The sequence below is a fragment of the Salegentibacter sp. BDJ18 genome (assembly GCF_017579965.1).
In the GTDB taxonomy this organism is placed as follows: Bacteria; Bacteroidota; Bacteroidia; order Flavobacteriales; family Flavobacteriaceae; genus Salegentibacter.
In genome coordinates, this window is record NZ_JAFLQX010000002.1 from 115,344 (window position 1) to 173,014 (window position 57,671).

52 protein-coding genes (1 of these 52 only partly in view) are annotated in these 57,671 nt (G+C 37.6%); 16 read left to right on the forward strand and 36 right to left on the reverse strand.

Features of this window, described 5'->3' with window-relative positions:
* Window positions 1-213 precede the first annotated feature (213 nt).
* From J0871_RS01195 to asnB, 7 genes are all read right to left on the reverse strand, one after another.
* Window positions 214-582 carry a transcriptional regulator gene (locus tag J0871_RS01195; protein WP_208222853.1) on the reverse strand — a complete coding sequence of 123 codons (369 nt, stop codon included), beginning with the start codon at window positions 580-582 and terminating at the stop codon, window positions 214-216.
* Between the two features lie 11 nt (window positions 583-593).
* Entirely contained in the window at window positions 594-890 is a 297-nt protein-coding gene (locus J0871_RS01200) for a type II toxin-antitoxin system HigB family toxin (RefSeq protein WP_208222854.1), read from the reverse strand.
* A 195-nt stretch (window positions 891-1,085) separates the two neighbouring features.
* Window positions 1,086-4,088: a protein translocase subunit SecDF gene (gene secDF, locus J0871_RS01205; protein ID WP_075324882.1), complete on the reverse strand. Its 3,003-nt coding sequence runs from the start codon at window positions 4,086-4,088 to the stop codon at window positions 1,086-1,088.
* A 164-nt stretch (window positions 4,089-4,252) separates the two neighbouring features.
* Complete coding sequence (gene mdh / locus J0871_RS01210) at window positions 4,253-5,179, reverse strand: malate dehydrogenase (RefSeq protein WP_208222855.1); 927 nt, start codon at window positions 5,177-5,179, stop codon at window positions 4,253-4,255.
* Window positions 5,180-5,270: 91 nt separating this feature from the next.
* Entirely contained in the window at window positions 5,271-6,266 is a 996-nt protein-coding gene (locus tag J0871_RS01215) for a DUF6588 family protein (RefSeq protein ID WP_346014320.1), read from the reverse strand.
* 123 nt (window positions 6,267-6,389) lie between these two features.
* Window positions 6,390-8,330 carry a DNA topoisomerase (ATP-hydrolyzing) subunit B gene (gene gyrB / locus J0871_RS01220; protein WP_208222857.1) on the reverse strand — a complete coding sequence of 647 codons (1,941 nt, stop codon included), beginning with the start codon at window positions 8,328-8,330 and terminating at the stop codon, window positions 6,390-6,392.
* 183 nt (window positions 8,331-8,513) lie between these two features.
* Window positions 8,514-10,133 (reverse strand): asparagine synthase B, encoded by a 1,620-nt coding sequence (gene asnB, locus J0871_RS01225; RefSeq protein ID WP_208222858.1) that lies wholly within the window; start codon window positions 10,131-10,133, stop codon window positions 8,514-8,516.
* 246 nt (window positions 10,134-10,379) lie between these two features.
* Here asnB and J0871_RS01230 point away from each other — a divergent pair, with 246 nt between their 5' ends.
* Window positions 10,380-10,952 (forward strand): DUF2911 domain-containing protein, encoded by a 573-nt coding sequence (locus J0871_RS01230; protein ID WP_208222859.1) that lies wholly within the window; start codon window positions 10,380-10,382, stop codon window positions 10,950-10,952.
* Window positions 10,953-11,007: 55 nt separating this feature from the next.
* Here J0871_RS01230 and J0871_RS01235 read toward each other — a convergent pair whose 3' ends face one another.
* The 5 genes from J0871_RS01235 to J0871_RS01255 all read right to left on the reverse strand — a co-directional run bounded on the left by J0871_RS01235 (window position 11,008) and on the right by J0871_RS01255 (window position 18,414).
* Entirely contained in the window at window positions 11,008-11,640 is a 633-nt protein-coding gene (locus tag J0871_RS01235) for a 7-carboxy-7-deazaguanine synthase QueE (RefSeq protein WP_208222860.1), read from the reverse strand.
* A gap of 58 nt (window positions 11,641-11,698) precedes the next feature.
* Entirely contained in the window at window positions 11,699-13,156 is a 1,458-nt protein-coding gene (locus J0871_RS01240) for a M14 metallopeptidase family protein (RefSeq protein WP_208222861.1), read from the reverse strand.
* Between the two features lies 1 nt (window position 13,157).
* Complete coding sequence (locus J0871_RS01245; RefSeq protein WP_208222862.1) at window positions 13,158-13,823, reverse strand: peptidoglycan recognition family protein; 666 nt, start codon at window positions 13,821-13,823, stop codon at window positions 13,158-13,160.
* A 70-nt stretch (window positions 13,824-13,893) separates the two neighbouring features.
* Window positions 13,894-15,309, reverse strand: coding sequence for a SusD/RagB family nutrient-binding outer membrane lipoprotein (locus J0871_RS01250; RefSeq protein WP_208222863.1), 1,416 nt, complete (start codon window positions 15,307-15,309; stop codon window positions 13,894-13,896).
* Window positions 15,310-15,321: 12 nt separating this feature from the next.
* Window positions 15,322-18,414 (reverse strand): SusC/RagA family TonB-linked outer membrane protein, encoded by a 3,093-nt coding sequence (locus J0871_RS01255; RefSeq protein ID WP_208222864.1) that lies wholly within the window; start codon window positions 18,412-18,414, stop codon window positions 15,322-15,324.
* Between the two features lie 168 nt (window positions 18,415-18,582).
* Between J0871_RS01255 and dacB the strand changes: the two genes are divergently transcribed.
* The 6 genes from dacB (at window position 18,583) to J0871_RS01285 (ending at window position 24,095) form a co-directional block, all read left to right on the forward strand.
* The gene (gene dacB / locus J0871_RS01260) at window positions 18,583-19,917 is read left to right on the forward strand and encodes a D-alanyl-D-alanine carboxypeptidase/D-alanyl-D-alanine-endopeptidase (RefSeq protein WP_346014321.1); all 1,335 of its coding nucleotides are present in this window, start codon (window positions 18,583-18,585) and stop codon (window positions 19,915-19,917) included.
* Between the two features lie 25 nt (window positions 19,918-19,942).
* On the forward strand, window positions 19,943-20,995 hold the full coding sequence (locus tag J0871_RS01265; RefSeq protein ID WP_208222865.1) for an LD-carboxypeptidase: 1,053 nt from the start codon (window positions 19,943-19,945) through the stop codon (window positions 20,993-20,995).
* Between the two features lie 76 nt (window positions 20,996-21,071).
* Window positions 21,072-22,601 carry a helicase HerA-like domain-containing protein gene (locus J0871_RS01270; RefSeq protein WP_208222866.1) on the forward strand — a complete coding sequence of 510 codons (1,530 nt, stop codon included), beginning with the start codon at window positions 21,072-21,074 and terminating at the stop codon, window positions 22,599-22,601.
* Window positions 22,602-22,626: 25 nt separating this feature from the next.
* Complete coding sequence (locus tag J0871_RS01275) at window positions 22,627-23,184, forward strand: hypothetical protein (protein WP_075324896.1); 558 nt, start codon at window positions 22,627-22,629, stop codon at window positions 23,182-23,184.
* Between the two features lie 10 nt (window positions 23,185-23,194).
* Complete coding sequence (locus J0871_RS01280; protein WP_075324897.1) at window positions 23,195-23,800, forward strand: inorganic diphosphatase; 606 nt, start codon at window positions 23,195-23,197, stop codon at window positions 23,798-23,800.
* A gap of 91 nt (window positions 23,801-23,891) precedes the next feature.
* The gene (locus J0871_RS01285; protein WP_075324898.1) at window positions 23,892-24,095 is read left to right on the forward strand and encodes a hypothetical protein; all 204 of its coding nucleotides are present in this window, start codon (window positions 23,892-23,894) and stop codon (window positions 24,093-24,095) included.
* Between the two features lie 81 nt (window positions 24,096-24,176).
* On the opposite strand, the gene ftsZ is transcribed toward J0871_RS01285, so the two are convergent.
* From ftsZ to mraZ, 13 genes are all read right to left on the reverse strand, one after another.
* Window positions 24,177-26,216: a cell division protein FtsZ gene (ftsZ, locus tag J0871_RS01290; protein ID WP_208222867.1), complete on the reverse strand. Its 2,040-nt coding sequence runs from the start codon at window positions 26,214-26,216 to the stop codon at window positions 24,177-24,179.
* Window positions 26,217-26,335: 119 nt separating this feature from the next.
* Entirely contained in the window at window positions 26,336-27,703 is a 1,368-nt protein-coding gene (gene ftsA / locus J0871_RS01295) for a cell division protein FtsA (RefSeq protein ID WP_075324900.1), read from the reverse strand.
* A 3-nt stretch (window positions 27,704-27,706) separates the two neighbouring features.
* Window positions 27,707-28,423 (reverse strand): hypothetical protein, encoded by a 717-nt coding sequence (locus J0871_RS01300; protein ID WP_208222868.1) that lies wholly within the window; start codon window positions 28,421-28,423, stop codon window positions 27,707-27,709.
* Window positions 28,413-29,768, reverse strand: coding sequence for a UDP-N-acetylmuramate--L-alanine ligase (gene murC, locus J0871_RS01305; protein WP_208223163.1), 1,356 nt, complete (start codon window positions 29,766-29,768; stop codon window positions 28,413-28,415). The genes J0871_RS01300 and murC overlap by 11 nt, the downstream gene beginning before the upstream one ends.
* A 53-nt stretch (window positions 29,769-29,821) precedes the next feature.
* On the reverse strand, window positions 29,822-30,913 hold the full coding sequence (gene murG, locus J0871_RS01310) for an undecaprenyldiphospho-muramoylpentapeptide beta-N-acetylglucosaminyltransferase (RefSeq protein WP_208222869.1): 1,092 nt from the start codon (window positions 30,911-30,913) through the stop codon (window positions 29,822-29,824).
* 10 nt (window positions 30,914-30,923) lie between these two features.
* A complete protein-coding gene (locus tag J0871_RS01315) occupies window positions 30,924-32,132 on the reverse strand; it encodes an FtsW/RodA/SpoVE family cell cycle protein (RefSeq protein WP_208222870.1) in 1,209 nt (402 codons plus the stop codon).
* Between the two features lie 63 nt (window positions 32,133-32,195).
* The gene (gene murD, locus J0871_RS01320) at window positions 32,196-33,563 is read right to left on the reverse strand and encodes a UDP-N-acetylmuramoyl-L-alanine--D-glutamate ligase (protein WP_075324905.1); all 1,368 of its coding nucleotides are present in this window, start codon (window positions 33,561-33,563) and stop codon (window positions 32,196-32,198) included.
* 6 nt (window positions 33,564-33,569) lie between these two features.
* Complete coding sequence (gene mraY / locus J0871_RS01325) at window positions 33,570-34,808, reverse strand: phospho-N-acetylmuramoyl-pentapeptide-transferase (protein ID WP_075324906.1); 1,239 nt, start codon at window positions 34,806-34,808, stop codon at window positions 33,570-33,572.
* A gap of 35 nt (window positions 34,809-34,843) precedes the next feature.
* On the reverse strand, window positions 34,844-36,310 hold the full coding sequence (locus J0871_RS01330; protein ID WP_208222871.1) for a UDP-N-acetylmuramoyl-L-alanyl-D-glutamate--2,6-diaminopimelate ligase: 1,467 nt from the start codon (window positions 36,308-36,310) through the stop codon (window positions 34,844-34,846).
* Window positions 36,307-38,298, reverse strand: coding sequence for a penicillin-binding protein (locus tag J0871_RS01335; RefSeq protein WP_208222872.1), 1,992 nt, complete (start codon window positions 38,296-38,298; stop codon window positions 36,307-36,309). The genes J0871_RS01330 and J0871_RS01335 overlap by 4 nt, the downstream gene beginning before the upstream one ends.
* Entirely contained in the window at window positions 38,299-38,616 is a 318-nt protein-coding gene (locus tag J0871_RS01340) for an FtsL-like putative cell division protein (protein ID WP_075324909.1), read from the reverse strand.
* 13 nt (window positions 38,617-38,629) lie between these two features.
* On the reverse strand, window positions 38,630-39,526 hold the full coding sequence (gene rsmH / locus J0871_RS01345; RefSeq protein WP_208222873.1) for a 16S rRNA (cytosine(1402)-N(4))-methyltransferase RsmH: 897 nt from the start codon (window positions 39,524-39,526) through the stop codon (window positions 38,630-38,632).
* Entirely contained in the window at window positions 39,513-39,980 is a 468-nt protein-coding gene (gene mraZ / locus J0871_RS01350; protein ID WP_208222874.1) for a division/cell wall cluster transcriptional repressor MraZ, read from the reverse strand. Before mraZ ends, rsmH begins: the two co-directional genes overlap by 14 nt.
* A 280-nt stretch (window positions 39,981-40,260) precedes the next feature.
* Between mraZ and J0871_RS01355 the strand changes: the two genes are divergently transcribed.
* Together J0871_RS01355 and yihA are read left to right on the forward strand one after the other, a co-directional pair.
* On the forward strand, window positions 40,261-41,028 hold the full coding sequence (locus J0871_RS01355; RefSeq protein ID WP_075324912.1) for an alpha/beta hydrolase: 768 nt from the start codon (window positions 40,261-40,263) through the stop codon (window positions 41,026-41,028).
* Between the two features lie 65 nt (window positions 41,029-41,093).
* Window positions 41,094-41,711, forward strand: a complete 618-nt coding sequence (gene yihA, locus J0871_RS01360) for a ribosome biogenesis GTP-binding protein YihA/YsxC (protein ID WP_208222875.1) — start codon at window positions 41,094-41,096, stop codon at window positions 41,709-41,711.
* 4 nt (window positions 41,712-41,715) lie between these two features.
* Here the strand turns inward: yihA and J0871_RS01365 are convergent, their stop codons facing one another.
* The 3 genes from J0871_RS01365 to gldB all read right to left on the reverse strand — a co-directional run bounded on the left by J0871_RS01365 (window position 41,716) and on the right by gldB (window position 43,447).
* Window positions 41,716-42,075, reverse strand: coding sequence for a GTPase (locus J0871_RS01365; protein ID WP_208222876.1), 360 nt, complete (start codon window positions 42,073-42,075; stop codon window positions 41,716-41,718).
* A 74-nt stretch (window positions 42,076-42,149) separates the two neighbouring features.
* Window positions 42,150-42,488: a gliding motility protein GldC gene (gldC, locus tag J0871_RS01370; protein ID WP_075324915.1), complete on the reverse strand. Its 339-nt coding sequence runs from the start codon at window positions 42,486-42,488 to the stop codon at window positions 42,150-42,152.
* Window positions 42,488-43,447 (reverse strand): gliding motility lipoprotein GldB, encoded by a 960-nt coding sequence (gene gldB, locus J0871_RS01375; protein WP_208222877.1) that lies wholly within the window; start codon window positions 43,445-43,447, stop codon window positions 42,488-42,490. The genes gldC and gldB overlap by 1 nt, the downstream gene beginning before the upstream one ends.
* Window positions 43,448-43,552: 105 nt before the next feature.
* Here gldB and nadE point away from each other — a divergent pair, with 105 nt between their 5' ends.
* Both nadE and J0871_RS01385 read left to right on the forward strand, forming a co-directional pair.
* Window positions 43,553-44,344, forward strand: coding sequence for an NAD(+) synthase (gene nadE / locus J0871_RS01380; protein WP_075324916.1), 792 nt, complete (start codon window positions 43,553-43,555; stop codon window positions 44,342-44,344).
* Between the two features lie 113 nt (window positions 44,345-44,457).
* Entirely contained in the window at window positions 44,458-45,096 is a 639-nt protein-coding gene (locus J0871_RS01385; protein WP_208222878.1) for a response regulator transcription factor, read from the forward strand.
* Here the strand turns inward: J0871_RS01385 and dnaG are convergent.
* The 4 genes from dnaG to J0871_RS01405 all read right to left on the reverse strand — a co-directional run bounded on the left by dnaG (window position 45,089) and on the right by J0871_RS01405 (window position 49,586).
* On the reverse strand, window positions 45,089-47,053 hold the full coding sequence (dnaG, locus tag J0871_RS01390) for a DNA primase (RefSeq protein ID WP_208222879.1): 1,965 nt from the start codon (window positions 47,051-47,053) through the stop codon (window positions 45,089-45,091). The genes J0871_RS01385 and dnaG overlap by 8 nt on opposite strands.
* 120 nt (window positions 47,054-47,173) lie before the next feature.
* Window positions 47,174-48,223, reverse strand: coding sequence for a hypothetical protein (locus tag J0871_RS01395; RefSeq protein ID WP_208222880.1), 1,050 nt, complete (start codon window positions 48,221-48,223; stop codon window positions 47,174-47,176).
* Window positions 48,224-48,274: 51 nt separating this feature from the next.
* Window positions 48,275-49,039 (reverse strand): hypothetical protein, encoded by a 765-nt coding sequence (locus tag J0871_RS01400; protein ID WP_208222881.1) that lies wholly within the window; start codon window positions 49,037-49,039, stop codon window positions 48,275-48,277.
* The gene (locus tag J0871_RS01405) at window positions 49,026-49,586 is read right to left on the reverse strand and encodes an RNA polymerase sigma factor (RefSeq protein ID WP_208222882.1); all 561 of its coding nucleotides are present in this window, start codon (window positions 49,584-49,586) and stop codon (window positions 49,026-49,028) included. The genes J0871_RS01400 and J0871_RS01405 overlap by 14 nt, the downstream gene beginning before the upstream one ends.
* Before the next feature lie 134 nt (window positions 49,587-49,720).
* On the opposite strand from J0871_RS01405, the gene rluF reads away from it, so the two are divergent.
* The 4 genes from rluF to J0871_RS01425 all read left to right on the forward strand — a co-directional run bounded on the left by rluF (window position 49,721) and on the right by J0871_RS01425 (window position 52,516).
* The gene (gene rluF / locus J0871_RS01410) at window positions 49,721-50,536 is read left to right on the forward strand and encodes a 23S rRNA pseudouridine(2604) synthase RluF (RefSeq protein WP_208222883.1); all 816 of its coding nucleotides are present in this window, start codon (window positions 49,721-49,723) and stop codon (window positions 50,534-50,536) included.
* An 86-nt stretch (window positions 50,537-50,622) separates the two neighbouring features.
* Window positions 50,623-51,045 carry a VOC family protein gene (locus tag J0871_RS01415; protein ID WP_208222884.1) on the forward strand — a complete coding sequence of 141 codons (423 nt, stop codon included), beginning with the start codon at window positions 50,623-50,625 and terminating at the stop codon, window positions 51,043-51,045.
* An 18-nt stretch (window positions 51,046-51,063) separates the two neighbouring features.
* The gene (locus J0871_RS01420; RefSeq protein ID WP_075324923.1) at window positions 51,064-52,083 is read left to right on the forward strand and encodes an AI-2E family transporter; all 1,020 of its coding nucleotides are present in this window, start codon (window positions 51,064-51,066) and stop codon (window positions 52,081-52,083) included.
* A 31-nt stretch (window positions 52,084-52,114) separates the two neighbouring features.
* Window positions 52,115-52,516 (forward strand): YkvA family protein, encoded by a 402-nt coding sequence (locus J0871_RS01425; protein ID WP_317040656.1) that lies wholly within the window; start codon window positions 52,115-52,117, stop codon window positions 52,514-52,516.
* A gap of 93 nt (window positions 52,517-52,609) precedes the next feature.
* On the opposite strand, the gene J0871_RS01430 is transcribed toward J0871_RS01425, so the two are convergent.
* The 4 genes from J0871_RS01430 to argS all read right to left on the reverse strand — a co-directional run bounded on the left by J0871_RS01430 (window position 52,610) and on the right by argS (window position 57,332).
* Window positions 52,610-53,521, reverse strand: a complete 912-nt coding sequence (locus J0871_RS01430; protein WP_208222885.1) for a bifunctional 5,10-methylenetetrahydrofolate dehydrogenase/5,10-methenyltetrahydrofolate cyclohydrolase — start codon at window positions 53,519-53,521, stop codon at window positions 52,610-52,612.
* Between the two features lie 36 nt (window positions 53,522-53,557).
* Window positions 53,558-53,929, reverse strand: a complete 372-nt coding sequence (locus J0871_RS01435) for a four helix bundle protein (protein WP_208222886.1) — start codon at window positions 53,927-53,929, stop codon at window positions 53,558-53,560.
* Between the two features lie 56 nt (window positions 53,930-53,985).
* Entirely contained in the window at window positions 53,986-55,314 is a 1,329-nt protein-coding gene (ffh, locus tag J0871_RS01440) for a signal recognition particle protein (RefSeq protein ID WP_208222887.1), read from the reverse strand.
* Window positions 55,315-55,550: 236 nt separating this feature from the next.
* Window positions 55,551-57,332: an arginine--tRNA ligase gene (argS, locus tag J0871_RS01445; protein WP_208222888.1), complete on the reverse strand. Its 1,782-nt coding sequence runs from the start codon at window positions 57,330-57,332 to the stop codon at window positions 55,551-55,553.
* Window positions 57,333-57,513: 181 nt separating this feature from the next.
* On the opposite strand from argS, the gene J0871_RS01450 reads away from it, so the two are divergent.
* A protein-coding gene (locus J0871_RS01450; RefSeq protein ID WP_208222889.1) for a hypothetical protein crosses the window boundary here: on the forward strand, window positions 57,514-57,671 show its 5' end (the start). 268 nt of this gene lie beyond the right edge of the window; only the first 158 of its 426 coding nucleotides appear in the window; the start codon lies at window positions 57,514-57,516; its stop codon lies beyond the right edge, outside the window.

Genomic DNA, 57,671 nt, shown 5'->3' on the forward strand with positions numbered 1-57,671 from the left:
TATTTCATTTACTGAATTAGTTCAGCACAGGGATTTTTTATAATCTTTTGTAGTTTTTAGTTTTGATCTATCACCGAATGATCCCGGTTATTGGCAGTTGGGAGTAAGGGAACGCCCATTTGTCGGCTTAATACTGGTTTCTTCATCAAGTTAACTATTTTCTTCCTGGCGCCGCCACCTATTTGCAACGAACCGTTGTTCTATGCAGGTTTTTTATTTCGTTAACTGGTAATTTGATACTAAAACAGAAGCAGAAATATGTAGAATTCCTTCAAGTTCTCTAATCATATCTACTGTCAATCTTTTCTTTTTATTCAGGATTTCTGAAACTCTACTTTTTCCTCCAATAACTCCAACTAAATCTTTTTGTTTTAGATTCATTTCTTCCATTCTGATTTTTATTGCTTCAATAGGATCAGGAGCATCAATTGGATAATGTTCATTTTCATAATTGTCAATCATCATAGAAAGGATCTCCGCTTCATCCCCCTCCTCAGAATCAGTTGGAGCATCAAATATTACTTCTAGCCTTTCTAAAGCTTTCTGGTAATCCTCTTCGTTTTTTAAAGGTTTAATTCTCATAGCTCTAATTTTTAAATTGTGTTAGCATCTATTTTATCATATTCTGCATGCGTTCCAACAAATCTTATAAAGGCCCACTGTCTTTCATAGTTGAATTTCACAATTAATCTATATGAGTTTCCTTTAATATTGAAAACAACTCTATTATCTTTTAAAATGCTAGCATTTATATAAGTTTTCTTTACATCATTTGGAGAACTCCAATTGGAACTTTTAGCTGTTTCATGCCAGGTCTTTAAATATTGCTCTGAATCAGAATGCTTTTCCCAGAATTCTCTCAATGTCTTTTTTGAAACTATTCTCTTCATTTTAAAAAGTCTAAAACAAAGATAATTAAAGTTCTCTAATTTAGAACTTTTCAGAAGAAAAAAATTGCACTTGGATTTCCCAATTTCAAGGCGATAAGGTTTTTGCAATCAAAAACCAATGTCACAATAAAACCAAGCCATAAAAAAAGCGCCCCATTTGGAGCGCTTTTTAGTTTATCTATTTCCAAAGAAATCTTAAGCAGTAGTTGCTTCAGAATCTTCTTCAATTTTCTTCTTCTTTTCGATCTTAGATTTATCGGTCACACTGTCAAACATAACAGGTGTTGCGATAAATAAAGAGGAATAAGTACCTACAATCACACCAATAATCAAGGCAAACATAAAGCCTCTAATGCTCTCTCCACCAAAAATGAAGATGGCAAGTAAAACGATCAAGGTAGTAAGCGAGGTATTCAACGTACGGCTAATAGTACTATCTAAAGCGCTGTTTACCGTTCTGCCTAATGGCCAGCTGGTATGCTCGTTTACAAATTCTCTAATCCTATCAAATACAACCACGGTATCGTTTAATGAGTAACCAATTACCGTAAGGATTGCAGCGATAAATGCCTGGTTAATTTCCATACTAAATGGCATCACTTTGTAGAGTAAAGAGAAAATACCCAATACAATAATAACATCGTGAGCTACTGCGGCTACGGCACCAATACTAAACTGCCATTTTCTAAATCGTAATAAGATATAAAGGAATATTACCACTAGTGATCCTAAGATAGCCCAGAAAGAGTCGTTCTTAATATCATCGGCAATAGTTGGACCTACTTTCATAGACTGCATAATACCAATATCTTTCCCAGCTCCACCTGTAGTAAATTCATCAAAAGTAAGATCCTGCGGAAGGTAAGATTGTAAAGCATCAAACATAGATTGTTGAATCTCGTTATCTACTTCAGTGCTCTCTTCATCTACTTTATATTTTGTAGTTATCTTTAGCTGATTATTTGGCCCGAAAGTTTTTGCTTCGGCACTTCCAAATTCAGCGATAAGATCCTGTTCAACATCGGTAGGATTCACATCCTGATCAAAACGAACAGTGTAAGTTCTACCTCCAACAAAATCAACCCCCTGGTTTAATCCCTGTACTAATAAAGAACCAACACTTAGAATAATTAAAATTCCGGAGATTACATAAGCTACCTTACGTTTCCCAAGCCAGTCAATTTTTACATTTCTGAAAAGGTTTTTGGTAGCGCCGGTTGCGAATTCTAAAGATTTTCCGTTTTTACCATAACCATCAATAAATAACCTGGTAATGAAAATTGCGGTAAATAACGAAGTTGCGATACCTATTAATAAAGTAGTAGCAAAACCTTTAATTGGTCCTGTTCCTAAAATTAATAGAATAAAACCAGTTAAACCGGTAGTAATGTTGGCATCTAAAATTGAAGAAAGTGCATTGTTGAATCCATCTTTAATCGCATCTTTCTGCATTTTTCCTTTAGCAAGCTCTTCCCGGATTCTTTCAAAGATAAGTACGTTTGCATCTACCGAGATACCAATAGTTAATACAATACCGGCAATACCAGGTAATGTTAACACGGCACCTAAACCGGCAAGAATTCCGAAGATAAATAAGATGTTTACAGCAAGGGCAACATCGGCAAAAAGACCGGCCTTACCATAGTAAAATACCATCCATATCAATACAAAAACGAGGGCGATCCCGAAAGACCAAATCCCGCTGTCTATAGCTTCCTGACCTAAACTTGGTCCAACAATTTCACTTTGGATAATATCTGCGGAAGCCGGAAGTTTACCAGCTCTAAGCACGTTGGCTAAATCCTGACCTTCGGTTATGCTAAAATCTCCACTAATTTCACTTCTTCCACCTGAAATAGGCCCGGTTGAAACACCTGGAGCCGAATAAACAGTATTATCTAAAACAATAGCTATATTGCTCTGTTGGGTTGAAGCCTGACCGGTCATTTCTTCCCATACCTTAGCTCCTCTTCCGTCCATTTGCATAGATACTGCAACACGACCCATTTGGTCATAAGTTTGTTGAGCATCTGTAATCACATCACCACTAAGAGGCGGCTCCATGTTACGGTTTCCTTTTAATGCATAAAGACCAACTACACCTTCTTCATCTTCCGGGATTCCCCAGGCAAATTTAGCGTAACGTTGCTCGGCAGGAAGAATAGATCTTACCTGAGACATTTCAAGGTAGTTATTAACTTTTGCGGTATCCTGTACAGAAAAATATGCAATTACAGGACCTCCCTGGAAGCCTGGACTTTGCACTAATTCAAATAAAGGATTGTTTCCTGTAGCTACATCTGTAGTATCTTCACTTTCAGCAAGAAGTTCATCAATATCACTATCGGCAGCAGCCGTAGTATCAGCTTGAGTTTCTGCTTGCTCACTTTCTTTATCTACAACGTTTTTAAGAACATTATTAGCCTGAGCAAGGAAGTTCCCTAATTCAGTATTTTTATATACGTGCCAGAATTCAAGTTGTGCAGTACTCTGCAGCAAACCTTGTACACGATTAATATCTTTGGCACCTGGTAATTCAACAAGAATTCTTCCTGAATTTCCTAAACGCTGAATATTTGGTTGGGTTACCCCAAACTTATCAATACGTTTTCTCAATACTTCAAAAGCTGAAGTAATAGACTCATCAACTTTTCTTCTAATAACGGTTTCAACCTCGTCATTAGACATATCAAAATTAATTTCGTCACTTAAGGTTTTATTAGCAAAAATATCTGGAGATGCCAGTTTAGCATCTGGAATACTATTAAAAGCTTCAAAGAAAAGATCAATATAATCGTCCTGGCTATCTGTTGCGGCTGCATCAGCTTCAGCAATGGCCTGGTTAAAAGCAGGATCGTCGGTATTATTCGCTAGTCCGGCAAGAATATCTTTAACCGAAATTTGAAGAATTACGTTAATTCCTCCTTTAAGGTCAAGGCCTTTATTTAGCTCCTTGTCTTTCGCGTCACTGTAAGTGATACCGGCAATTACCTCATTATTCGCTACCGAATCCAGATACCTTTCTTCTTCAGCATCTCTCAACGCCGAGTAATCTTCTACATTTTCGCTAATTCTTTGCCTGGCAAAATCTTCAGCTTCACTTTCTACATTATTGGTAATAAAAGTAAAAGACAACTGATATATACATACCAGCCCAAATAAAATTGCAAAAACCTTAATCAGTCCTTTGTTCTGCATTATTCCTTAAGTTATAATTAATTAGGTCGATTTTAAAAACGGACAAATATAGGGTTTCAAAAATGAAATGCCAACAATTTTTTTTTGAATAATTTAACTTTTAAACATAAAAAAGACCGCAAGATTTGCGGCCTTTTTTAACATTTATTCAAGTTTAAAACTACTTATAGTTCTAATAGGGCATTGGTTTTATTCACACCCTCTGCACTTTCTTTAATTTTATTAGACTCTGAATCGTCCAATTCTATTTCAACGATTTTTTCAAGTCCGTCTTTTCCAAGAATTGCCGGTACACCTATACAAATATCATTTAATCCGTACTCTCCCTCTAACATTGCCGAGCAAGGGAACATCTTTTTCTGATCGCAAGCAATAGCCTGAACCAAAGCCGAAACTGCAGCTCCAGGTGCATACCAGGCACTGGTTCCTAATAACTTAGTAAGGGTTGCTCCACCAACTTTAGTGTCTTCTGAAACCTGGTTTAAACGATCTTCAGATAAAAATGCTGAAACAGGAACCGAATTTCTAGTAGCCAATCGTGTAAGAGGTACCATCCCGGTATCACTGTGACCTCCAATTACCATCCCATCAACATCTGATGGCGGGCATTCTAAAGCTTCACTCAATCTATATTTAAAACGGGCGCTATCTAAAGCTCCACCCATTCCAATAATTTTGTTCTTTGGAAGTCCGGTAGTTTTATGCACAAGGTAAGTCATAGTATCCATAGGATTACTTACCACGATTAAGGTTACATTTGGAGAATGCTTAATTAGGTTTGAAGAAACTTCTTTTACAATCCCGGCGTTTATCCCTATTAATTCCTCACGTGTCATCCCCGGTTTACGCGGAATACCACTGGTAATTACTGCCACATCACTGCCTGCAGTTTTAGAATAATCGTTTGTAGTTCCTGTAATTTTAGTATCAAAACCGTTTAAGGTTGCGGTTTGCATTAAATCCATTGCTTTCCCTTCGGCTACTCCTTCTTTAATATCGAGTAAAACCACTTCTGAAGCGAAATCTTTAATGGCTACATATTCTGCACAACTGGCACCCACGGCACCTGCTCCTACTATAGTAACTTTCATCTTATATTTTATTTAAATCGATTAATATTTGATTCCAAAAATACGAATATTGATATAGTATTACTATAAGATATGGTTAAAACTATGGGTTTTATATTCTGAAATGCAAACCGGCATTAAGATGAAAAAACTTCCCGGCAGTTGCCATTGTACTAATCTTAAAACGGTCGAAATACAAATTAAAACCTAAATCGGCTTTAAATTGCGCCTGACTTTGATCTAAACCGCGTAGTGCCGAATTAATTGGCCCTAAAGCAACCCCCGAACCGCCCATTGCGTAATTAAAGTTTGAGTTTGTTGCTCCTAAAGCTCCAAAAACTTCAAAACTATCGCCGTACAATTTAGAACCCATAACAGATGCCATCCACAGGTTAGAGTTTACGTTTACCAAATTCAAGTTCACAACGTTATCTATATTTACAGGACTAAATTCATACTCTACATCAAATTTACTGTAAGCGATTATTGCAGCGGCTTGAAAGTCTTCTTCATTATTAAATTTAAAGTATTGCGAGAAATTATGTTTTACTCCAGCGCCATAAGTTGTGATAGCTACTCCATCTACAGTTAATTGAGGTAAAAATCTTGCAGAAAATTCTGTTTCATAAGGTAAACCTACATTAGCCTGAACAAAAGGATATGCTACCACACTTTTATTCACGCCTTCGAGAGCCTGAAATTCAAAAGATTCTCCTAATAAAGTTCCTTCAAAATAAACATCAGTTTCACCACCAAAAGCTGTAGGCACTACAGCATTACTTTCATCCCCTTTAAGACTCAAAATTGGACCACCATCCTGGTGTACCCCCGCTAAATTACTATTTGAAATAGTAAAACTTTGACGATTAGAAGGAACAAATAAAGCATTTCCCTGAAAGGAAATCTCTACTTTCCATGGTTTTAAAGCAGTTGCTGAAGTAAACCAACCGGCCCCGGCCTGATAAGCAACCCCTTCGGCTGCAGGTCCTGCAAATTCATCCGCAATATACAGCATCTCATTTGCGAATTTTGTAACATCGCCCTCCTGAGCGTAGGAGTTAACTGAAAATAAAATAAATAGAATGAGGTATTTAGCTTGAAATTTCAAAATAAGTAGGTGTTAAGTTAGGCGGTAAAAATAATAAAAAAAGCACTCCTAAAACAAGTTTAAAAAAATCATAAAAAAACCCGTAAGTGAGCTTACGGGTTTTCCTTTTCAAAATATTCTCAATTATGCATCAATATTAGCATATTTAGCATTCTTCTCAATAAATTCACGCCTTGGCGGCACCTCATCTCCCATAAGCATAGAGAAAATTCTATCGGCTTCACTGCTGTTATCAATATTTACCTGTCTAAGTTTACGTCTTTCAGGATCCATAGTAGTATCCCAAAGTTGCTCAGCATTCATCTCACCAAGACCTTTATAACGTTGAATTTGCACGCCACCGCTGTAACTTTCAGCGATCTCATCGCGTTCTTCTTCACTCCAGGCATAGCGTTTTCTACTACCCTTTTTAACCAAATATAAAGGCGGGGTTGCAATATAAATATGACCTCCTTCTATTAATTCTTTCATATACCTATAGAAGAAAGTTAAAATAAGCGTTTCAATGTGACTACCATCTACATCGGCATCACACATTATCACTACTTTATGGTATCTTAATTTATCGGTATTTAAAGCTTTACTATCTTCTTCAGTACCAATAGTAACCCCAAGAGCAGTGTAAATATTTTTTATCTCTTCGTTATCAAAAACACGATGTGTCATCGCTTTTTCAACATTCAAAATTTTTCCTCTTAACGGAAGAATAGCCTGGAATCTACGATCTCTACCTTGTTTAGCTGTACCACCTGCAGAGTCACCCTCTACAAGAAACACTTCACTTTGAACAGGATCCTGTTCAGAACAGTCAGATAATTTCCCGGGCAAACCACCAATACTCATTGCGGTTTTACGCTGAACCATATCTCGCGCTTTCTTGGCTGCATTTCTAGCTTGGGCCGCAAGAATTACTTTTTGAATAATGGTTTTGGCATCATTCGGGTTTTCTTCCAGGTAATTTTCAAGCATTTCTGAAACCGCCTGAGAAACCGCCGAAGTCACCTCCCTGTTTCCAAGTTTTGTTTTTGTTTGCCCTTCAAATTGAGGCTCGGCAACTTTTACTGAAATAATAGCAGTTAATCCCTCACGGAAATCATCTCCAACGATCTCAAATTTCAGTTTATCCAACATTCCAGAAGCATCGGCATATTTTTTAAGCGTAGTGGTTAAACCACGTCTAAAACCAGATAAATGCGTACCTCCTTCGTGGGTATTGATATTGTTTACGTAAGAATGAAGATTTTCATTGAACGAAGTATTGTAAACCATCGCCACCTCAACCGGGATATCGTTCTTTTCACCTTCCATCGCGATCACATCGGCAATAATTGGCTCACGGTTCCCGTCAAGGAATTTTATAAATTCTTTTAATCCTTCTTCAGAATAAAATCTCTCAGAAAGATATTCTCCTTTTTCATTAACCTCACGCTTATCGGTAAGTGTAATTTGAATTCCCTTATTAAGGAAAGCCAACTCACGCATTCTGCTAGACAAAGTCTCATAGCTGTAATCTACGCTTTGCTGAAAAATACTGGAATCGGGCTTAAAAGTGATTACCGTTCCGTTTAGATCAGTTTCACCAACAGGCTTAACCGGGTAAAGTGGTTTTCCTATTTCATACTCTTGTTCCCAAATTTGTCCGTCACGGTAAACCGTTGCTTTTAAAGAAGTAGACAGTGCGTTCACACAACTAACCCCAACCCCGTGTAAACCACCGGAAACTTTATAAGAATCTTTATCGAATTTACCCCCGGCACCAATCTTTGTCATTACCACTTGTAGGGCAGAAACGCCTTCTTTCTTGTGAAGGTCTATTGGAATTCCTCTTCCGTTATCCTCGGTGGTTACAGAACCATCTTCGTTAATGGTTACTTTAATTGTATCACAATGGCCGGCCATAGCCTCATCTATAGAGTTATCTACCACCTCGTACACCAAATGGTGCAAACCTCTTACACCGGTATCCCCAATATACATTGAAGGCCTAAGGCGCACGTGCTCCATACCTTCTAAAGCCTGGATACTATCGGCCGAATAACTGTGTTTTTTGGGTTCTTCGCTCATATATTTTGCTAATTAAATTCGTCTATTTTGAATAACGAACAAATATAACAAAACGCACATTTTTAATAGGCTAAGAAGCTTGACAAGGGTTTTAAGTTATTAACAATTTGTGCAAAAAAAAGCCCAAAATACAGCAAAATGAAAGCTGCATTTCGGGCATAACAAACCACACGATTGTTTACTCTATACCTGGGCTAATTCCTCAAGTTGTTTTTTAGCATTTGTTGCTACGTGTGAAGTGTTTGCTCTTCCGCTTGGATCAAGGTCTTCCTGCCATTTCGGAATCCATCTTTTTACTGTTTTTGCAGCATTTTCCTGCGGGAAATGACTGTGGAATATTTCTCTATAGAAATATGCTTCTTTAGTAGCCGGTGTGTTGTAAGGATACTTCTCTGAAGCCTTTGCCATTTGCTCATCACTAACTCTTGCTGAAGCGTATGCAATTAACTCGTCTATCCAGCTATATCCAACACCATCACTAAATTGTTCTTTTTGTCTCCATAAAACCTCGTCTGGTAAAAATGGCTGCTCTGGAGTATCAAAAGCTTTTCTAAGAATATATTTCTCAACTCCATCATAGGTTTTTGGCAGTTTATGCACAGCTTCGGTTTCCATTGCTGTTTTTAAGAATGCTTTATCTAAAAATGGAACCCTTGCTTCCAGCCCATGGGCCATTGTAGATTTATCTGCTCTTAGGCAATCTGCAGTAGCCAATCTTTGCACTCTTCTAATTGTTTCTTTCTGAAAATCATCAGCCGTAGGTGCGTTTTTAAAGTAAAGGTAACCTCCAAAGATCTCATCGGCTCCTTCCCCACTTAAAACAACTTTTACGCCTTTTTCCTTAATTCCTTTTGAAAGGAAATACATTGGGGTGCTGGCTCTTATAGAAGTAACATCATAAGTTTCTAAATGCCATACCAGTTTTTTAAGGATATCAATTCCTTCTTCTACGGTAAAGTGAAACTCAGAATGCTCGGTGCCCAGGAATTCAGCAACTTTTCTTGCTGCAACTAAATCTGGTGCGGTTTCATCTAATCCTATAGAGAATGAATGTAATTTTTGGCCGCTGTCTTTCATTAATCTTGCTGCGATAGAAGATGTTAATGAAGAATCCAAACCTCCGCTTAATAAAACCCCCAGGGGAACATCGGCCATTAACCTTTTACGGGTTGCTTCAATTAAACTTTCTCTTATTTTTGAAAGATCTAATTCTTTCGTTGCTTTTTTATAGTCAAACCAATCTGGCGTGTAATATTCAACAAAACCGGTTTCAGGTGTGTAATAATGCCCGGGAGGAAAAGCCGCAAAACTACTACATTGATCAACCAAAGTTTTCATTTCACTGGCAAACCAAATAGAACCTTCATCATCTGTTCCGTAGTAAAGTGGCTTTACCCCAATTGGATCTCTTGCTGCGATAAAATCTTTGCCATCTACCACTACAAAAGAAAATACGCCATCTAATTTATTAAGGAAATCTACACCGAATTCTTCATATAAATGAACAATAACTTCTGAATCTCCTGTTGTTCTAAAAGTATGATGTTTCAATTCATTATTTCGCAATGCCTGGTGGTTATAAATCTCACCGTTGTGAATCATCCAGGCAGTTGAAGTACCCTGGATAGGTTGTTTTCCGGTTTCAAGATCTACAATAGACAATCTTTCGTGACTTAATACATAACCTTCTTCGGTTACATGCACATCACTTTCATCTGGACCGCGGTGCGACATTCTTTTTGATAGCCCGCCAATCTTTTCTTCTGATAATCGTTTCCCGATTACTGCTAAAATTCCACACATAACATTTGCATTAATAATTCTATACAAATATGGGCCAGAGATTACATTATGTAAACACAAATTAGTATATTGGTATAATCTGAAAATAATATTTGGAAAATTATAATTCAGAAGTAAGTAGATTATACTGAAAAAGCTTTCAAACTTTACATCTGTAAAAACTCAATAATTTAACAGCAACTAAATAAATCTTTAACACCTTAAGAAATAACAGTAAACTATCTTTAACCTTAAAAATCAAACACAATGAAGAAAATACTTTTAACTACGCTATGTTTAATTGGATTTTTGGGATTCCAGGATTTAAACGCCCAGGAAACTAAAAATACCAACGGACCTAATTTTCCGAAATTAGATACCAGCCCAATGGATATGATTATACATCGCGACCAAAAAGACGAGGTCATTATGCGTGTAATTTACAGCCGACCTCAAACCCGGGATCGCGAAATTTTTGGAAAACTGGTGCCTTACGGAGAAGTTTGGAGAACCGGTGCTAACGAAGCTACCGAAATCACTTTTTACAAAGACATGGAAATTGGTGGTGAAACTGTAAAGGCAGGTACTTATACTTTATACACTATTCCAGACGAAAAAGAGTGGACTGTTATTCTAAATCAATCTACGCATACCTGGGGAGCTTATGAATATACCGACAAACAAGACTACGTAAGAATTAAAGTACCTGTAAGAAATTCCAGCCAGAAAATTGAGAATTTCTCTATGGCCATAGAGCAGAAAGAAGGAGACGCAGGAGCAAACCTATTAATGGGTTGGGCCGATAAATATATTAAAGTGCCTTTCTCTCCTGCAGGATAATATTGAATACAATTTTTACTGAAAACGGCTGTTTGATTTACAAACAGCCGTTTTTTTATGGAATATTAAGATATTTATGGGTTTGTAGAGAAACCTTCCACTTTGGGTTTTTCATTACAAAATCTACAATAAGTGGCATCATTTTATCTCTATTGCTCCATTCCGGTTGCAAATAAAGAATACAGTTTTCGCTCACTTTTTCAGCCTGCTCCTCGGCAAACTTAAAATCGTGCTTGTTAAAAATGATTACTTTAAGTTCGTGGGCCAGCGGGTAAATTTCTTCGGTAGGTAATTTTATTTTCTTGGGCGATAAACAAATCCAATCCCATTGGCCGGTTAGTTTATAAGCTCCAGAAGTTTCAATATGAATATCACAACCTTTAGCTTTTAAAGCGCCGGTAAGCCTCGTCATATCCCAGGTTAACGGCTCTCCACCCGTAATTACAATAGTTTTACTACTTGCAACCGCTTTTTCAACAATCTCCCCAATATGCGTTGGCGGGTGGATATTTGGGTCCCAGCTCTCTTTCACGTCACACCAGTGGCATCCTACATCACAGCCTCCAATTCTAATAAAATAAGCGGCCGTTCCTTTATGAAATCCCTCTCCCTGGATGGTGTAAAATTCTTCCATAAGCGGAAGCATAATCCCATCGTCTACCAATGCCTTAGTCTCTTCTGTAATCATAGCCTGCAAAGATACGTAATCTCTTATTTTTAAGCTGTGCTTATGGCTGAATTACTTTCTAATCTAAAATAAGCGCATTTACTACCTGGAATTTTTCTTCGGAAAGATCAATCAGAAATCCGTTAATAACCGCGTATTCTAATTTCCCATCATTTTCGAGGAAGAAATGAGGTTGAAGACTTTCTGAAATTTTAAACTCTTTAGAAACAATATTAATGGGAATTTCTGTAAAATCTTCTTCGGGAAGTTCATTTAAAGAGACATAAGCATACCCTTCACGAAGTATTTCTGAAATATTTTTCTGCTGAAGCTCAGCTAAATTTTCAAAACTTTCAGGATAAATTTTTCCTTCTACTAATTTAAAACCCGAAGCATCCAGGTCTTCATAACCGTAGAACGTAGAAAGATCGCCTCTGTCTGCTATATATGCATCGTAAAAATAATCCAGGTTTTCATCCTGAACTTCTCGCTGATTAATTCCTAAATCTAATATATATTCTTCTCCCAACAGCTCATAGGTAAGTCCGGTGAGCTTAAAATCAAAAAGTTTACGGTCATTATTGGGTATTTTCTCGTATTCAGATATCTCAGCATTTTTATAATCTTCTTCAGCAATAGAAAAGACTGCGGCAAGAATTGAAACGAAATTTAACTTTCTAATCTCCTGCTTTTCGGGATCATTTGGGTAGCCACCAGATTCAATTAAAATAGTGCTGGTTCCCCATTTTTGAATATTATCTCCAAAAGCTCTGGGTTCAAAATCGTCGTTATATCGCCCAACCTGACCCGGGGCGTAATCCTGCAGAATATTATTCATTTGAACAATTACCTGCATTGCCGCGGTCCGAACATCATTTATAGATTTTTCATAATTATAAGCGGGAGCCAGATATGAAATAGTTGCCGGTTTTGCGGTTCTTTCGGCATTATAATAAGTGCTTTGATCGTGAAGGTTAAATCCAAAATCGGCATCCAGCCTATCCCGCACTCTTTTTAAAGTTTTACTTTCTGGCGATTGTAAACGTAGAGCATCGCGATTAATATCTACTCCCAATAAATTTCTACGTTGAAAACGCTGAGCGCCATCGGGATTCAGCATTGGTAAAAAATGAAGTTTTACCTTTTTCAACATTTCCTCTTTTTCTTCTGAAAATGCTTCGGAATCCAGGAAATTAAGAATATCAAAAATAGCCATGGTAGCTGTAGATTCATCGCCGTGCATTTGCGACCAGAGAAAAACGTCTACCTCACCTTCACCAATTGAAATTAACTGAAGTGACCTGCCCTCAATAGATTCTCCAACTTTTGCCACTTCAAAATTCTCTTTTTCCTTAAACTTCTCAATTAAAGGTTGAATCTCAACCTGCGTGAACCGACGTTTTTCAATAGATTCTTCCTTGAAATCTTCATAGGTATTATACAATTCTTTATAAAGTTCTTTTTCCTGTGCCAAGCCAACTGAAACATTAAAAAAACCGCACAAACACAATAGCAAGCTTATATTTTTAAAATTCATTTTAAGGATTTTTTGGTACCGGTTTAAAATTAAGGCTTTTAGTTTTTTCACGTACTTTTTGCATAAAATCTTTTCCAGGATCGGTCTTTTTGGTTCGGTAGCCCTCGTCTTTCTCCAACCATAATTCGTGGCCTTCAAACTGCGGATATTCATAATGCCCTAACAAATATTCTATTTCATACTTTTCATTTAAATATTTCACTAAATCAATATTAGCTTTAAGTTGAGCTTTGGTAAGCGGAGTTTCTCTTGTGCCGCCAACATTTTCTACCCCAATCGCGACATGGTTTAATCCAATTACGTGCCTGGCCATAGTAGTTTCCGGCATTAACCGGTAAATTGTTCCATCCCTATCTACAAGAAAATGGGCGGAAACATTTAAAGTACCGGCTTGCTGAATATCTTCTCTTGCTCCCGGCAATTTAACAGGATTAAATGCTCTAAAAGAACTTTCTAAATCTGGAATAGCGGTCCAGTGTAAGACAATCATTTTTGGAGTAATTTCTGGAGAAGATTGTTGCAAATCATAGCGTTCCTTTAGATATTCCAGGCTGAGTTCTTTTCGTTCTTCATTAAAAATGATTGGGCGATCAATAATTTCTGCAGGAATATCAGCACTTTTACAACTGAATAGAAAAAGGGTGAAAATTATAAGTACATATCTCATTTTATAAGTATTTAAAACCAAAATCTCCCGGGCAAGCCGGGAGATTTGAAATTGATATTTTAATTAGGGATTATTCGTCCCAAAAAATTCTGTCTAATAAAGTTACATCTGGAACATTGCTACCGTTTCTTCCAATTTCTGAATCTGGATAACGTAATCTTCTAATAAACTGCCCATTAAGATCTGGGTTTAAGTTGGCTGGAAGATCAAAATTTTCATAATCATAATCATGTCTTCTGGCATCTACCCAGGCTTCAGGATGCAAGAACATCGCCACCCATTTTTCTTTAAAAATATGATCTATGGTAAAATTATCTTCCCCTACACTTACTGCCGAGCTATTTACATAGGCATCTATCTCTGATTGTTCTACACCCAACATTCTCATATGCGCTCTTATACCTTCAAGATAGGCATTATAAGAACGTGTTTTATCTATTTCAAAAGCTGCTTCGGCTTCAATAAATTTTTGTTCTGCGTAGGTAGCGATTAATACGGGAGACTGTTCTGAAGTATAAAAATCTCCCGGAACAAGCGTAGAACGCTCACCAGATTCGGCTGCACTACCGCGACCTTCTCCATTTGGAACTCCGATATACTCTCCATCGTCAGTAGTTCCAATCATATATGGCAAACGGGGATCTTCTACACCAAAGGTGGTACCATCGGTAGCTTCTACAAACTGTTCAGAAATCCAGCCGCCCAGGATTAGGTTTTCGTTATTAATAGCCACATTCGCCCAGGGATTGAATTCTTCTTCAAAATATTCTACCTCGGCATTATCTTCATTACTTTCAAAAGCTGCATCAATGGCTGCCAAAATTTCGGTAGGATTATATTGATCGGTTTTACTTAAATGATTAGCATAACGCGCCTTTAGCATATTTCCAAACTTAATCCATTGATCTGCATCTCCATTATAGATATAATCATCTGAACCTATGGGTAAATCTGTTTCTTGCGATAGGTTTGCTATTCCATTATCAAGTAATTCAAAAATCCTAGCATATAAAGCTGCATCATCATCGTAAGCAGGAGTGATGGTTTCAAAATTGAAACTTTCACTAAACGGAGCATCTCCAAAAGCATCCACGGTCATAGCTAAATTCAATGCCATTAGAATCTGGCCCGCACCTTCGTAATGAGAAGCGCCTGTTTCGTTAGCTTCCAGAATCATATCATTAAGATCGGTCATTACATTATACAAAGAAGACCAGGTGGTATTAAAACTAAGTTCATCCATAACATCAGAGGCACTTCCCTGGTTGGGAGACGCCAAATACTGTACATAGTTGGAGGTTGTATTTCCAATTCTAAATGTATTTTGAGCTGTTTCAAATGTAGAATTCACCATCAATCCGCTCAAAGGAGCAGTAGTAGGGTTATTTGGATTCTCATTTATATCCAGGTAATCCTCACAGGCTGTAAATGTGAGAAACAGCCCGGCGATTGCTATAAAACTATATGTTTTTCTTAAAATTTTCATATTCAATATTTTTTATAAACCTAAGTTAAGTGTAAAAAACAAGCTTTGTACGCCCGGATATCCAAGTCCTGTGAAGCCTGTAGCATTCCCACCGGCACCGGCACTAAAAGATTCGGGATCAAAACCATCCCAGGGTGTGTAAAGGATGATATTATTAGCAGCTACCGATACTCTCGCGGTTTCAAGGAAAGAAATAGCATCTAACACATTATCTCCAAAATTATAACCAAGGGAAATGTTACGTAGTTTAATAAAAGAAGCATCGTGCACAAAGTTTTCACTAACCGTACGATAATTATTTCTATAGTAACCTGCACCATAATCCCTACCATCAGGACCTTCACCCTGGCCTAACCAAACTTCTTGAGTATTGGGCGTTCCATCGGCAAGTACGCCTTCAAAAACACGGGTTTCGTTTCTATCTAAAGTATATTCAGCTATACCAAAAGCAGAGAAAAAGTTATCGTACTGGCTATATTGTTCTAAACCGGTTCTAAAATCAATAAGAAAAGAAAGGTCAAAATTCTTATAGGTGAAATCATTTTTTAAACCACCAATCCATTTTGGGGTGGTATTTCCTAAGATTAACTGATTCCCATTTCTAACCGGAAAACCGTTTTCCCCAATTACCTTAGGCAAATCTTCATTTAAGAAAAGGTTATTTGCATCGGCTCCATATCTTTCATAACTACTTCCAAATATATTACCATAAGCCTCTCCTTCTATAAGTTGCATAGTTACGGTACTACCAGCGTACCCATATTGGCTTCCCACCTGAATTTGCTCAATACCTTCTCTAATGCTTACAACTTCGTTCTGGTTATATGCTGCGTTCAAAGTAACATTCCAGGTAAAATCTTCGGTTCTAATAGGATTCCCGGTAATTATGAATTCAACACCCTGGTTTTCTATTTCCCCAGCGTTGGTTATGAAAGTAGAAAATCCTGATGATTCAGAAACCGGAACAGGAATAATTTGATCTTTACTATTAGACTTATACCAGGTAAAATCAATTCCCAGACGGTTTCCGAAGAATCTAAGATCTGTACCTAATTCTATGGAAGTAGTTCTTTCAGGTTTTAAACCAAGATCACCAAACTGGCTAAATCTAGTAAAACCAACTTCCCCGCCTAAAGGGAAAATACCCGGTGAAGTATAGGTTTGACCTATTCTATAAGGATCGGTGTCTTTTCCAACTTCAGCATAAGAAGCTCTTAATTTACCATAAGAAAGTACTTCTGGCATTTCAAAAGCTTCAGTAAATGCAAAACCTAAGTTTACAGATGGATAAAAGAATGAATTATTCCCTTGTGGTAAAGTTGATGTCCAGTCGTTTCTCGCAGTAATATTCAAGAATAACATATCATCATAATCTACCATAAGGTCTCCATATAACCCCACCAGCCTTTTCTTACGCTTATCTTGTGAGTTAGAAATCTGGCTTGCGTAACTAAGGTCATAAAATTGAGGAATTACAAAATTCTCCCCGGTAGCATCTACTCTTTCATAATCACGTTCAAAAACGTCGTTACCAACACGTAAAGTAGTGTTCCATTTATCGTCCCATTGTTTTTTTAGTGTAATAAAAAGGTTAGAGTTTATATCTCTACTATCTATTCTGGTTTCAGTTATAAACCCTTGCGAACTTAAAGGAACTTCACCTTCAATTCCTAATGGCCCCGGGGTAATTTCTGTTCGGGAATCTGTATAGAAATCGGTACCAATTAGGTAATTAACATCCATCCATTCAAACGGACTGTAAGTAAAATTAAGGTTACCTATTATACGGTTAACTTCGTCTTCAAAAGTACTAAAACGTGCATCGTAAATAGGATTGGTATTGGTTCCTATACTTTTCATAGTACCGTCTTCATTTATATAATCATTTATATCCTGCATAGGAGTGTTATAAACCATACGTTCCATAAATCTATCGTGTGGCACACGGTTACCACCAGAAATTGTATAGCTCATATTACCGGCAACCTTAAACTGGTCACTAAATTTCAACTCTCCATTTAATCTTGCAGAAGTTCTTCCCCAGTCACTAAAAGGAATAATCCCTTCCTGGTCTAAATTATTAAGTGAAGCGTAAAAATTAGCTTTTTCATTACCGCCTGAAATATTAAAAGAATTATCTATTTGAACTCCAGTTCTCATGGCATCTCTCCAAATATCATTTATTTGAGCATCAGGATCTATTTCTCTAATTTCATCTATGGAAGGACCCCAGTTTGGCCAAAAAGAATTAGGATCGTAAACGCCACCAAATCCCTGGCCATACACATCCTGAATTTCTGGATATTGATTTACTTCTTCAAAACCAATAGAGCTGTTTACATTTATTCTTACATCTCCTGCTTTACCTTTTTTAGTGGTAATAATTACGGCTCCATTTGCAGCCCTAACCCCATACAGTGCTGTAGCGGCAGCACCTTTTAGTACGTTCATAGATTCTATATCGTTGGGGTTAATATCGGCAGCACGGTTAGATAAACCACGAGGTGTACTACCGCTTTCGGTAGTAGAGTTATCTACCGGAACCCCATCAATTACAAATAACGGCTGGTTATCGGCATTTGGATCTAAAGAGTTTACACCACGAATAATTATTCTTGCACTCTGCCCTGGAGCACCACCTGAATTAGTAATTTGCACCCCTGCAGTTTGTCCTTGCAGTGCGCTTACAATATTAGGCTGATTAGTTTTGGTAATATCTTCTCCCTGTATTTCCTGTACAGCATAACCCAGTGCTTTCTTCTCTCTTTCTATTCCCAGGGAAGTTACTACTACTTCATCAAGACCCTCCATATCTTCGGTCATAGCAACATTAATTACACTACGGCCTTCTACGGCTTGTTCCTGGTTTTCAAAACCGAGGGAAGAAAATACCAGCACTGCATCTGCAGCAACTTCAATAGCATAATTCCCATCCATATCAGTTACCGTTCCGTCATTAGTTCCCTTTACCAAAACGTTTACCCCTGGCAAAGGCATTCCGTCACTGGCCACAGTAACCGTACCGGTCACTTCAGTTTGTTGGGCCAACACTCCAGTAATCTGGAAAAATGCCAGCAAGGCCATAATTGTTAGTTTGTTTCTCATTCCTTTTGTGTTAAAGTTTTCTGAATTATAAATTAAATATACCGAAAAGCGCCAGAACTGGGCAAATTTGTTGACTTAAAAATTAAACTTTTATTAACTTCTTGGTAATTAAATTAACTTTGTGCTAATTTTTTAAAAATATGTAAACCTGTTTAAAATTTTATAATTGTGAAAATCTACCCTACTTTAAAATTAACCTTGAAAATTGTAATTTTTCTACTAATTACTATCTCGATTTCTTCATGTTCCACCACACGCAAAATAAGCAAGCCTTTAGATAAGATTTTCACCGAATCTCCGGTTTTTGAACAGGGATTTGTAGGATTTATGCTCGTAGATCCAGAAAAAAACAAAACTATTTATAGCCATAATGCCGGTAAATATTTTACCCCAGCCTCTAATACCAAATTATTTACATTTTATGCAGGTCTAAAAATTCTGGGAGATTCCATTCCGGCACTTAAATATGCTATTGAAAACGATACTCTTTATTTTAAAGCCACAGGAGATCCATCATTTTTAAATGAAAATTCACCAAATTCCGCAGTTTTTCAATTTTTAAAGAAAAGCGAAAATCCTTTGGCCTATGTTGCACCAACATATACCGAAAAGCACCAGGGCCCAGGCTGGGCCTGGGACGATTATAACGCCTACTATTCGGCAGAGCGTACTGCTTTTCCTATTTATGGCAATATGGTAGGATTCAAGTTTAAAAAAAATAAGGAGTTCCCTCTGGTTTCCCCTTCAATTTTTAAAGATTCGTTGATTAGTTCTAAAGACAGCCTGGTTTCAGCCCGGCTTAGGCGTAATATTGTTAAGAATAGTTTTCAGTTCAATAATCAGGAAAAGGAATCAGATTTTACTCAATCTGTACCTTTTAAATATTCTTCAGAAATTCTCCTGAGACTTCTAAGTGATACGCTACAAAAGTCGGTTAGCCTGGTTCAGAATTCAGAAATAAATAAAAAGCTTGATAAAACGCGATACAGTATTCCCAGCGATAGTGTGTATAAAGAAATGCTGAAAGTAAGTGATAATTTTATTGCTGAACAGATTTTAATAATGGCGGCAGGAAAATTATCTGATACCCTAAAATCTGATATCGCTATAAAATATATGAAAGAAAACCATCTAAAAGATCTTCCCGATGAACCTATGTGGTATGATGGCTCCGGGCTTTCACGCTATAACCTTTTTACTCCCCGAAGCATTGTGAAATTACTAAAGAAAATTAAAGCCGAAGTACCCGAAGAAGAATTATTAGATATGCTGCCCACCGGCGGACATTCGGGAACTATCAAAAATTATTACAAAGCAGATGAGCCTTATGTTTTTGCAAAAACCGGAACTTTAAAAAATAATCACAGCCTTAGCGGATACCTAAAAACCAAAAGCGGAAAACTACTAATTTTTAGTTTTATGAATAGCAACTACACGGTTCCCACTTCAGTTTTAAAGTCTGAAATGGAAAAGGTACTGCTGCAGATTCGTGATAATTACTAACTTTAATTCTTCAAAATCTTCATAAATGCAACGTAGAAAATTCATTCAAAATATAGGAATTGGGAGCTTAGCTTTTCCGCTGGCAAATTTTGCTGAAATTGATAAAATTAACCTTTCAAATAATTCGGTGATAATTCCGCAGGGATTAAAAGAAGGAGATACGGTTGGCGTTGTAAGTCCGTCTAGCGCTATTTTTGAAACCGAACCCTACGAAATTTCTAAAGAAAGTCTGGAAGCGATGGGCTTAAAAGTAAAATTCGGCAAATTCGTAAAAAGTAGCTATGGCCACCTGGCAGGAACCGATGAAGAACGGGCCGAAGAACTCAACAATATGTTTCGCGACGAAAATATTCAAGCCGTCATGGCGCTTCGGGGAGGATCTGGCGCGGCGAGAATACTGGATAAAATAGATTATGAATTGATAAAAAACAATCCAAAAATCTTTATTGGCTATAGCGATATTACGGCATTACACCTGGCGATTTTCGAAAAAACCGGACTCGTTACTTATCATGGACCATTGGCGGTTTCTACCTGGAATTCTTTCAGTTTTGATCATTTTAAACGTTTGTTATTCGATAACGAAAAAATCACTTTTACAAATCCTAAAGATAAAGGTGATAACCTGGCCCAAACTAAAAACCGTATTAGAACTATTCAACCCGGTGAAGCCACCGGCCGACTTATAGGCGGAAATCTTTCGGTTCTTACCGGAATTATGGGATCGGAATATTTTCCTACAAACTGGGAAAATAATATCCTGTATTTAGAAGATGTAGGCGAACAAATTTATGCTGTAGACAGGATGATGAGCCAGTTACAATTGGGCGGAGTTCTGGATAAAATAAGCGGTTTTGTCTTTGGGAAATGCACCAGCTGCAATCCCGGCGGCTCAGGTTATGGTTCTCTAACGATGGAAGAAGTTATGGATCATTACATAAAACCTTTACATATTCCTGCTTTTTCTGGAGCGATGATTGGCCATATTGACGATAACATTACTGTTCCTAATGGATTGAAAGCGAAGATAAACGCTACAAACGGAAGTATAGAGCTTTTAGAAAATCCCGTAAAATAACCTGAGATTTAAAAGTAAATTGACTGAAAACCGGCAATTATTCGCAACAATTCTTATTTTTAAGGAAATTTGAAACGTGGATAAAAAACAAGAATTTGTAGATCATATTCGCAATGCCTACCAACCAAAAGGAGATTTTATTCATTTAGGTGCGGCAATGCTAGACGGTGAAACTTTCGCCGATGCGGCGGTTAAAATCCCGCTAAAAACCATGAACCGCCACGGATTAATCGCCGGAGCAACAGGAACAGGAAAATCTAAAACATTGCAAATTCTTGCTGAAAACCTTTCGCAAAAGGGTGTCCCGGTTTTATTGATGGATGTAAAAGGAGACCTTAGTGGGATCGCAAAACCATCGGCCGGAGAAGAATTTCTACACGAAAGACATCAAAAAATAGGTTTTCCGTTTGAAGCTTCAAAATCACCCGTTGAATTTCTTACAATTTCAGAACAGGATGGTGTTCGCTTAAGAGCAACGGTTAGTGAATTTGGTCCTATCCTTTTATCACGAATTTTAGATGTTACCCCAACTCAGGAAGGCATCTTAGCCATAATTTTTAAATATTGCGACGATCATCATTTACCTTTATTAGATCTCAAGGATTTAAAAAAAATGCTACAGTATGTTACCAATGAAGGTCGCGAAAATATAGAAAACGAATACGGAAGAATCTCCAGCGCATCCACCGGTGCTATTCTTAGAAAAATTGTAGCACTGGAACAGCAGGGAGCCGAACGCTTTTTTGGGGAACGTTCTTTTGACGTAACCGATCTCACCAGGAAAGACGAAAATGGCCACGGTTATGTAAATATCATGAGGCTTACCGATATTCAGGATAGGCCGAAGTTATTTTCAACATTTATGTTGAGTTTACTCGCAGAGATCTACACCACTTTCCCCGAAGAAGGCGACAGCGACAGACCAAAATTGGTTTTATTTATAGATGAAGCCCATCTTATTTTTAAAGAAGCTTCAGACGCGTTGCTGGATCAAATTGAAAGTATTGTTAAGTTAATTAGGTCTAAAGGCGTGGGACTGTATTTTGTAACTCAAAATCCAACCGATGTTCCTTCCGAAGTATTGGGCCAACTGGGTTTAAAAATTCAGCATGCATTAAGAGCATTTACCGCCAAAGACCGAAAAGCGATAAAATTATCGGCTGAAAATTATCCAATTTCTGAATATTACGATACCAAAAACCAGCTTACCTCGTTAGGTATTGGTGAGGCGCTGGTTTCGGCATTAGACGAGAAAGGAAGACCTTCTGCCCTTGCTGCCACCATGTTAAGAGCACCAATGAGCAGGATGGATATTTTAACTGATACTGAACTGGAGGAACTTATTTTTCAATCTAAATTACGTCCAAAATATAACGAGGAAATAGATCGTGAGAGTGCATACGAACTTCTAAATAAAAAAATAGAAGAAGCTGAAGCTAAAGAAGCCAAAGAAAAGGCTGAAGCTGAAGCTTTAGAACGGGAAAAAGCCAGTAGTAAAACTTCCCGTAAAACCTCTGGCAAAACCCAGGGAGCAGTAATTAAAGTGCTTACCAGCGCAACATTTATTAGAGGCGTTATGGGCGTACTCAACAAATTATTAAAATAAATATCATCAATATTCAATCTAAAAAATGAAAAAATCTTTGCTACTTATTCTTGGTTTAACTTTAGGTTTAACCTCCTGCCAAAAAGATGAAGACAATCCTTTTTTAATTACCGCTAACCAGGTGGGGCCAGTAAACCGGGACATTAAAATTAATCAGTTAGATTCCCTGTTTTCTGAAGATTCTCTTGTTAAACAAAAAAGTGGCGCCGAAGAATTTCGGGCTACCAGTGAGATTAAAGTTTTTGAAAAAGGAGGCAAACCCTTAATGATCTTAGAACCACTGCAGGAATTTGATTCTACCAGCACTATTGGCTACATAAGAGTTCTTGACCCAAGGTATGAAACCAAAAGCGGCTTAAGTACGGCGAGTACATTTAAAGATATTATGAAAGATTATAATATTTCCAGAATTGAAAATACCCTTAACGCGGCAGTGGTTTTTTTAGATGAGATAAACGCTTATATCACTATAGACAAAAAGGAACTACCTTCAGATTTAAGGTATGATACCGATTCCAAAATTAGGGCGTCACAAATTCCAGACGAGGCCAGGATCAAGTATTTTATGATTTACTGGGACTAAAATTTAGAAAATGAAAATTCTTCCCTTCGGTATTTATTTAGGATTATTTCTAATTTTTTCAGCCTGTAAAACCTCAAAAGATTTGGGGAAATTACCAACCAAAACCAGTAATGGAAATTACCAGGCAGTAATTGAAATCCCGGCGGGAACCAATAAAAAGATTGAATACCATAAAACCCAAAAGAAATTTTTGGTAGACCAAAGAGATGGTAAAGATCGTATTATAAACTTTCTGCCTTACCCAGGGAATTATGGGTTTATTCCTTCAACATTTTCTGATCCCAGGAAAGGAGGTGATGGTGATGCGGTAGACGTGTTGGTACTTGGCGAAAGTCAAAAAACGGGTAGTATTATAGAAATTATCCCTATTGCGGTGCTCAAGCTAATAGACGAAAATGAATTTGATTATAAAGTTATTGCTATTCCGGCTCAAATAAAAGATCAAATTATTAATGTTGAAAATTATAAAACCTTCAGTTCAAATTATCCTGAAGTAATTAAGATCCTGGAAAGCTGGTTTACTTATTACGATAAATCCCAGGTTTTAGAAATTAAAGGCTGGGGCGATGAAGCCGATGCAATTTTAGAAATAGAAAAGTGGATTTCTAAACCTTAACCATTAAGCTCGTTTCTTTAAGAAATGTTAATCGCGCTTTGATTTTCAAACATTTGGTTACCTTTAATCTCCTAACCAAAACATTTTAGTTATGATTAAAGTCTTAGGAATTATCTTAACTGTTGGCGGTGCTATTGCACTGGTAATGGGAATTCTGGGAATTTTTGGAAGTATTGCTCTTATGTTAAGCCCCTGGGCGCTGGCCATTATTGGTTTTATTTTCTTTATTTCAGGAATTTCTCTCATTAAAAGAAGAAAGGATACCGAAGATATTGAAGCCGAGAAAAAAACTTAAATAAGAGGTTTTATAAAATCAAAAAAGGTGCCCATTGCGAGGCACCTTTTTTTATGAACAGTAATATAAAAAAGATTGGTGTTAGTCTACATTATCGTGTAAAAAAGAATTGTTTCTTCTAAAATGAAGATCATCATTATCGTCTTTCCCTAAGGTAGTGCGCGATAATTTTCCTTCTCCCGGTTGATTTTTATCCAGGTCTACGCCCTGTCTTTTGTAAGCAGGTTGTTTTTCAATTTCATCAATTTGGGCGGCATTACTTCTAAACTTGTAATTAAATTCTTTCATTTTCGCCCTACGCTCGGCAGCACGCTCAATTAAAACTTCAGAAATAGGATTATTAAACGGGTCTTCTTCGCCTTCATTTTCTTCCTGTTTCTTTTCAGGAGTTTGAGGTTCGGGTTTTACCGTTTTCTTTTCAAAAGCAATGGTTTCATCCTTTGGCTCCTCTTTCTTCTTAGTTTGGGGCTTAGACCTATCTAAAGATTGCTCAAATTCCATATAATCGTCCAGGCTGTAACGTTTCACTCCACGAGTAGAACTCTCGGTTACCGGTACGATCTCTACCGGTTCGTTTACCTCAATATTCTTAGACTCATCTTCTTCAAGCTGATGTCTAATTTCCTTTTGCTCTGGTTTTGGCTGTTGAGTTTGAGCTTTAGGCTCTTCCCGTTTTGGTTGTTCCTTTTTTGGTTCCTCCTTTTTCTCCTGATTTATAGGAAAATCGAAAGTGAACATTATTTGCTCTTCATTTTCATTCTGAACCTCTTCAGGCTCATTCACTTCCATAGATTTTATTTCTTCTGAAGTATCATTTATAATAAAATCATCAGGATTAATTTCTTCATAAGAAACCTCCATATCCCGCGCCGATTTTGGCGTTTTGTAAAGCTCGTCTTCCTTTACCTGAATATTCCCGACCTCGTCTACTTCTTCTACACTATCGTCTAAAGTGTGTACAATGGTATTATCAGGCTCCGGTGTATTTGATTCTTCTTCCTGTTTTGGTTCTTCAATCTGTTGATTGTGTTTTGGATAAAAACCTCTTTTCTTAGGATCTAATTTTTGCTCCGCTTTTTGATCATCCTCCAGCGTATGGATAATCTTTTTGGTTTCGGTATTTACAATTTCGTTTTGTTGTTCTACATTAAACCCCGTAGCGATAATTGTTACCGAAATTGCATCATCTAAAGCTTCATCTTCACCAACACCCATAATAATATTGGCGCTGTGCCCGGCCTCTGCCTGGATATGGTCGTTGATTTCTCCAATCTCATCAATAGTAATTTCCTCGCCACCCGAAACAATTAGCAGTAATACGTTTTGGGCACCGGTAATCTTATTATCGTTTAATAAAGGAGAATCCAATGCTTTGCTTATAGCATCCTGAGCCCTGGTTGCTCCAGTGGCCTGGGCCGATCCCATAATTGCAGTTCCGCTGTTACTTAATACCGTCTTGGCATCCCTAAGGTCAATATTTTGCGTGTAGTGATGTGTAATCACTTCAGCAATTCCCCTGGAAGCGGTAGCTAAAACCTCATCGGCTTTAGAGAAACCGGCTTTAAAACCAAGGTTTCCATAAACTTCTCGAAGTTTATTATTATTGATCACGATTAAGGAATCTACGTGACTTCTAAGTTTTTCTACCCCAAGTTGAGCCTGCTCGTTCCTCATTTTCCCTTCAAACTGAAAAGGAATGGTCACGATCCCAACGGTAAGGATATCCATATCTTTTGCCTGTTTCGCAATTACAGGAGCCGCACCAGTACCGGTACCACCTCCCATACCTGCGGTGATAAATACCATTTTGGTATTTACATCAAGCATTTGTTTAATTTCATCAAAACTTTCTACGGCTGCCTGCTCCCCAATTAACGGGTTAGCACCGGCTCCTAATCCTTCGGTTAGGCTTACACCTAATTGTATTTTGTTAGGAACGGGACTATTATCAAGGGCTTGTGCATCGGTATTGCAAACCACGAAATCTACTCCTTTAATTCCTAACTGGAACATGTGGTTTATAGCATTGCTGCCTCCACCACCTACACCAATAACCTTAATGACGTTCGATTGATTCTTTGGCAAATCGAATGCAATGTTGTCGAATTCTGTACTGCTCATAAATTCTGTTTTACTGGTTCTCTCTTTTACTCACTAAGTGAGATTTAATATGCTTCAACGCTTACGTTGAAATGTTTTTACTTTTTAATTCTATTCCTCGTAGGATTACCTCGAGGTATTTACTCTGCGTTATCTAAAAAATCTTTAAACTTCTCTGCCCATTTATCAAAAATGCTCTTTTTGGGCGGTCTTTTTGAAGCTTCGGGATCCTGCCTCAAATCTTCACCTTCCGGTGGATTTTGCTCAAAATCTTTCTGCAACTCCTCTTCTTCTCTTTCTCTTTCTTCTTTGCTTTTTAGCACAACTTCTTCTTGAAACTTCTTTTCACCGTGTTCCAGGCTATTCATTACCAATCCTACCGCTGTGGCATAAACCGGGCTGGTAGTTTCGGTATCGTTATTTCCTGCAAGGTGCTCGTTAGGATATCCAATTCTGGTATCCATCCCGGTAATGTATTCGGCAAGTTGTTTAATATGCTTCAACTGTGCTCCACCACCTGTTAAGACCATTCCGGCAATTAACTTCTTCTTTTGTTCTTCGTGCCCGTAGTTTTTAATTTCCAGGTAAACCTGCTCAATAATTTCAACTACACGAGCGTGGATAATTTTTGAAAGGTTCTTTAAGGTAATTTCCTTAGGTTCCCTTCCGCGCAAACCGGGAATAGAAACAATCTCGTTGTCTTTATTTTCTCCAGGCCAGGCAGAACCAAACTTAATTTTAAGCAATTCTGCCTGTTTTTCTATAATTGAACATCCTTCTTTGATGTCTTCGGTAATTACATTTCCGCCAAAAGGAATTACGGCGGTATGTCTAATTATTCCGTCTTTAAAAATGGCTAAATCGGTAGTACCACCACCTATATCTATAAGTGCAACCCCTGCTTCTTTTTCTTCCTGGCTCAATACGGCATTAGCTGAAGCCAATGGCTCTAAAGTCACTGCCGAAAGTTCTAATCCGGCACTTTTTACACATCTTCCAATATTTCTAATGGAAGAAACCTGGCCAACTACTACGTGGAAATTAGCTTCCAATCTCCCGCCATACATTCCAATAGGTTCCTTGATCTCTGCCTGGCCGTCTACCTTGAATTCCTGAGGTAAAACGTGAATAATCTCTTCTCCCGGCAACATCACCAACTTGTGAACCTGGTTGCAGAGGCTATGTATATCATCGGCATCAATTACTTCTTCGGGGTTTGGCCTGGTAATATAATCGCTATGTTGAAGGCTTCTTATATGCTGGCCGGCAATACCAACCACTACATCACTAATTTTTAATCCTGAATCTGCCTCAGCTTCCTGAATAGCCTGCTGTATAGACTGAATAGTTTGGGTAATATTATTTACCACCCCGCGGTGCACACCAAGGCTTTTGGATTTCCCAATACCTACGATCTCCACCTTTCCATATTCGTTCTTACGTCCAATCATGGCCACAATTTTTGTGGTACCAATATCTAATCCTACGGCTATCTCGTTGTGTTCCATAATTTACTTTTTAGTGCAAACAACCTGATCTCCAAATTGTAAATTCACTTTTTTGTAGGTCTCTAATTTCTCGTCTTGTAAAGCTTTTTTATAAAATGCTTTAAAATTATTGAATTTTAAGGCTATATCATTGGCTTTGCCGAAATACACCTTAAAGTCTAATTTTCTCATTTCCAGTTCAAATTTATCTCCGGGCAAACGTTTAACACCGGTGATATGTCGGGTTAAAAATTCATCTTTCTGAATATAATCTACCAGCGGATATGCTGTAATTACGTTGCTGGAGTCTACTCCCATAAGCAGTGGTACCCTTGCAGCATAGTATGGTGAAAGCGGCATTACCTTCCCATTCCTATCTATATAAAAAGAAGAATTCCCCACTATTCTACCAATGGGTTTACGCTGACTTATTTTAGTTTGGAGTTTCCCATCCAAACTCAAAAACGCTTCAGCATTTTCTATCATATCGTGATTATTCAACAGGCTCTCTACCCTATTCAAATCTAAAATTTCTTTGTCTATGCCCGCCGCGGCCACATCATTTTGTATCAACAACTTATTAACCGCTTCCTCAGTAACATAGAGGTTTTCACCAGTTACAAATTGCACTTTTACTTCACTTATTTTGCGGTTGTTATTCCGTTTTTCAGCAAAACCGAATAGAAAGCCCACTAAAAGCAGTAAAATAGGTAGTTTTATGTACTTAAGTTTATGCTTCATCTTGCAATGCGTTTTTTACAGATTCCACTTCTTCTCCAATACTACCGGCGCCCATAAGTACCACTACTTCGGGATTGGAACTTTTTATTTCTTCAATAATATTTTCTATCTGAATTAATTTTTTATTTGAATTCTGAATTTTCTCTAAAAGCCAGCTTGAATTAACTCCCTCAATTGGCAATTCTCGGGCCGGATAAATATCCAGCAACATCAACTCATCAAATAAAGAAAGACTTTCTGCAAAATCATCAACAAAATCTTTAGTTCTACTGAATAAATGCGGCTGAAAAACTGCCAAAACCTTCTTCCCGGGATGCATTTCTCTAACCGCCTGGTTCACCGCAGCGATCTCTGCCGGATGATGTGCATAATCGTCTATAAGCACCAACTTATCTGACTTAATTTTATAAGAAAATCTTCGTCTAACACCTTTAAAACTATATAACGCCCTGGATAGCCTGGGGATTGGGGATCCATATTGGATAGCCATCGCCAGGGCGGTTATAGCATTTAGCAAATTGTGTTTGCCGGGTAGATTAAACATAAAATCTTCAATAACTCCGTTAGGAGTTTTTAGATCAAAATGATAGGTTCCATTTTCGATCTTTATATTTTGAGCCGAATAATCGGCATTGTCTTCTATTCCAAAAGTAATTCCATCCAGCGGCAAGCCATTTTTCACGAATAAAGTTCCATTTTCAGGAACTAGCTTTGCGAACTGCCTGAAAGTATTTTCCAGTTCTTCTTTTTTGCCATAAATATCTAAATGATCGGCATCCATAGAGGTTACCGCTGCGATATTTGGTGAAAGATGAAGAAATGAGCGATCAAATTCATCAGCTTCCACCACGATAACTTCGTCGCCTTTCAGGATTAAATTGCTTTGAATATCTTCACTAATTCCACCTAAGAATCCGGTTACTTTCGCATTGGTTTCTTTAAGCAAATGTCCTAAAATTGCCGTAGTGGTAGTTTTACCGTGAGTTCCAGCTACCGCTAAAGTGGTTTTTCCTTTAGAAATTAATCCGAGCACAGCGGCTCTTTTTTTTAGGTTGAAATCATTATTCTTAAAGTAAACCAGTTGTTCGTGAGCGGCAGGAACCGCGGGTGTGTAGACAACCAGCGTATTTTCTTTATCTGTAAATTCAGCTGGAACCAACTTCATTTTTTCATCGTAAACCACCACAATATCTTCTGCTTCCAGCGTTCTGGTAAGCGAAGTCGAAGTCTTATCGTAACCGGCTACATTTTTTCCCTGGAATTTAAAGTAACGCGCCAACGCACTCATCCCAATACCGCCAATGCCGATAAAATAAATGTTTTGTATGTGGTTTAAATCCTGCATTCTATTTTCTTGAGACCTCACAGGTTTTGGAAACCTGTGAGGTCTTAATATTTTTATTTAATCAATTTCTCTACTTCATCTACAATCCTGGCGGTTGCATTTGGCAAAGCCAGTTTTTTAATATTTTCTCCCAGTTCTTCTTGCTTCTCTTCGGAAGCCATTAATGCGAAAAACTCGGTCTCAAATTTTTCATCCAGTTCATTTTCCTTCAACATCATCGCGGCATTTTTCTTTACTACCGCCATTGCATTCTTGGCCTGGTGGTCTTCAGCTACATTAGGGGACGGAACAAAAAGCACCGGTTTTCCCACAATACTTAATTCTGAAACCGTGCCCGCTCCAGCTCTTGTAATAATCACATCTGCAGCGCCGTAGGCCAGCTTCATTTCATTCAGAAATAAATGCGTTTGCACCAAACCTGAATTGTACTTTTTATAATCTTCATAATACAGCTTCCCGGTTTGCCAGATAAGCTGAATATTTTCTTCTTTAAATCTTTCTAAATTGGCTTTCACCAACTGATTTATTCTTCTTGCGCCAAGGCTTCCACCTAAAACCAGCACTACTTTTTTGTCTTTGGCAAGACCAAAATGTGCAAGAGCTTTTTCCCTGTCTTTGTCAATTTTCAACAAATCCTGTCTAACCGGGTTACCGGTAATTACAGTTTTTTCAGCAGGGAAAAATCGTTTAACTTCCTCATAAGCGGCACAAATCTTATCGGCCTGTTTTGCCAACAATTTATTGGTTATTCCTGGAAAAGAATTCTGCTCTTGAATAAGAGTTGGAATGCCCTTCGAGTTTGCCACTTTTAATAAAGGTCCACTAGCGAAGCCGCCCGTACCTATTACCACATCTGGTTTGAATTCCCTGATTATTCTTCTGGATTTTGCCAAACTGCTTAACAGCTTAAATGGAAACATTAGATTGCTCATCGTTAACTTTCGCTGAATTCCACTAATCCATAGACCTTCTATTTTGTAACCGGCTTGTGGTACTTTCTCCATTTCCATCCTGTCACTGGCACCAACAAACAATATTTCTGCTTCAGGATAACGTACTTTTATCTCGTGGGCAATAGCAATGGCCGGGTAAATATGCCCGCCGGTACCGCCTCCAGATAATATTACACGTAAATCCTTTTTCATTTTTTAAATTCTATATAGCTTCGCTTAAAATATCTAGTGGATTTTCATTATCCAGTTCCTTTTCAGCTTCTTCCCTTTCTTTCATTTCTTCACGTTTGGCGCTTACGCTTAAAATAATTCCCAACGCCATGCAGGTCATCCAAATGGAAGTTCCCCCGCTACTTATTAGAGGCAAAGTTTGTCCTGTAACCGGAAATAACTCTACCGCAACTCCCATATTTATCAATGCCTGGAAAATTATAGGCAAGCCAACGCCCATAACCAGTAATTTTCCAAAAACGGTATTGGCCTTTGTGGCTACGATCACAATCCTAAAAAGCAATAGCAAATACGCCAACATTACTCCGAAGGCACCTATTAACCCCATTTCTTCAACAATTATCGCGTAGATAAAATCGGAAGAAGACTGTGGTAAAAAATTTCTTTGTACACTTTTCCCAATCCCGGTTCCGGCAACACCACCTGTGGCTATTGCAATTTTTGCTTTTTCAATCTGGTAATCGGCTTCGGTATCTTCATCGTTAGAAAAACTTTCAATTCGGCTTGCCCAGGTATCTACCCTATTGGGTAAAAGTCCCGGAAAAGCTTTAGCCGTAAGAATAAACATGGTCAACAAAATCAAACCTGCCGCTACAATAATTCCAAGGTATTTTATTGGATATCCTCCTAAAAACATCAACACCAGCACCATAGAAAAAACGATGGCAGTTGTGGAGAAATTGGCCGGCAAAATTAAGGATAATACCACTCCTACAGGCAACCAAAGCGGTAAAATTGACTCTTTAAAAGTGAGATTCTCATTGGTTTTTTTAGAGAGGTAACGCGCCACATAAATCATTAAAACTACCGATGCCAACGTAGATGACTGAAACGAAACCCCTAAGCCCGGAATTTGGATCCATCTACTCGCATAAGCACCGTCTATCATTGTTCCCTGGGCAACCGTATAAATTAACAACACAATTACAACCGGCAAAAATAAGATGGAAAGCCCCCGGAAATAATGATAGGGAATTTTATGTACAGCAAAGAGCAAACAAAAACCTAAAAGCAAATGGAAGAAATGCACCACCACATACTGGAAAGTGCTGCCATCTCCATATAAATACGCAAGATTACTACTGGAACTGTAAACCGGCAAAAATGAAAATATTGCCAACAGCCCGGCCGTAGCCCAGATAACCTTATCGCCTTTAAGATTTGAAAAAATGTTGCTCATTTAATTCTTTAATTTCCTTTTATCGAACCTCATCCTGAACTTGTTTCAGGATCTAAGCTCTTTTTATAGATCTCTAACGGCATCTTTAAACTGACGTCCTCTGTCTTCGTAATTTTCAAAAAGGTCAAAACTTGCACAGGCAGGAGAAAGTAAAACCGAATCTCCTCTTTCAGCGAGACTATAAGCCATTCTTACAGCTTCTTTCATAGATTCTGTTTCAACAATTGTATCTACACAATTCCCAAAGTTTTGCATTAGCTTTTGGTTATCTACTCCCAGGCAAATAATTGCTTTTACTTTTTCATTTACCAGTGGTAGAAGATCGTCGTAAACATTTCCTTTATCTACTCCTCCAACAATCCAAACGGTTTCACTTTCCATACTTTCCAAAGCATAAAAAGTTGCGTTTACATTAGTTGCCTTAGAATCGTTTATATACTGAACATTATTAATTTTCAGCACTTTTTCCAGGCGGTGTTCTACCCCCTGAAAACTCTCCATACTTTCACGAATAGTTTCTTTTCTAATTCGCAATAATTGGGAAACAGTGGCCGCAGCCATCGCATTTTTAGTATTGTGTTTACCCTGTAAACCTAATTTTGTTGTTGGCATATTAAATTGTTTGTTTTTTATATTAACTATAATATTTTCGTTCTCTATGTATGAGCCATTTTCTACTTTTTGCTGAAGGGAAAACGGTAATTTTTGCGCTTTTACCGGGTGTCTATCCAACCAGTTTGTGATAATTTCATCGTCTAAATCGTAGATAAAAAAATCATCTTTAGTTTGATTTTCGGCAATCCTGAATTTTGAAAAAACGTAATTCTCCAGTTTATGTTCATAACGATCTAAATGATCGGGCGTGATATTGGTTAACACCGAAATATCAGGCCTAAATTCTTTAATCCCGTCTAATTGAAAACTGCTTAATTCCAGCACAAACCAGTCGGGATTTGTTTCAGCGACCTGTTTTGCAAAGCTGTCGCCTACATTCCCTGCCATTCCCACATTTACGCCTGCATTTTTTAAAATATGGTGCACAAATTTTGTAGTGGTGGTTTTCCCGTTGCTGCCTGTAATCCCAATAATTTTTGCTGAAGTAAAAGCGGCAGCAAATTCAATTTCTGAAATCACCGGAATACCTTTCTCTACTAATTGTTTTACAATTGAAACAGTTTCCGGGATTCCGGGACTTTTCATCACTACATCGGCATCTAAAATCTTAGCTTCAGTATGAATTTCCTCTTCCCAATCGATCTTCAATTCTTCAAAAACCGATTTATATTTTTCTTTTATTTTTCCTTTATCTGAAACAAAAACCTTAAAACCTTCCTTCACGCCTAAAATAGCAGTCCCAGCACCGCTTTCGCCGCCGCCAAGGATCACCAGTTTTTTACCGGAATTGTTAGTATTTTGAGTTTCTGTTTTCACTATTTCTTATCTTACTTTTAGCGTGATTATAGTTACAATGGCCAGAAAAATTCCAATAATCCAAAAGCGCACTACTATTTTACTTTCGTGGTATCCTTTTTTCTGATAATGATGATGTAAAGGAGACATCAGGAAAATTCTTCGGCCTTCGCCATATTTTCTTTTGGTAATCTTAAACCAGGCTACCTGCATAACCACCGATAGGTTTTCCATTAAAAAGATTCCGCATAAAATGGGGATCAATAATTCTTTTCTTGTGGCAATTGCGAGTACGGCTATAATTCCACCAATAGTTAAACTACCAGTATCGCCCATAAAAACCTGTGCAGGATAAGTGTTGTACCATAAAAATCCGACCAAAGCACCCGCAAAAGCACTTATAAAAATCGTCATCTCACCAGATCGCGGGATGTACATTATATTGAGATAATCTGAAAAAATTATGTTACCCGAAACCCAGGCAAATATCCCAAGCGTGAGCACAATTATTGCTGAAGAACCAGCGGCGAGACCATCTATTCCATCGGTCAAATTGGCGCCATTGGAAACTGCAGTCACAATAAATATTACGATTGGAATAAAGATTAACCAGGCATAATTTGCCAAAGCAGGATTTATCCAACTAATCAAGCTGGAATAATCGAACTCGTTATTTTTCACAAAAGGAATTGTGGTAGTGGTAGTTTTAATTTCCGGGCCCATTTCCCTAATATTCTGAAAGCTATCTACCAGCTCTTGTTGCTCTGGCGCCGGCTCATTTGTTTCTTCTTTTACGGTAACTCCCGGATGCAGATACAAAGTGCCACCTACAATTATTCCCAGGCCAACCTGCCCCAGGATTTTAAATTTCCCCTGCAGGCCTTCTTTATCCTTTTTAAATGTTTTAATGTAATCGTCTATAAAACCTATAGCTCCCATCCAAAGGGTGGTTACTATAAGCAGGATTACATAAATATTCTCCAATTTAGCAAAGAGTAAAACAGGAATTAGCGTGGCGAAGATTATAATAACCCCGCCCATAGTTGGTGTACCCGCTTTTTCGCTTTGTCCTCTAAGTCCTAAATCTCGTACACTTTCCCCAACCTGTTTTGCCTGTAAATAATTGATTATTCTTTTTCCGTAGATCGTAGAAATAGCCAAAGAAAGGATTATAGCCATCGCCGATCTAAAGGAAATGTACTCAAACAAGCGCGCCCCGGGCACCTGGTATTCTGCATCTAAATATTGAAATAAATAGTATAACATATTTTCTGGTTATTCTTCCAGTGGAAAAAGTGGGCTTACTTATTTAATTGTTTCAAAAATTCGGTCACTATCTTAAGGTCATCGAAATCTTTACGCTCTCCATTTACCTCCTGATAGGTCTCGTGACCCTTACCTGCGATTAAAATAATGTCGTTTTCACCGGCCATTTGGCAGGCAGTTTTAATTGCCTGTTTTCTATTGGTTACCGACATAATTTTCTTAAAATTCTGCGGTTCAACCCCGGCTTCTACATCCTCAATAATTTTATCGGGATCTTCAGTTCTCGGGTTATCACTGGTAAATATCACTTTAGTACTTAAAGCCGAAGCAATATGACCCATTTTTGGCCTTTTAGATTTATCGCGATCTCCGCCGCAGCCTACAACCGTAATAAGCTCTTCGTTCTTTGTACGAATGCTATTTATGGTTTCCAGTACATTTTTTAAAGCATCTGGGGTGTGGGCGTAATCTACAATCGCCGTTACTTTTTCTTTTTCTGAAATGATATATTGAAACCTTCCGCTAACTGAATTAAGCTCACTTATAATCTTTAAACTTTCCAGGTTTTCAAGGCCTAAAAGTTCTGCAGTAGCATAAATAGCCAAAACATTGTAAGCGTTGAAACTTCCAATTAGGCGCGTCCATAATTCCTGGTCGTTTACTTTCAGCAATAATCCAGTGAAAGAATTTTCAAGAATTTGCGCCTTATAATCGGCGTAAGATTTCAAGGCGTAGGTATATTTTTGTGCTTTCGTATTCTGCAGCATCATCTGCCCGTTTTTATCATCTGTATTCGTTAAGGCAAATGCCGAAGCCGGTAATTCATCAAAAAACCTTTTTTTCACATCGCGATATTCAGCGAAACTGCTGTGATAGTCTAAATGATCGTGGCTTAGATTGGTGAAAATTCCGCCGGCAAACTCAAGGGCTGTGGTTCTATGTTGGTCTATACCGTGAGAACTCACTTCCATAAAGCAAAACTCCACACCCTCATCATTCATTTGCTTTAAATACTTATTGATGGTAATAGAATCTGGAGTGGTTCTCACTGCATCATAAGAATTTTCAGCAACCATTACTTTCACTGTGGAAAGTAAACCGACTTTAAAACCAGCTTTGGTAAATAAATTATATAAAAGTGTAGCAATCGTGGTTTTACCATTGGTGCCGGTAACTCCTATAAGTTTTAATTTTTCTGAAGGATTATCGTAATAATTTGCAGCCATAAAAGCTAAAGCCTGCTGTGCATTTCCTACTTTTATATAGGTTATTCCATTTACGATTTCCTTCGGAAATTCTTCGCAAATAACCGCGAGTGCGCCCTGATTTATAGCCTGTTCTATGAAGTTATGCCCATCTGAGAGGCTACCACGAATAGCTACAAAAGCATCGTTTAATTCAACCTTTCTTGAATCAAACTGAAGCTTGTTTATAGTTACCGAAGTATTTCCAACCACGGCATCGATTTGTACTTTATATAATATGTCTTTTAAGACTCTCAACCTATATTTAAATTTACTTGTTGATTAGTTTTTATTTTCTGCCCTGCCGAAATTGATTGTCCGTTAACTTTTCCGGTACCTTTGAAATTGACTTTTAAGCCCAGGTTTTCTAAAAGCGAAACAGCATCCATAGCCGGCATCCCGGTCACATCTGGCATTACGATTTTTTCGTTATCAATTTTCGCGAAATATGCATCAAAATCGTCTGTCACTTTATCATTCTGAATATCGAGGGAAGGCAGGGTATCCATTACCGGGGTATCGGTATAAATCTTTTGGGCGATTTGTTTAAAAACCGGTGCTGCAACGATATTTCCATAATATCCTTTACTCCTTTTCGGCTTATGAATAATCACAATACACGAATATTTTGGATCTTCAGCTGGAAAATACCCTGCGAAAGAAGAGATATATCTTCCCGGTTCAATCCAGTATTCTACCTGGCAGGTTCCTGTTTTTCCGGCCATAGAAAAGTTTGGCGTATAAATATTTGCAGCTGTACCTTTTTCTACAGTTTGCTGCATCATTTTTTGAAGTTTTTTAGCAGTTTCGGGAGAACAAATGCTAGGATTCATGACCTCACGTTCAACCTTTAAAATACTTTTATCCCACTCTTTTACCTCTTTAATAAAACGCGGCTTTACCATTTCACCATTATTGGCAATAGCATTGTAAAAGTTCAGAGTTTGTAAAGGTGTAATGGAAACTCCATAGCCAAAGGCCATCCAGGGCAGGCTTAAACCATTCCAGTTTTTATCTTTAGGGTGAGGAATTCTAGGCGATCCTTCTCCTTTTATATCCAGGCCAATTTTACTATTTAGGCCCATATCGTATAACTTATCTACAAATTTAGCCGGATTGTCTTTATAACCTTCAGTAATAATTTTAGTGAATGCTGTATTTGAAGAAACCTCAAATGCCTTGGCCGCAGATATCTTTCCATAGCCACCGTGACGCGAATCTCTTACCGGTCTTCCATAATATCGCACCACACCATTTTCGGTATCTATAACCGAACTGGTATCTATCACACCATCTTCTAAAGCGGCGGTCATGGCCATTAGCTTAAATGTGGAGCCCGGTTCGTGCGACTCGTAAACCGCATAATTTCTTTTTTCAAAATAAGTCCCTGTTTCAGTCCGGCCAAGATTAGACATTGCCTTGATCTCACCGGTTTTGGTTTCCATAACCACTACAGTACCGTGATCTGCTTCAAAATATTCAAGTTGCTTCAGTAAAGCGTGGTGCGCAATATCTTGAATATTCACATCTATAGTAGAGATCACATCATAACCATCTTTTGGCTCTACTTCATTATTATCACTTATAGGTTTCCACTGGCCTTTGGCAATTTTTTGTTTTAATCTACGGCCATCTGTTCCTCTTAAATAAGAACTAAAAGCACCTTCAAGACCTACACGGGTAAAATATCCGTTCTCATCCTGGCGCTCGTAACCAACCGTACGTTCTCCCATTTTACCAAGTGGATGCTCCCGAACCGTTCTTTGCTCTACAATCATTCCACCTCGGTAAGTTCCCAAATTAAACATAGGAAAGCTTTTCACCTTCATATATTCTGAATAACCAAGATTTTTTGCAATAGGTAAATAACGCTGGCCGTTAGCTCTTGCCTGTCTTAAATATTGAGACCAATATGCTGCAGATTTCCCAAACATCTCGGTTAGGCTATTGGAAAGTGGCACTATATTTTCCTGAAAATTTTTATCTGAAACGGTAACCGCATCAAACCGGATATCGTATTTAGGAACTGAAGTCGCTAAAAGATTGCCTTTTGCATCATAAAGATTCCCACGGCTGGCGGGAATTTTAAAACTTCTTACCGTGCGCTCTTCTGCCAGGTTGCGGTAATGATCTCCTTCTACAAACTGAATATCCAGCAGCTTCACGCCCACCCCCACGGCGAAAATGAACATACAGGCCGCAACCACGTATAATCTATTCAATATGCCTTTTTCAGATGTAGCCATTTACTCCTTTATATTCACTTTTATCTTATACGGAGGATTCTCGGAAGGTAGAATTCCTCTATCTTTCATTTTTTGCGTAATTGTAGATTCCATTTTAATACGCATAAGCGCTGAACGCCTATCTACAAACTCACTTTTTAATTCTCTTACTTCTGTATGAAGTTTTGCAATTTTATGCACCTTTCTTTCTGCACTATGCGAACTCGCAATCATAATAATAGCGAGCAGCGTACAAAAAACTATAAAGCGCCAGTTGTTTACCGCATCCCTGCTAATAAGAAAATTAGCCCGTAGTATGTTGTAAAAACCTTTTTTCATAAAGCTTCAAAAACTATAATTTCTTAGCCACTCTTAGCTTAGCACTTCTTGCCCTGTTATTCTCTTTAATTTCTTCTGCTGAAGGCACTATAAGTCCGCCAACTTTCTTGAAGGGAACTGAAATATTTCCGTAGAAATCTTTTTCGGGCTCACCTTCAAACAAGCCACTTCTTATATATCGTTTCACCAATCTATCTTCCAGGGAATGATAAGAAATAAGACTAATTCTCCCATTTTTTACCACCAGCTCTTCGGTTTGCTTTAAAAATTCCTTTAAAGCTTCAATCTCCTGGTTTACTTCTATTCTTATAGCCTGATAAATCTGCGCCAGAATTTTATTTTCTTTTCCTTTAAAAAGATGCGGCTTCAGCAAATCGTTTAATTGTTCGCTGCTTTCTATAGCTTTTTCTTTTCTTGCTTCAACAATCAAATTTGCCAGCTTTGGCGCATTTTTTAAATCGGCATAATCATAGAAAAGCATTTTAAGCTGTTCTTCAGTATATTCATTGATTACCTCAAAAGCACTTAAATTGCTTCCCTGGTTCATTCTCATATCAAGGCGCGCATCAAAACGCGTAGAAAAACCTCTTTCAGCTTCATTAAACTGATGAGAGGAAACTCCAAAATCACCTAAAATTCCATCAACTTTTTTTATTCCATAAAACCTCAAAAACCTTTTAATAAATCTGAAGTTTTCGTGAATAAGTATAAATCGCGGATCTTCAATTTTATTTTCCAGCGCATCCTTATCCTGATCGAACGCAAAAAGTTTTCCTTTAGGCCCGAGCCTGTTTAGAATCTCCCTGGAATGACCACCACCACCAAACGTAACATCCACATACACGCCATCTTCTTTAATATTAAGGCCGTCTACAGATTCTTTTAATAAAACCGGATTATGATATTGCATCTAAATCATCGTTTCCCATTACTTCTTCAGCCAATTCAGCAAAATCGTCTGAAGTTTCATCAATGGTGTTTTCGTATTTATCTTTATCCCAGATCTCTATAATATTTACTGCTGAAGAAAGCACGATCTCTTTGCTAATCCCGGCAAAAGCCACAAGATCTTTTGGAATTAAAAGTCTTCCATTTGAATCTACTTCCACCATCTTCACACCAGCCTGAAATTTTCTAATAAAATCGTTATTCTTCTTTTTGAAGCGGTTTAGCCCGTTAATTTTCTGCATTAAAACATTCCATTCCTGCATTGGATACAACTCCAAACAAGGCTGAAAAACCGAACGTTTTAGCACAAAACCATCCTGCAACATAGGCGCAAGCTGCTTTTTCAACGCCGAAGGGACCATTAACCGGCCCTTGGCATCTGCTTTACATTCGTATGTTCCTATGAGGTTTACCACTTCTATACTTTATAGAGTCAAATATATTGAAAATTTTACCACATTTTACCACTTTCTACCACTTTGTTGATAAGTTTCTCCACTGTATTTAGCTGAAAGACTATCAAATAGCGCTATTTGTTTAGGTTTCAGAGGCTTGGTTTTTATTGTGCTTTTAGTGTTAAAAAATTTAATTTTTGAGGCAGAAATGCATTTCTTAAATGGCTTTGCTATTTCTCAAAAATGATTATACTTGTAATGAAATCGCTATATTTGCGATTGCTAACCGCAAAGCCAATCAATGAAGAATAATTTAAGGCAAGAGGGAAAGTTTACGTACCTGGAGCAAGGAGAAGGAACCCCGATAGTTATTTTACACGGACTTATGGGCGGTTTAAGTAACTTTGATGGGGTCACAGAGTATTTTCCGAAGCATGGTTATAAAGTGGTAATTCCAGAACTACCCCTCTATTCCATGTCGCTACTTAAAACCAGCGTACAGACTTTTGCTAAATATTTAAAAGAATTTGTAGATTATAAAGGTTACGATAAAGTAATCCTGTTGGGAAACTCTCTTGGAGGGCATATTGCTTTACTGGCTACTAAATTATATCCTGAGATAGTTAAGGGACTGGTAATTACCGGGAGCTCGGGACTTTATGAAAATTCTATGGGCGAGAGTTATCCGCGCCGTGGTGATTACGAATTTATAAAGAAAAAAGCACAGGATGTTTTTTACGATCCTGAAGTTGCAACAAAAGAAGTGGTAGACGAGGTTTACGAAACGGTAAGCGATCGTAACAAATTGGTAAAAACCCTTGCTATTGCAAAAAGCGCCATAAGACATAATATGGCCAAAGATTTACCAAAAATGAAAACCCCAACCTGTATAATTTGGGGAAAAGACGATAATGTTACTCCGCCCGAAGTTGCCGAAGATTTTCAGCGTTTACTTCCCGATGCCGATCTGTACTGGGTAGATAAATGCGGCCACGCTGCAATGATGGAACATCCCATTGTTTTTAACGAGTTGCTTCACGCCTGGCTGAAAAAACGGAATTTTAAATAAGAAAGTTTAAAGTCTTAAAACTTCTTTTTAGGTCTCTTTCAAATATTACTTTTAAACATTTTAAGATGAAAATTAAGTCGGCTGAATTTGTGGTGAGCAATACGCGGGTAGATCAATGCCCTGATAGCAAACTGCCCGAATACGCTTTTATTGGCCGCAGTAACGTTGGGAAATCTTCTTTAATTAATATGCTTACCGGCAGGAAAGCACTTGCCAAAACCTCGGCAAAACCCGGAAAAACACAACTTATTAATCATTTTTTGATCAATAAGAACTGGCATCTTGTAGATTTACCTGGTTATGGTTATGCAAAGGTTTCAAAATCTACTAAAAGGACTTTTCAGAAATTCATCACCAAATATTTTGAGGATCGAGCGCAAATGATATGTGCTTTTGTGCTTATAGACAGCAGGCACGAACCTCAACCTATAGATATGGAATTTATGCAGTGGCTTGGCGAACACAACGTTCCCTTCTGTATAATTTTTACCAAAGCCGATAAAATGAAGCCTAAAGCCCTGGAAAGAAACATTAATAATTACCAGGATAAAATGCTGGAAGTATGGGAAGAGATGCCTGAATTCTTTGTAAGCTCTGCTACTTCAAAATTGGGCCAGGATGAGATTTTAGATTATATTGAAGCAATAAATACCGAGTTGAATTCTTCTAATTCTCCCAAATAATCAATTAAAGCCTTTCTTCAACCAAATTAATTAGATCTTCCTCATTTTGAATTCTTTCTAACTCTTCAGTAGAAATAAATATTCCCATTTCGCCTTCATCTTCCCACAAAACTATAGGAAACGTGTATTTATACCCGAATTTTGAAGCATATCGCTTCTGAAATTCGTCTATATGCAAAAACTCCATTTTTACTTCTGAAGCCAGCCTGTAATTTTTCCACCTTGAATTTTCAGAAAAAACGCCGTGGGTAACTTTGCAAATGCTGCAAGCATAAGTATTAGGCCTTATTAGTTTATGCAGCGCATCCAGCACCACGTGGCGGGTACCGGAATACGCGTTATATACAAAAATGAGTTTTTCCACTCGGTAATCGAGATTTAATGCACCGTCCCGGAAGTATTATTTCTATATACTTCGTAAACTTGCTCCAAGGTAGTTTACTTTTGAGTGATTTCAAGCTTTTCAGCAAAATAATCGCAAAAATCTTTCATTGTAGCAGTCATTTTCTCATCCTGGGTGGCACGGTTAAAAGTATCGCTCATAGAAACCAGGGTTTGGTGAAAGAATTTCTTCATTTCGTCTACCGGCATATCTTTGGTCCAAAGATCTATACGCAGTGTTTCCTGCGATTTGCTGTCCCAAACCGAAAGCATTAAAGCTTTGGCTTCTTCTTTATAAACGTTGCCATCTTCGGCACTCCAGGTAATTCCTTCTGGCACGCGATTTTCATCGGTAACTACTTCTATGTTTATTTCTGATTTTTTAAATTCTGACATTACTTTCTTGGTTTAAAATTCGCTTTATTAAATATCGTTTCGGCATCGGTTTTTATCATTTCCTTTAAAGATGCATCGGTTTTTTCCATATAACTACGCACAATTTGCCAGCCAATATACTGGCCAAGTCTGGAGGGAGATTCGGCATCAAGTTGCAGGTAGAATTTTGAAAAAGGTGCAGGATATAGAAACCGCGAATAAAGTTCGGTATCGGTATCAAAAAACAATTCATTTTCTACAAAATACCGCCACATTTGCGCTTCATTCTTTTGGGCCCAATTGAGCTCTTCTTCAGTATATCCTATTTTTTCAGCATCAGTTACTTCAGGAATAAACTTATCTTTTAAATACAATAACTTGCCATAATATACCATATGGGCAAGAAAAGTTCTGGAACGCGGCCTTTCTACATATTTTTCGGCATACGCATTGGCAACATCTGGGATTATCTGGTCTTTTCTAAAATTCTCCTTTAAAAATTCCTGGATCCCAATATAAAAATGATGCTCTTCCCCTAAATAAGTATCCAAAGAAATAAATAAATATTCATCTTGAAGAATCACCTTGTTTTTATAATCCACTTCAGAAGTTAGCGTAAACACTTTTGGTGTTTCAAACTCCGGGAAATAATATTTTATATGCTGAAAAAGACTGTGAAGTTCTGCCTTTTGATTTTCAAAAGAAGGAAAAGCCTTGCCTACTTCGGTATCTATTTCCTGCTGAATGGTATCGGTAAGTTTATAAATCCAAACGCTATCTGAAAACTGCTGTGGGAATAAGAACGGATATTCCTGTTTTAAATCCATAAGTTTTTGCGGCGTGGCTTCGGCAAATTGCCTGTCAAAACGAACCACTTCAAAATCTACCGGCACTTTTGCAATCTCTTTTTCAATTTTAGCATCCTCATTACAGGAAACAAAAACAATTGTACAAAGCAAGAAAATTATTTTCTTATACATAGGCATTCTTTATGAAGGCTTTAACGCCCTGCCCTTTTAATAATTATGTTTAAATAGTAGATTTGTGTGCAAAGGTATTATTTACAAACTTAATCACCCAAAATTATGCAAACTGAAAAAGTGGTAGATCACATAGTTAACTGGTTAAAGGAATACGCTACAAATGCCGGAATGAACGGTTTTGTGCTTGGAATAAGCGGTGGAATTGACTCGGCAGTAACCTCAGCACTTTGCGCCAAAACTGGTTTGCGTACACTTTGTGTAGAAATGCCTATTCACCAACATACAGACCAGGTGACCAGGGCCCAAAAGCATATAGACTGGTTAAAGCAACATTATGCTAATGTTACCAACCTGGAAGTTGATCTAACTCCGGTTTTTGATGAATTTAAAAAAGCGGCTCCACAGGTTGAAGCTTCAGATACTTTAGATCTCACATTAGCAAATACCCGGGCAAGATTAAGAATGTCTACTTTATATTATTTTGCCGGCCTACATAGCTACCTGGTAGCAGGAACCGGAAATAAAGTAGAAGATTTTGGCGTGGGATTTTTTACAAAATACGGAGACGGCGGCGTAGACTTAAGCCCTATTGCCGACCTTATGAAAACTGAAGTTACTGAAATCGCTAAGTTTTTAGGAGTTACTCCTGAAATTGTAAATGCCGCACCAACAGACGGACTTTTTGGGGACAGCCGTACCGACGAAGATCAAATTGGCGCATCTTATCCCGAATTGGAATGGGCGATGAAAGAAGCCGAAAACGGAAAAACCGCTGAAGATTTTGAAGGAAGAAAACAGGAAGTTTTTAAAATTTATAAAAGTAGGCATGGGGCTAATTTACACAAAATGAAACCTATCCCGGTGTGCAATATTCCCGTTAATCTTAAAAAGTAATCTTTTTATCGATTATTGTACTCAAAAAACGGAAGTAGTGGGAAAATCGGTTATTTTTAATAGTATATACGCGCTTGTCCTACCCCGGCGTGTTTTTTAACCAACCTTTTATTATGAGTACAGTATTAATTGCAGATCACCACCCTGTGGTGCATGAGGGTATCAGGTGTATCCTTAGAAAAAACCCGGCGCTTGAGTTAGTAGGCAGCGTACATAGCGGGATGGAGCTGTACGGATTTTTAAGCGAAAGCCAACCAGATGTTTTAATTATAGAAATTGACCTTCCCGAAATAAACGGGATTAACGCGCTTCGCACCATTAAAACCGATTATTCAAAAGTAAAAATTCTCGTTTGTACCGGTCATCCTGAAGAAGTTTATGCGTTAAGCGCTATAAAAGCGGGAGCGGCAGGTTATATTTCTAAACTTGCAAAACCAGAAGAACTGGAAAAAGCCATTTACCAGGTAGCCAGAGGCGGAATTTATCTCAACAAAAAAATCACCGATAAACTAAACGCGGGGATGTCTCCCGGAAGAAATTTAATCGCAAAATTTAAGAAACTTTCTACACGCGAATCTGAAGTTCTAAACCTTATCGCTTCCGGAAAACGAAATAAAGACATTGCCGAGGCACTTTCTATTAATGAAAAAACAGTAAGTACTTATAAAACCAGGCTACTTAAAAAATTACAGGTAGACAATATTGCCGATCTTATTACCAGATCAAGATTATTGCAACTAAATACTACATAACGCGATTAAGCTTCTCTGAGAGCACCTTCTTCAAACTAAGATAATCTTTTACGTCTTCAAGAACATGTTGGGTGTCCTGCTCTTCAACTGGAGTTTTCACCTTTTCTGAAAGTTCGTTTATTTTTTGATTTATTAAAAATCTGCGCAAAGAGAGAATGGTTTCACTAACGTGCCTTGAAATAGTTTCGGTTTTTGCTTTCACAAAAATGTTTTGCCTATCCCATTCATGCAATTTATATTGCTCCTCCTCCATTAAAATTGAAGTAATCTCAGAAGCCTGCTCCGGATCTATATTATTAATAAAATTCTTAACTTCAAATTTTTCTTCACTATTTAGCCGAGCCATTAATTCAGTATAAATATCTCTGAATTTAGGATTGGTAAAAGCAATTTCATCTTCCTGAAGGTCTAAGAATATTTTTTCAAAAACCCGGGTTCTTTGTATTTCCTTTTCTAAACCGAGCTCCCCGTCTTCTTTTTCTTTAAGCACCAGGTCTTCAAAATCTTCCTCTACAGTTCCATACTGAAGCAGCAGACTAATAATTTTTTTCTCAAGCTCGTATTGCTCGTCAACCTTCGCTGTTTTTGGTTGCGGTTCTTCTTTAACTACATCAAAAGATTTCTTTTTCTGCTGTTGTTGAGGAGAAGTTCTTCCACTTTTCGCATTTAGCTGTGCAAGGCTGGAAAACAGTACATTTTCAGAAATATCCATAATTTGGGAACATTCCTGTAAATAAACTTCCTGCTGAATAGTATCTGGAATCTTCGAAATACTATTTACTATATCCCGAATTAATTCTGCCTTTTTAATCGGATCTTTCTTCGCTTCTTCCATTAGTAAAGAAGCTTTATAACTAATAAAATCCTGTGCGTTCTCCTGAAGATATTCAGCTAAAGCTTCATGTGAATTATTCCTGGCAAAACTATCGGGATCTTCACCTTCAGGGAAAGTACAAACCCGCACGTTCATTCCCTGCTCCAGGATTAAATCTATTCCGCGAAGTGAAGCTCTTATTCCAGCGGCATCACCATCAAAGAGTACAGTAATATTTTTGGTTAGTCTATTAATTAAGCGAATTTGTTCAGGAGTTAATGCCGTTCCTGAAGAGGAAACCACATTTTCAATCCCACTTTGATGAAACTGAATTACGTCAGTATAACCTTCAACTAAAAAACAATTATCTTCTTTGGCGATGGCCTGCTTTGCAAAATTTATCCCGTATAAAACCTTACTCTTATGGTAGATATCACTTTCGGGTGAATTCAGGTATTTTGCCGCCTTTTTTTCATTGGTAAGAATTCTTCCACCAAATCCTAATACCCTGCCAGACATAGAATGAATGGGGAACATCACTCTTCCCTTAAAGCGATCAAATTGCTTTTCGCCTTTTACAATGGTAAGTCCTGTCTTTTCAAGGTATTTAAGTTTATAGGCTTCAGCGAGCGCTTCTTTAGTAAAATCGTCCCATTCGTCTAAAGAATATCCTAGCTCAAACTTCTTGATCGTTTCTAAAGTGAATCCTCGTTCCTTAAAATAGCTTAAACCAATAGCTTTCCCTAAATCGGTTTTATGCAGGTTTTTCTGAAAATGTTTATTAGCAAATTCTGAAACCAGGTACATACTTTCCCGCTCATCGGATTGCTGTTTTTGCTCATCGCTTTGCTGGGTTTCTTCAATCTCAATTCCGTATTTTTTGGCGAGATATTTAATGGCTTCAGGATAGGTAAAATGTTCGTGTTCCATTAAAAAAGCCACGACGTTTCCACCCTTTCCACTAGAGAAATCTTTCCAGATTTGTTTTACGGGAGAAACCATAAAACTTGGCGTGCGCTCATCACTAAACGGACTCAAACCTTTAAAGTTCGAACCCGATTTTTTTAGCTGAACAAAATCCCCAATAACCTCCTCTACACGGGCGGTTTCAAATACATTGTCTATAGTGGATTTTGAGATCAAATTGATGTTGTTTAAGCGGTTAGACCCCACAGGTTTTGGAAACCTGTGGGGTCTGTAAATTCAAAACAAAATTACAATTTAAAATTGGCTAATAATAAAATTTAATAAAGGATGGTTTCATTAATCAACATCAAACCGAAGTCCTAAAGAAAAGTTGTGTAATTCCCTATTTGGATCCTGAAATATGGGATTTAGATCGTATTTCCCGTAAAGCGTAGCGCCACCCCAGCCCAGGTATGCACTTAATCCATAAACCAAATCGTTAGTATTATAATTGTTTTTAAGCTTCTCCTTCACTTTATCGCCATCATCTTTATACTTTAGTTTCTGGCGTTCCCCAATATTAAAACCGGCATAACCACCAAAGCCAATTTTCAGCATTTTATAGGTAGAAAAATGTAACCGATCTTCGGTTTCGGTTTTTGTAGAAGGACCTATTTCAAAATGAACCGGAACTACCAGGTTATCCATTCTAAATTTAGACTTATCAAGGTCTAATGCGAATTCCTCCAGGTAAGTTTCGTCGCCATCTTCTACAAAAATGCGATTATCGGTAGGTTTTAATCCATTGAATTGAAAAGAAAGTCCGTAACGAAGGCGCAACCAGTTTGTTTCTTTAAAAACCCTTGTTTTCCACGCCCAACCAAGTTCAAAAAATCGGCTACCTCCCAATTTAAAATCTGAATCGTTTAAAGATTGGCCTTCTTCCAGGGCATTATTAAAACCGGCAGCAACTACCAAATCACTGGTGGTACGTTTATCGTATTTCTTCTTTGTATTAATATTAATATCCAAGACTTTTCCTTTACCGCCAATTGCAATATAATTTCCAGAAGAATCATTTCTATCCCTCAGTTCCATTTCATTCTCCAAAATGGCTATTTTATTTTCAATATTTTTAGCGTGTTTTTCAGCGTATTCCTTTTTTTGTTTTTCGGCTTCATCTTTAGTGATTTCACCTCTTTCCAGTTCTCCGTTTATACGCTCAATCTGGTATTTTAGTTTTGTTTTCTCCTTTTCAATAATTTCAGCCTTTTGCTTTTCAAAAAATTCTCTGGCTTTCTCATCTGAAGATATTTCTGTCTCTACAGAAGCAACTTCTTGTGCAGAAACCTGCTGATGCGCAAAACTAAATACTAAAAGTGCGACGTAAAAAGTAAGTGTTTTCATAATAATTGATTTTGATGTTTGATGAATGACCCGTTTGTGGGATTTTGATGATTAATAGTTTCTATTGGCAACCGCAGTTTTCGCCTTGAGATATCCTTCTTTTAAAACCTCAAAAACCTTTGCTTTAAAAGATTGGTAAATCTCATCTTCTACTTCGGCTAGCAGTGCATTTGCACTTATTTCGGTATTTGAATTATAAAATTGTGCATTCTTCCGTTCCCTACTTATTTCTGAAGCCGCCTGGGCTAGTAATTCGTCTACTTCATCTTCAGAGATTTCATCATTTCTGCTCGTGGCCGCAATCACTTCTTCAAGTTTAGATTGAATTAATTTTTCTTCTAAAATTGGTGGTTCCAGGCTTATTGGCTCTAAAACAACAGCTTCTTCATATCTATTTTCTTCGAAAATTGGCGTTTCAGTAATCTCTTCTTCTACTGAAATTTCAGGTACTGCTACAATATTATTTTTCGTATTACTTTCAGTTGAAAGTTCTTCCTCCTTTTTAATTTCTTCGGAAGCTATTTGTGTCTTATTTTCTTGCGTAAATTCTTGTTTTAGTTCCGGTTTTTTTATGATCTCGTTTACCGGTTCTTCAACAACCTGCGGACTTTCGGAAAAATTGTTATTCCACATAAAAGTTCCTGCAATTAACAGCACTGCCACTGCAGCGGCAATATATTTCCAGGGTGTTTGAGAGGTTTTGTGTGCTTCAGCATCTAATTTAGCATCCAACTTTTCCCAGCTTTGGGCAGAAGGTTTAATTTCCCTTTTTCCCAGTTTTTCCCTTGAGTTTTCTTCGAATTTATTTAATTCCATAATCCGATGTGTTTTGTGTTTTTAACTGCTCCTGCAACATTGTTCTCGCTTTAGATAATTGCGATTTTGAAGTCCCTTCGGTTATCTTCAGCATTTTCGCAATCTCGCCGTGCTTATATCCTTCTACCGCATACATAACAAAAACCATCCTGTAGCCTTCCGGCAAATTGTCTATGAGGTTTTGAATATGTGCCACGTTTAGCTCTGTATTCATTTCTTCAGAAAAACCAGGGTCTGCGATTTCTTCGTTACTAAAAACAATTTTCTTTTGTGATCTTAAAAAAGAAATTGATTCCCGCACCATAATTTTTCTTATCCAGCCTTCAAAACTTCCTTTAGATTCAAAATCTTTAAGGTGGGTGAAAACTTTTAGAAATCCGTTTAGCATTACTTCTTCGGCGTGGTGCATATCCTTTATATACTGCCGGCAAACGCTAAGCATTTTTCCCGAATGCAACTCATATAATTCGCGCTGCGCCTTACGGTCTTTTTTAGCCGCACGCTTTATTAATTGAGTTTCGTTTTTAAAGAGTTGAATTACTTTCACCCGATTTTTCTAATTAAAAGGCCTTCTATTTACATAGACGCAGGAAAGTTACAAAAGGTTGCCTGTACCTTGATTATTTTTTAAAAAATTAGTTTCGCGACGAATTCTTGTATCTTTGCAGTACAATCTTTTTTATGTCTGAACAGAAGCTTACCCGAATAAATAAATACTTAAGTGAAATAGGTTACTGCTCACGCCGCGCGGCTGATAAACTCATAGATCAGGGCCGGGTGACCATTAATGGAGCTGTACCCGAAATGGGCACTAAAATTGGTCCCGATGATGTGGTAAAAGTAGATGGGAAAGCGGTTTCTGAAGCAGAAAAAAAAGAACCTAATGTTTATATTGCTTTCAACAAACCGGTAGGCATAGTATGCACTACTGATACCCGTGTGGAAAAAGACAATATTATTGATTATATAAATTATCCGAAAAGAATTTTTCCTATTGGCAGACTGGATAAACCCAGTGAAGGACTTATTTTTCTTACCAATGATGGGGACATTGTAAATAAGATTCTACGCGCCAGGAACAACCACGAGAAGGAATATATTGTTTCAGTCAATAAACCCATTACTCCAGATTTTATTAGAAGAATGGGCAATGGAGTACCTATTTTGGGAACCACCACTAAAAAGTGCGAAGTAGAAAAATTAGGAAAGAATGAATTCAGAATTATACTTACCCAGGGACTAAACCGACAAATTCGTAGAATGTGTGAGTTTTTAGGTTATGAAGTTACCGCGCTTAAACGCATTAGAATTATGAATGTTAGCCTGGACGTTCCGGTAGGGCAATGGCGTGACCTTACCCAGGAAGAACTTAATACCATAAACAACATGGTAGACGAATCCAGCAAGACAGAAGAAGCCTCCCGTCTTAAAGCTTCTGCTTTAAAATCTAAAACAAAACCGCGATCTGGCAAAAGACCTCGTAAAGATAAATCTTAACACATTATTAGCGCTGTGGCTTGCCCGCATGTTAAGATTACTTGTTAATTTTAATAGCGTATAATAATGTAATTCTATTAAGATTTATGAAGGTACAACCGTTTCATTTAGCAATCCCGGTATCAAATTTAGAAAAAGCCAGAAAATTTTATAAAGAAACCCTGGGTTGTGGCGAAGGCCGCAGCAGTGATCATTGGGTAGATTTTAATTTTTTCGGGCACCCATTGGTAATTCATTATAAACCGGCTAACGAAACCGAAAAAGCACATAGCAATCCTGTAGATGGCAAAGATGTGCCTGTACCGCATTTTGGAGTAGTCCTTGAATGGGAAGTATTTCAGGAATTTGCTAATTTATTACGATCAAAAAATATTGATTTTGAAATTGAGCCTTACATCCGTTTTGAGGGCCAGGTAGGGGAACAAGCCACAATGTTTTTTAAAGACCCCAGCGGAAATGCACTGGAATTCAAAGCCTTTAAAAATAAAGAACAACTATTTGCAAAATAACCAACCAAGCACAAAAATATGGATAGATTAAAACCGGCACTGGTACGGCAAATTTTCGTATTAATGCTCATTATCTTTTTAACGGTTTTAATTTTTAAAGAAATTATCCCATACCTCTCGGGGGTTTTAGGGGCAATTACTTTATACGTTCTTTTGCGCAATTGGATGAAAAAATTACTGGCCAGGGGTTGGAAACCTCCGGTAGCAGCAGCGCTCTTAATGGCAGGATCTTTTGTAGGTATCCTGGTGCCTATTATACTAATTGTAGTAATGCTCACGTCTAAAATTAGTAAAGCGGTTGCAAACTCTGAACGTGTAATTAGGGCCGTTAAAGAACAACTTACCGAAGCTGAAACCTATATAGGTTATAGTTTAAGTGAGTCTATAGATACCTCTTCTGTAACAAACTGGATGTCTGGAAACCTGCAAAGTCTGGCAGGCGGCACATTTAATGCCTTTATCGCAATTGGTATTATGTATTTTATGCTTTACTATATGCTGGTTAAAAGAGAGTCTATGAAATCTTCTCTTATTTCTTATATCCCGCTTGGGAATGATAACCTGGAAATAATTGCACAAGAAAGTGATCAACTTGTAAAATCTAACGCATTAGGTATTCCGCTGGTGGCTATATTCCAGGGAATTATTGCACTTATTGGATACTTAATTTTTGGTGTACCAGATCCTTTCTTTTGGTTTGTAATAACCGCCATAGGATCTATGATTCCATTTATAGGAACGGCGATTGGTATTCTCCCGGTAGTAATACTGTTAATAGCCCAGGGCGATAACTGGCAGGCCATTGCAATGTTAATCTACGGCTTTGTTGTTGTTGGTTCTACCGATAATATTATTAGACTTTATATCCTGGATAGACTCGCCGCTGTGCATCCGCTAATCACCCTTTTTGGTGTAATTGTTGGAGTACAGCTGTTTGGTTTTATAGGATTAATTTTTGGGCCTTTGCTTATTTCCCTGTTTTTATTAATTCTGAAAATTTATAAAAAGGAATACGGAAATGCCCACGACCGACTTTAAAAAATAACTACTAACCACAAAATGAAGAATTATGAATATGTTTAGTAAAAAGAAAGAAGAAATTGACGAGAAATACCTAAAAAAAGGAGCTACTCAAATTAAAGATGGCGATATTGATATTGCCGTAAAAAATCAAAAAGAAATTGATGATAAAATTAATAATTCTGGTGCTTTAAGAAAATATACTGAGCTGGGAAAAGTGATGTTTGGGATGCTAAAAGATTACCGAAAAGGTGTTTATAAAGATATCCCGTGGTTTTCTATAGCCGCCATAGCTTTTGTGCTCCTGTACGTGCTTAATCCGTTAGATATTGTACCCGATTTTTTACCCGGAATTGGTTATGTAGATGATTTTGCGCTACTAACTATAACCTTAAGATTTATTGAAACTGATCTTCATAAATATTTAGACTGGAAATTAGAAGAAGATTAATTTCTATTTTTCTGAATCCCAATTAATAAAAAAATCCTGTTAAATCTACTAAATGTAAGATCTAACAGGACTTTTTTTATACTGAAAATCTGCTTAAACAGATCTGGCTTTACTGTTTTCTTTTGCTCTTTTCTTATGCCTTTCGGTAGCAAGCAAAGTGTTTTTAAGCAACATAGAAACTGTCATTGGTCCTACTCCACCAGGTACAGGCGTAATATATGATGCACGTTTACTTACATTATCAAAGTCTACATCACCTTTAATTACATAGCCTTTTTCCGCTTCATCATTTGGCACCCTTGTAATTCCAACATCAATAATTACTGCATCATCCTTAATCATTTCCGCTTTCAGAAAATCTGGAATTCCAACCGCGATAATTATAATATCAGCCTGGGAGGTGATTTGTGTAATATTTTTAGTGAATTCATGAGTTAAAGTTACGGTTGAGTTTCCAGGGAAACCACTTCGTCCCATCAAGATACTCATTGGCCTTCCAACTATATAACTTCTGCCAATCACCACGGTATGTTTTCCTTTGGTCGGAATATCATATCGCTCCAGTAATTCTAAAATCCCAAACGGAGTCGCCGGAATAAAAGATGTCATATCCAAGGCCATTTTCCCAAAGTTGGTAGGATGAAAACCATCTACATCTTTATCTGGATCTACAGCATTTAATACTTTTTGCGTATCAATTTGCGGAGGCAAAGGAAGCTGAACAATAAATCCATCTATATCATCATTCTGATTTAGTTCTTCAATCTTGTCAAGTAACTCCAACTCGCTTACCGTATTTGGTAATCTGTATAGAGAAGATTGAAATCCTACGCGTTTACAGGATTTTACTTTTGCATTTACATAGGTTAAGCTGGCACCGTCGTTCCCCACGATAATTGCAGCTAAATGAGGGACTTTTTCACCTCTTTTTTTAATCTTTTCAACCTCAGCAGCAATCTCATCTTTAATATCGTTGCTGGTTTTTTTTCCGTCTAATATAGTCATGGTCAGTTTTCAGTTGGCAGTAGCAGTTGGCAGTTTTTAAGCTTTACCCACTCCAAATCTCCCGGGATTATTAATCATAAAATTCAGAAGTTTTCCTACTTCGTGACTTTTTTTAATCAATTTATCTTTTACATCTAAATCTATGTACTTACAAGCATAAGCAAACTCTAACCAGCTTTGTGTTTCAGCGTTTTCAGCATCACTATCAGTTAACTTACTTATAAAATACTTCTCGTACTTTCTCTTTCTATATGCTTCTGCAATATTTACACAAACCGATCTTGAACTTCTTCTTATTTGATCTGTAAGCGAGTAAGTTTCTTCTTTAGGAAATCTTTTAGAAATTTCGAATATCTCCATAGCAAGTTCAAATCCAATCTCATAAACACGTAGCGACTTAAAATCCATATTTAAAAGTTTAATTTTAACTGCCAACTGAGACTGCAATAACTGCATACTGGAATCTACTTCATACCCTTCATCATCTGCATCATCTTCTGGCCACCGCCACCTTGCATCATCTTCATCATTTTACCCATCTGGTTGAATTGTTTCAACAATTGGTTAACTTCCTGTACCGAGGTTCCTGAACCTTTACTAATTCGTTTCTTTCGGCTTGAATTTATAACTTTCGGATTGCTCCGTTCCTCGGGAGTCATCGAGTGAATTATTGCTTCAATTCCTTTAAAGGCATCATCATCAATATCTACATCTTTCAGCATTTTTCCGGCTCCCGGAATCATTCCCATAAGGTCTTTCATAGACCCCATTTTCTTAATTTGCTGTAATTGCTTCAGGAAATCATCAAAACCAAACTGGTTTTTTGCAATTTTCTTTTGAAGTTTTCTTGCTTCTTCTTCATCATATTGTTCCTGCGCACGTTCCACAAGAGACACCACATCTCCCATCCCAAGAATCCTATCGGCCATACGGTCTGGATAGAACACATCTAGTGCATCCATTTTCTCACCGGTACCAATAAATTTAATAGGTTTATTAACTACAGATTTAATTGAAATCGCCGCACCACCACGAGTATCACCATCTAATTTTGTAAGGATTACCCCGTCAAAATTCAATCTTTCATTAAAAGTTTTTGCAGTATTCACCGCATCCTGACCCGTCATAGAATCTACCACGAATAAAGTTTCGTGCGGTTGAATGGCTTCGTGAATATTGGAGATCTCGGTCATCATCGCTTCATCTACAGCTAAACGACCGGCGGTATCTATAATAACCACATTATGTCCGTTTTGTTTGGCGTGAGTAATTGCAGCTTTAGAAATAGCCACCGGATCCTGGTTTCCTTCATCTGAAAACACCTCAACGCCAACCTGCTCACCAACTACGTGTAACTGGTTGATCGCTGCAGGACGATAAACATCACAGGCAACTAAAAGTGGTTTTTTGGTCTTTTTAGTTTTTAGAAAATTAGCAAGTTTTCCAGAGAAGGTTGTTTTACCACTACCCTGTAATCCAGACATAAGAATAATTGAAGGGTCTCCCGAAAGATTAATTCCTTCAGCTTCCCCACCCATTAACTGGGTAAGTTCATCCTTCACCAATTTCACCATCATCTGGCCTGGTTTCAGAGCGGTTAAAACGTCTTGACCAAGCGCTTTTTCCTTTACGGTATTGGTAAAGTCTTTGGCAATTTTATAGTTCACATCGGCATCCACCAAAGCACGTCTCACTTCTTTTAAAGTTTCGGCAACGTTTACCTCGGTAATTTGCCCGTGGCCTTTTAAAACGTGTAAGGCATTATCTAACTTATCACTTAAACTATCAAACATAATTTTTCCTATGGTTTAATTTCCCATAAAGGGTATAATTCTGCCGAGGCTCGCCCCGATATTTTGAAAACTTTTTTCAATTTAAACCTTCAGGACTTATCCCGAGGTTTTATTCTCCGTTTTTCAACGAATTGCAAATTTAATGATTTGAGCCTGAAGTGAAAACTTTTTATTTCACCTCATTTTAAATATTTAATCTATCTTTTTATTCTCCTTTCGGGGACAAGGGGGGCTTTCTACATTCTTTCTGGCACCTGGATTCCCAATAAGCCAAAAGAAGATTTTATAACATTCCCAACACTATTGGCCAATTGCACTCTTAAAATTTTTTCGGTAATATCCTCAGTACCAAGGATAGTTACATTTTGATAAAATGAATTGAATTCTTTTACCAGATCGTACGTGTAGTTAGCAATCAACGCCGGACTATGATTTTCTGCCGCCAACTGAATTGTTTCAGGATATAACTGAAGCTGCTTGATTAACGAACGTTCTTTTTCGTGAAATTCATAGCCATCGGCTACCGGTTTCTTAAAGTCGAAATCGGCTTTCCTGATTATAGATTGAATTCTCGCGTAAGTATATTGAATAAACGGACCGGTATTCCCCTGGAAATCTACAGATTCTTCAGGATTAAAGAGAATTCGTTTTTTAGGATCTACTTTTAAAATATAATATTTCAAAGCCCCTAAACCAATAATTCGGTAGAGCTCTTCTTTTTCAACTTCGGTATAACCGTCTAATTTCCCTAATTCTTCAGAAATATTTCTGGCAGTTTCGGTCATTTCAGCAATAAGATCATCGGCATCTACAACGGTTCCTTCCCTACTTTTCATTTTTCCGCTAGGTAAATCTACCATTCCGTAGCTTAAATGATATAGATAATCTGCCCAATCAAATCCGAGTTTCTTCAGAATTAAAAACAAAACTTTAAAGTGATAATCCTGTTCGTTTCCTACGGTATAAACCATCCCACTAATATCAAAATCCTTTACCCGTTGGATGGCGGTACCAATATCCTGCGTGATATAAACAGCGGTACCATCGCTTCGTAAAACGATTTTTTCATCCAGGCCTTCATCGGTAAGATCTATCCAAACACTACCGTCTTCTTTTTTATAAAAAACACCTTTTTCAAGTCCCTGGTTCACCACGTCTTTCCCAAGCAGGTAAGTATCGCTTTCGTAATAATTTTTGTCGAAATCTACGCCTAAAGCATCGTAGGTTTTTTCAAAGCCATCATAAACCCATTGGTTCATTTTTTCCCAAAGTGCAACCACTTCTGGATCGCCGGCTTCCCATTTTAGCAACATTTGCTTGGCTTCCACCAAAATTGGTGCTTCAGCTTTCGCGGCTTCTTCAGAAATTCCTTTGGTTTCGATTAATTCGGAAATTTCCTTTTTGTATTCCTGGTCAAACTTTACGTAGTAATTCCCAACCAGTTTATCTCCTTTTATGCCCACAGATTGGGGAGTTTCTCCATTCCCGAAGCGCTCCCATGCCAGCATAGATTTACAAATATGAATCCCACGATCGTTAATAATCTGGGTCTTATAGGCTTTATTTCCGGCAGCACTTAAAATTTCGGCAACAGAAAATCCTAAAAGTATATTCCTAATATGCCCTAAGTGCAAAGGTTTATTGGTATTTGGCGAAGAATATTCAACCATAATTCCTTTAGCATCTTCAGCGGCGGGAAGTATCCCAAAATCTTTTCTATCTTTCATTTCAATGAAGAAATCTAGAAAATAAGCATCGCTTAAAACAATGTTCAAAAAGCCTTTCACCACATTAAATCCAGAAACTTCAGCAACATTTTCAGTTAAATAATTTCCAATTTCTTCACCCAATTTCACAGGATTGGTTTTGAGCGTTTTCAGCATTGGGAAAGTCACCAAAGTAATATCTCCTTCAAAATCCTTGCGCGTAGGCTGAAATTCTAAGTGATCAATTTCAACATCATAGATCATTTTAACAGCATCTTTTACGTGGGTAGAAAGGGTACTTTGGAGTTTCATTTTTTACTTTTATTTGTTGTTTTAAGCCCTGCAAAGATAACAGAAAATAGGCTTTTGCCTATAATTTACTCGATAATCGAGATTAAATGCACCGAGACTTGTTTCGAAATTGTAAATTATTTTTTCTTATTACTTCATGAGCATGTCCCGAAGTAATTTACTTATCTTTAAACAAAAAGCTATGTTATTAAATATCTCTTATAACCGCAGTAAAACCAAAGAGAAAATTGATAAGGAAGTTGGCAAGCCTTTTACGCTGCTTGCGCGAATGAAATTAAACGGCACAGGATCGCCAAAACTACATATTACCGATACCAGTATTGATATTCACAATCTCCT

Bases quoted from the DNA above. Each gene is read 5' to 3' on its own strand.
- J0871_RS01195 (WP_208222853.1), bottom strand. From the start codon at position 582: ATGAGAATTAAACCTTTAAAAAACGAAGAGGATTACCAGAAAGCTTTA.
- J0871_RS01200 (WP_208222854.1), bottom strand. From the start codon at position 890: ATGAAGAGAATAGTTTCAAAAAAGACATTGAGAGAATTCTGGGAAAAG.
- secDF (WP_075324882.1), bottom strand. From the start codon at position 4,088: ATGCAGAACAAAGGACTGATTAAGGTTTTTGCAATTTTATTTGGGCTG.
- mdh (WP_208222855.1), bottom strand. From the start codon at position 5,179: ATGAAAGTTACTATAGTAGGAGCAGGTGCCGTGGGTGCCAGTTGTGCA.
- gyrB (WP_208222857.1), bottom strand. From the start codon at position 8,330: ATGAGCGAAGAACCCAAAAAACACAGTTATTCGGCCGATAGTATCCAG.
- asnB (WP_208222858.1), bottom strand. From the start codon at position 10,133: ATGTGTGGAATTTTAGCAGTAATCGGGAAACGATTATCAGAAGAAAAG.
- J0871_RS01230 (WP_208222859.1), top strand. From the start codon at position 10,380: ATGAAGAAAATACTTTTAACTACGCTATGTTTAATTGGATTTTTGGGA.
- J0871_RS01235 (WP_208222860.1), bottom strand. From the start codon at position 11,640: ATGATTACAGAAGAGACTAAGGCATTGGTAGACGATGGGATTATGCTT.
- J0871_RS01240 (WP_208222861.1), bottom strand. From the start codon at position 13,156: ATGAATTTTAAAAATATAAGCTTGCTATTGTGTTTGTGCGGTTTTTTT.
- J0871_RS01245 (WP_208222862.1), bottom strand. From the start codon at position 13,823: ATGAGATATGTACTTATAATTTTCACCCTTTTTCTATTCAGTTGTAAA.
- J0871_RS01250 (WP_208222863.1), bottom strand. From the start codon at position 15,309: ATGAAAATTTTAAGAAAAACATATAGTTTTATAGCAATCGCCGGGCTG.
- J0871_RS01255 (WP_208222864.1), bottom strand. From the start codon at position 18,414: ATGAGAAACAAACTAACAATTATGGCCTTGCTGGCATTTTTCCAGATT.
- J0871_RS01265 (WP_208222865.1), top strand. From the start codon at position 19,943: ATGCAACGTAGAAAATTCATTCAAAATATAGGAATTGGGAGCTTAGCT.
- J0871_RS01275 (WP_075324896.1), top strand. From the start codon at position 22,627: ATGAAAAAATCTTTGCTACTTATTCTTGGTTTAACTTTAGGTTTAACC.
- J0871_RS01280 (WP_075324897.1), top strand. From the start codon at position 23,195: ATGAAAATTCTTCCCTTCGGTATTTATTTAGGATTATTTCTAATTTTT.
- J0871_RS01285 (WP_075324898.1), top strand. From the start codon at position 23,892: ATGATTAAAGTCTTAGGAATTATCTTAACTGTTGGCGGTGCTATTGCA.
- ftsZ (WP_208222867.1), bottom strand. From the start codon at position 26,216: ATGAGCAGTACAGAATTCGACAACATTGCATTCGATTTGCCAAAGAAT.
- ftsA (WP_075324900.1), bottom strand. From the start codon at position 27,703: ATGGAACACAACGAGATAGCCGTAGGATTAGATATTGGTACCACAAAA.
- J0871_RS01300 (WP_208222868.1), bottom strand. From the start codon at position 28,423: ATGAAGCATAAACTTAAGTACATAAAACTACCTATTTTACTGCTTTTA.
- murC (WP_208223163.1), bottom strand. From the start codon at position 29,768: ATGCAGGATTTAAACCACATACAAAACATTTATTTTATCGGCATTGGC.
- murG (WP_208222869.1), bottom strand. From the start codon at position 30,913: ATGAAAAAGGATTTACGTGTAATATTATCTGGAGGCGGTACCGGCGGG.
- J0871_RS01315 (WP_208222870.1), bottom strand. From the start codon at position 32,132: ATGAGCAACATTTTTTCAAATCTTAAAGGCGATAAGGTTATCTGGGCT.
- mraY (WP_075324906.1), bottom strand. From the start codon at position 34,808: ATGTTATACTATTTATTTCAATATTTAGATGCAGAATACCAGGTGCCC.
- J0871_RS01335 (WP_208222872.1), bottom strand. From the start codon at position 38,298: ATGGCTACATCTGAAAAAGGCATATTGAATAGATTATACGTGGTTGCG.
- J0871_RS01340 (WP_075324909.1), bottom strand. From the start codon at position 38,616: ATGAAAAAAGGTTTTTACAACATACTACGGGCTAATTTTCTTATTAGC.
- rsmH (WP_208222873.1), bottom strand. From the start codon at position 39,526: ATGCAATATCATAATCCGGTTTTATTAAAAGAATCTGTAGACGGCCTT.
- J0871_RS01355 (WP_075324912.1), top strand. From the start codon at position 40,261: ATGAAGAATAATTTAAGGCAAGAGGGAAAGTTTACGTACCTGGAGCAA.
- yihA (WP_208222875.1), top strand. From the start codon at position 41,094: ATGAAAATTAAGTCGGCTGAATTTGTGGTGAGCAATACGCGGGTAGAT.
- gldC (WP_075324915.1), bottom strand. From the start codon at position 42,488: ATGTCAGAATTTAAAAAATCAGAAATAAACATAGAAGTAGTTACCGAT.
- gldB (WP_208222877.1), bottom strand. From the start codon at position 43,447: ATGTATAAGAAAATAATTTTCTTGCTTTGTACAATTGTTTTTGTTTCC.
- nadE (WP_075324916.1), top strand. From the start codon at position 43,553: ATGCAAACTGAAAAAGTGGTAGATCACATAGTTAACTGGTTAAAGGAA.
- J0871_RS01385 (WP_208222878.1), top strand. From the start codon at position 44,458: ATGAGTACAGTATTAATTGCAGATCACCACCCTGTGGTGCATGAGGGT.
- J0871_RS01395 (WP_208222880.1), bottom strand. From the start codon at position 48,223: ATGAAAACACTTACTTTTTACGTCGCACTTTTAGTATTTAGTTTTGCG.
- J0871_RS01400 (WP_208222881.1), bottom strand. From the start codon at position 49,039: ATGGAATTAAATAAATTCGAAGAAAACTCAAGGGAAAAACTGGGAAAA.
- rluF (WP_208222883.1), top strand. From the start codon at position 49,721: ATGTCTGAACAGAAGCTTACCCGAATAAATAAATACTTAAGTGAAATA.
- J0871_RS01415 (WP_208222884.1), top strand. From the start codon at position 50,623: ATGAAGGTACAACCGTTTCATTTAGCAATCCCGGTATCAAATTTAGAA.
- J0871_RS01420 (WP_075324923.1), top strand. From the start codon at position 51,064: ATGGATAGATTAAAACCGGCACTGGTACGGCAAATTTTCGTATTAATG.
- J0871_RS01425 (WP_317040656.1), top strand. From the start codon at position 52,115: ATGAATATGTTTAGTAAAAAGAAAGAAGAAATTGACGAGAAATACCTA.
- J0871_RS01430 (WP_208222885.1), bottom strand. From the start codon at position 53,521: ATGACTATATTAGACGGAAAAAAAACCAGCAACGATATTAAAGATGAG.
- J0871_RS01435 (WP_208222886.1), bottom strand. From the start codon at position 53,929: ATGGATTTTAAGTCGCTACGTGTTTATGAGATTGGATTTGAACTTGCT.
- ffh (WP_208222887.1), bottom strand. From the start codon at position 55,314: ATGTTTGATAGTTTAAGTGATAAGTTAGATAATGCCTTACACGTTTTA.
- argS (WP_208222888.1), bottom strand. From the start codon at position 57,332: ATGAAACTCCAAAGTACCCTTTCTACCCACGTAAAAGATGCTGTTAAA.